The organism is Martelella sp. FOR1707 (assembly GCF_053484265.1).
In genome coordinates this window covers 241,922-283,812 of sequence record NZ_JBAKFP010000007.1, presented here as the reverse complement: position 1 = coordinate 283,812, position 41,891 = coordinate 241,922, and the positions used below count along the sequence as shown (strand labels likewise).

At 63.2% G+C, this 41,891-nt stretch carries 46 protein-coding genes and 1 other RNA gene; 28 read left to right on the top strand and 19 right to left on the bottom strand.

Going from position 1 to position 41,891, the window contains the following annotated elements:
- Positions 1–839: 839 nt before the first annotated feature.
- Positions 840–2,786 carry a M23 family metallopeptidase gene (locus V6765_RS19915; protein WP_448432006.1) on the top strand — a complete coding sequence of 649 codons (1,947 nt, stop codon included), beginning with the start codon at positions 840–842 and terminating at the stop codon, positions 2,784–2,786.
- Positions 2,787–2,853: 67 nt separating this feature from the next.
- Here V6765_RS19915 and clpB read toward each other — a convergent pair whose 3' ends face one another.
- A complete protein-coding gene (clpB, locus tag V6765_RS19910) occupies positions 2,854–5,457 on the bottom strand; it encodes an ATP-dependent chaperone ClpB (protein ID WP_448432004.1) in 2,604 nt (867 codons plus the stop codon).
- Positions 5,458–5,650: 193 nt separating this feature from the next.
- Positions 5,651–6,277, bottom strand: a complete 627-nt coding sequence (locus V6765_RS19905) for a ribonuclease D (protein WP_448432029.1) — start codon at positions 6,275–6,277, stop codon at positions 5,651–5,653.
- Between the two features lie 210 nt (positions 6,278–6,487).
- On the opposite strand from V6765_RS19905, the gene V6765_RS19900 reads away from it, so the two are divergent.
- From V6765_RS19900 to V6765_RS19870, 7 genes are all read left to right on the top strand, one after another.
- The gene (locus V6765_RS19900) at positions 6,488–6,844 is read left to right on the top strand and encodes a hypothetical protein (RefSeq protein WP_448432003.1); all 357 of its coding nucleotides are present in this window, start codon (positions 6,488–6,490) and stop codon (positions 6,842–6,844) included.
- The gene (locus V6765_RS19895) at positions 6,837–7,487 is read left to right on the top strand and encodes a DedA family protein (protein WP_448432001.1); all 651 of its coding nucleotides are present in this window, start codon (positions 6,837–6,839) and stop codon (positions 7,485–7,487) included. The genes V6765_RS19900 and V6765_RS19895 overlap by 8 nt, the downstream gene beginning before the upstream one ends.
- Before the next feature lie 100 nt (positions 7,488–7,587).
- Entirely contained in the window at positions 7,588–9,345 is a 1,758-nt protein-coding gene (locus V6765_RS19890) for an alkaline phosphatase (RefSeq protein WP_448431999.1), read from the top strand.
- Positions 9,346–9,411: 66 nt separating this feature from the next.
- Positions 9,412–9,867 carry a hypothetical protein gene (locus tag V6765_RS19885; protein WP_448431997.1) on the top strand — a complete coding sequence of 152 codons (456 nt, stop codon included), beginning with the start codon at positions 9,412–9,414 and terminating at the stop codon, positions 9,865–9,867.
- Positions 9,868–9,894: 27 nt separating this feature from the next.
- Positions 9,895–10,566 (top strand): ABC transporter ATP-binding protein, encoded by a 672-nt coding sequence (locus V6765_RS19880; protein WP_448431995.1) that lies wholly within the window; start codon positions 9,895–9,897, stop codon positions 10,564–10,566.
- A 3-nt stretch (positions 10,567–10,569) separates the two neighbouring features.
- Positions 10,570–11,901 (top strand): FtsX-like permease family protein, encoded by a 1,332-nt coding sequence (locus V6765_RS19875; protein WP_448431993.1) that lies wholly within the window; start codon positions 10,570–10,572, stop codon positions 11,899–11,901.
- A 116-nt stretch (positions 11,902–12,017) separates the two neighbouring features.
- Positions 12,018–12,962, top strand: coding sequence for an AEC family transporter (locus V6765_RS19870; RefSeq protein ID WP_448431991.1), 945 nt, complete (start codon positions 12,018–12,020; stop codon positions 12,960–12,962).
- 282 nt (positions 12,963–13,244) lie between these two features.
- On the opposite strand, the gene V6765_RS19865 is transcribed toward V6765_RS19870, so the two are convergent.
- Complete coding sequence (locus V6765_RS19865; RefSeq protein WP_448431989.1) at positions 13,245–14,048, bottom strand: c-type cytochrome; 804 nt, start codon at positions 14,046–14,048, stop codon at positions 13,245–13,247.
- Between the two features lie 150 nt (positions 14,049–14,198).
- Between V6765_RS19865 and V6765_RS19860 the strand changes: the two genes are divergently transcribed.
- Positions 14,199–14,954, top strand: a complete 756-nt coding sequence (locus tag V6765_RS19860) for a 3-deoxy-manno-octulosonate cytidylyltransferase (RefSeq protein ID WP_448431987.1) — start codon at positions 14,199–14,201, stop codon at positions 14,952–14,954.
- A complete protein-coding gene (locus tag V6765_RS19855) occupies positions 14,951–15,826 on the top strand; it encodes a prephenate dehydratase (RefSeq protein ID WP_448431985.1) in 876 nt (291 codons plus the stop codon). The genes V6765_RS19860 and V6765_RS19855 overlap by 4 nt, the downstream gene beginning before the upstream one ends.
- A 40-nt stretch (positions 15,827–15,866) precedes the next feature.
- Here the strand turns inward: V6765_RS19855 and V6765_RS19850 are convergent, their stop codons facing one another.
- The 4 genes from V6765_RS19850 to V6765_RS19835 form a co-directional block, all read right to left on the bottom strand.
- Complete coding sequence (locus V6765_RS19850; protein WP_448431983.1) at positions 15,867–16,241, bottom strand: VOC family protein; 375 nt, start codon at positions 16,239–16,241, stop codon at positions 15,867–15,869.
- Positions 16,242–16,313: 72 nt separating this feature from the next.
- Entirely contained in the window at positions 16,314–17,000 is a 687-nt protein-coding gene (locus V6765_RS19845; RefSeq protein ID WP_448431981.1) for a helix-turn-helix transcriptional regulator, read from the bottom strand.
- 2 nt (positions 17,001–17,002) lie between these two features.
- A complete protein-coding gene (gene nudC, locus V6765_RS19840) occupies positions 17,003–17,956 on the bottom strand; it encodes an NAD(+) diphosphatase (RefSeq protein ID WP_448431979.1) in 954 nt (317 codons plus the stop codon).
- Positions 17,953–18,360 (bottom strand): HIT family protein, encoded by a 408-nt coding sequence (locus tag V6765_RS19835; protein WP_448431977.1) that lies wholly within the window; start codon positions 18,358–18,360, stop codon positions 17,953–17,955. The genes nudC and V6765_RS19835 overlap by 4 nt, the downstream gene beginning before the upstream one ends.
- Positions 18,361–18,514: 154 nt before the next feature.
- Between V6765_RS19835 and ffs the strand changes: the two genes are divergently transcribed.
- The 5 genes from ffs (at position 18,515) to V6765_RS19810 (ending at position 22,081) form a co-directional block, all read left to right on the top strand.
- Positions 18,515–18,611: signal recognition particle sRNA small type (gene ffs / locus V6765_RS19830), an RNA gene on the top strand.
- 28 nt (positions 18,612–18,639) lie between these two features.
- Positions 18,640–19,110, top strand: coding sequence for a YbaK/EbsC family protein (locus V6765_RS19825; RefSeq protein ID WP_448431975.1), 471 nt, complete (start codon positions 18,640–18,642; stop codon positions 19,108–19,110).
- A gap of 127 nt (positions 19,111–19,237) precedes the next feature.
- Positions 19,238–21,112, top strand: coding sequence for a DNA polymerase III subunit gamma/tau (locus V6765_RS19820; RefSeq protein WP_448431973.1), 1,875 nt, complete (start codon positions 19,238–19,240; stop codon positions 21,110–21,112).
- Between the two features lie 23 nt (positions 21,113–21,135).
- Entirely contained in the window at positions 21,136–21,459 is a 324-nt protein-coding gene (locus V6765_RS19815) for a YbaB/EbfC family nucleoid-associated protein (protein WP_448431971.1), read from the top strand.
- A gap of 10 nt (positions 21,460–21,469) precedes the next feature.
- Positions 21,470–22,081 (top strand): LysE family translocator, encoded by a 612-nt coding sequence (locus tag V6765_RS19810; protein ID WP_448431969.1) that lies wholly within the window; start codon positions 21,470–21,472, stop codon positions 22,079–22,081.
- A 7-nt stretch (positions 22,082–22,088) separates the two neighbouring features.
- Here the strand turns inward: V6765_RS19810 and V6765_RS19805 are convergent, their stop codons facing one another.
- Positions 22,089–22,709: an MOSC domain-containing protein gene (locus tag V6765_RS19805; RefSeq protein WP_448431967.1), complete on the bottom strand. Its 621-nt coding sequence runs from the start codon at positions 22,707–22,709 to the stop codon at positions 22,089–22,091.
- Between the two features lie 104 nt (positions 22,710–22,813).
- Here V6765_RS19805 and recR point away from each other — a divergent pair, with 104 nt between their 5' ends.
- The gene (gene recR / locus V6765_RS19800; RefSeq protein WP_448431964.1) at positions 22,814–23,419 is read left to right on the top strand and encodes a recombination mediator RecR; all 606 of its coding nucleotides are present in this window, start codon (positions 22,814–22,816) and stop codon (positions 23,417–23,419) included.
- Between the two features lie 27 nt (positions 23,420–23,446).
- Here the strand turns inward: recR and V6765_RS19795 are convergent, their stop codons facing one another.
- Together V6765_RS19795 and V6765_RS19790 are read right to left on the bottom strand one after the other, a co-directional pair.
- Entirely contained in the window at positions 23,447–24,232 is a 786-nt protein-coding gene (locus V6765_RS19795; RefSeq protein ID WP_448431962.1) for an aminoglycoside adenylyltransferase family protein, read from the bottom strand.
- Positions 24,233–24,335: 103 nt separating this feature from the next.
- On the bottom strand, positions 24,336–24,947 hold the full coding sequence (locus tag V6765_RS19790; protein ID WP_448432027.1) for an HAD-IA family hydrolase: 612 nt from the start codon (positions 24,945–24,947) through the stop codon (positions 24,336–24,338).
- A 99-nt stretch (positions 24,948–25,046) separates the two neighbouring features.
- Here V6765_RS19790 and V6765_RS19785 point away from each other — a divergent pair, with 99 nt between their 5' ends.
- The 3 genes from V6765_RS19785 to arsB are packed head-to-tail and all read left to right on the top strand — an operon-like array spanning position 25,047 to position 27,028.
- Positions 25,047–25,430, top strand: coding sequence for an ArsR/SmtB family transcription factor (locus tag V6765_RS19785; RefSeq protein ID WP_448431960.1), 384 nt, complete (start codon positions 25,047–25,049; stop codon positions 25,428–25,430).
- Entirely contained in the window at positions 25,411–25,938 is a 528-nt protein-coding gene (locus V6765_RS19780; RefSeq protein ID WP_448431958.1) for an arsenate reductase ArsC, read from the top strand. The genes V6765_RS19785 and V6765_RS19780 overlap by 20 nt, the downstream gene beginning before the upstream one ends.
- Position 25,939: 1 nt before the next feature.
- On the top strand, positions 25,940–27,028 hold the full coding sequence (gene arsB / locus V6765_RS19775) for an ACR3 family arsenite efflux transporter (RefSeq protein WP_448431956.1): 1,089 nt from the start codon (positions 25,940–25,942) through the stop codon (positions 27,026–27,028).
- Here the strand turns inward: arsB and V6765_RS19770 are convergent.
- Entirely contained in the window at positions 26,995–27,546 is a 552-nt protein-coding gene (locus tag V6765_RS19770; RefSeq protein WP_448431954.1) for a disulfide bond formation protein B, read from the bottom strand. The genes arsB and V6765_RS19770 overlap by 34 nt on opposite strands.
- A gap of 7 nt (positions 27,547–27,553) precedes the next feature.
- Entirely contained in the window at positions 27,554–27,706 is a 153-nt protein-coding gene (locus V6765_RS19765; RefSeq protein ID WP_448431952.1) for a DUF5993 family protein, read from the bottom strand.
- Between the two features lie 168 nt (positions 27,707–27,874).
- Between V6765_RS19765 and V6765_RS19760 the strand changes: the two genes are divergently transcribed.
- Positions 27,875–28,426 carry an RNA pyrophosphohydrolase gene (locus tag V6765_RS19760; protein ID WP_448431950.1) on the top strand — a complete coding sequence of 184 codons (552 nt, stop codon included), beginning with the start codon at positions 27,875–27,877 and terminating at the stop codon, positions 28,424–28,426.
- Between the two features lie 64 nt (positions 28,427–28,490).
- Here the strand turns inward: V6765_RS19760 and bfr are convergent, their stop codons facing one another.
- The 6 genes from bfr to dnaN form a co-directional block, all read right to left on the bottom strand.
- Positions 28,491–28,976 (bottom strand): bacterioferritin, encoded by a 486-nt coding sequence (gene bfr / locus V6765_RS19755; protein WP_230721575.1) that lies wholly within the window; start codon positions 28,974–28,976, stop codon positions 28,491–28,493.
- Positions 28,924–29,253, bottom strand: a complete 330-nt coding sequence (locus V6765_RS19750) for a (2Fe-2S)-binding protein (protein ID WP_079920719.1) — start codon at positions 29,251–29,253, stop codon at positions 28,924–28,926. Before V6765_RS19750 ends, bfr begins: the two co-directional genes overlap by 53 nt.
- 133 nt (positions 29,254–29,386) lie before the next feature.
- On the bottom strand, positions 29,387–29,575 hold the full coding sequence (locus tag V6765_RS19745; protein WP_448431948.1) for a hypothetical protein: 189 nt from the start codon (positions 29,573–29,575) through the stop codon (positions 29,387–29,389).
- Positions 29,576–29,689: 114 nt separating this feature from the next.
- Positions 29,690–30,661: a complex I NDUFA9 subunit family protein gene (locus V6765_RS19740; RefSeq protein ID WP_448431946.1), complete on the bottom strand. Its 972-nt coding sequence runs from the start codon at positions 30,659–30,661 to the stop codon at positions 29,690–29,692.
- A 145-nt stretch (positions 30,662–30,806) separates the two neighbouring features.
- Complete coding sequence (pyrF, locus tag V6765_RS19735) at positions 30,807–31,517, bottom strand: orotidine-5'-phosphate decarboxylase (protein WP_448431944.1); 711 nt, start codon at positions 31,515–31,517, stop codon at positions 30,807–30,809.
- 113 nt (positions 31,518–31,630) lie between these two features.
- Positions 31,631–32,749, bottom strand: a complete 1,119-nt coding sequence (gene dnaN / locus V6765_RS19730; RefSeq protein WP_448431942.1) for a DNA polymerase III subunit beta — start codon at positions 32,747–32,749, stop codon at positions 31,631–31,633.
- 195 nt (positions 32,750–32,944) lie between these two features.
- On the opposite strand from dnaN, the gene rsmI reads away from it, so the two are divergent.
- The 7 genes from rsmI to gshB all read left to right on the top strand — a co-directional run bounded on the left by rsmI (position 32,945) and on the right by gshB (position 39,756).
- The gene (rsmI, locus tag V6765_RS19725) at positions 32,945–33,838 is read left to right on the top strand and encodes a 16S rRNA (cytidine(1402)-2'-O)-methyltransferase (RefSeq protein ID WP_448431940.1); all 894 of its coding nucleotides are present in this window, start codon (positions 32,945–32,947) and stop codon (positions 33,836–33,838) included.
- Positions 33,831–34,193, top strand: coding sequence for a YraN family protein (locus V6765_RS19720; RefSeq protein WP_448431938.1), 363 nt, complete (start codon positions 33,831–33,833; stop codon positions 34,191–34,193). The genes rsmI and V6765_RS19720 overlap by 8 nt, the downstream gene beginning before the upstream one ends.
- Positions 34,194–34,311: 118 nt before the next feature.
- On the top strand, positions 34,312–35,610 hold the full coding sequence (locus tag V6765_RS19715) for an extracellular solute-binding protein (RefSeq protein ID WP_448431936.1): 1,299 nt from the start codon (positions 34,312–34,314) through the stop codon (positions 35,608–35,610).
- Positions 35,611–35,933: 323 nt separating this feature from the next.
- Positions 35,934–36,815: an ABC transporter permease subunit gene (locus V6765_RS19710; RefSeq protein ID WP_448431934.1), complete on the top strand. Its 882-nt coding sequence runs from the start codon at positions 35,934–35,936 to the stop codon at positions 36,813–36,815.
- Positions 36,816–36,825: 10 nt separating this feature from the next.
- Entirely contained in the window at positions 36,826–37,668 is an 843-nt protein-coding gene (locus V6765_RS19705) for an ABC transporter permease subunit (protein WP_448431932.1), read from the top strand.
- Between the two features lie 11 nt (positions 37,669–37,679).
- Positions 37,680–38,732: a sn-glycerol-3-phosphate import ATP-binding protein UgpC gene (locus V6765_RS19700; RefSeq protein ID WP_448431930.1), complete on the top strand. Its 1,053-nt coding sequence runs from the start codon at positions 37,680–37,682 to the stop codon at positions 38,730–38,732.
- 76 nt (positions 38,733–38,808) lie between these two features.
- Complete coding sequence (gene gshB / locus V6765_RS19695; protein ID WP_448431928.1) at positions 38,809–39,756, top strand: glutathione synthase; 948 nt, start codon at positions 38,809–38,811, stop codon at positions 39,754–39,756.
- Here gshB and V6765_RS19690 read toward each other — a convergent pair.
- On the bottom strand, positions 39,751–40,083 hold the full coding sequence (locus tag V6765_RS19690; protein ID WP_448431926.1) for a TM2 domain-containing protein: 333 nt from the start codon (positions 40,081–40,083) through the stop codon (positions 39,751–39,753). The genes gshB and V6765_RS19690 overlap by 6 nt on opposite strands.
- Before the next feature lie 163 nt (positions 40,084–40,246).
- Between V6765_RS19690 and V6765_RS19685 the strand changes: the two genes are divergently transcribed.
- On the top strand, positions 40,247–41,785 hold the full coding sequence (locus V6765_RS19685) for a YifB family Mg chelatase-like AAA ATPase (RefSeq protein ID WP_448431924.1): 1,539 nt from the start codon (positions 40,247–40,249) through the stop codon (positions 41,783–41,785).
- Positions 41,786–41,891: the final 106 nt, after the last annotated feature.

Genomic DNA, 41,891 nt, shown 5'->3' with positions numbered 1-41,891 from the left:
TTCAAATTACCGAAAGACAACTTCCGTTGCCTCAGTAAGAATCGACGGAAACCTTTATGTTCAAACACCTAAGTGTCATACACACCTTAGACCGCGCATCACTGCGCCATGTCCAAGCAGTTTCCTTAAAACGTGACCGCTTCTAAGTCTCTTCTCAAGCCACCCGAAGGTGACCCGAAACAAAGCCGCTCGCCACGTTTCTCTTTCTTCACATATTCAATTGTCCAAATAACCGACGGAAATTTTCCGTCACAAATCCACTCTCGGCCAATCTGTTAAGCTCAGCCTGACGAAGCATTTAAGCCTGTCGGAAGATTTTGTTTCGAACCGTAGGCCCCGCTTCAGCGCCGCCCCGTCGTTCGGTGAGGCGGCTTATAGACCCACCTCTTCCCGATCGTCAACAACGCAATTCGAAAAAAAATGACATTTTTGTTATAGCACTGATTTATAACAATAATTTAGTTCACCTCGCGCTCTTCCCCGAAAATCGGGTGCCGTGAGGGCAAAACAACCAGGCTGTCGGCAGCCGGATATGACAGCGCCTTCAATATGCCATCTTCGGGCGAGACATTTGCGCCGCTGTACGGATCACCGACAGCGGGACGGGGTCAACCATATAGGCGCGGGTTTGCGGACGGCTCTCGAAGCGCGTCCCGTTTTTTGCCGAATGGATGCGGGCCTCGCCTCTTTGATGTGAAGCTCTTCCATATGGTGGCGCTTCTCCCCTGCGGACCTGCTCCACCCTGCCCCGGCGCGCCCGCGGCGGTTTGACTAATCGGCCGAATTTCGGCACATGGAAACGGGCGGATACGCAAATTACGATGCGAGACGACAGGCCTATGAAAGTGAAAGACAATCCGGCGCGTTCCTTCGGCCGGCGAAATCCGATCGTCGTCGACGGCCGCACGCCGCCGGCGCGACGCGACGTTTCGCTGCGCTGGCTCGCCGGCGTCTGCCTGACGGGCCTGACCAGCACCGCGCTGATGGCGGTCGCGCTTTCCGTGGCCGTTGACGGCCGCGAACGGCTTGCAATCCCCGCCTCCGCCTTTGCCAAGACCGCGTTGCCCGGTCCGGATGACAATGAAAGTGCGGCCCGCGGGGCGCGTCTGGTGCAGACCGCCGTCATCGCCAAGCCCTCCAACCGCCGCATCCTGCAGGTGCCGACCGCGGTGCGCCAGGGCGACAGCGATGTGGTGCACTACGAGCCGTTTTCCGAGGTCAAGATGGCGCTCGCCGCCAATTACGGCGAAACCCCTTCCTATCCGGCCTTCGATCCCTTCGCCGTGTTTTCCTCGAACGATACGCCGAGCGATGTTCAGCACGGCGCCGACGTGATCTATGACACGGATGTCCAGGGCGAGGTCGAGATCCGCTCGATCGCCTTCCCGATGACGCGGCCGGATGCGCCCTTCGCCGCCGACCTCAGCACCGAGGAAATCGAGGCGACCATTCTCGCCAACGAGGCATCGCTACAGGACAGCGTCAGCGAAATTTCGATGCTGAGCTATGTCGACCCCGACCGGTTCGAGCCGGAACCGAGCCTGTTACCGCTCAAGCCCGCGCTCAGCGCCCAGATTATTGACGAGAATGTTTCGGTGAGCGCGCTGCAATCCGTGTTCACCCGTGATTTCAGCGACGACATTCTGCCGGTGCGCCAGGCGGTGGAGACGTCCGCGCTTCTGACGGCGGCAGGCTATCCGCCGCCGCAGGCCAACGAACTTGGCCGGCTGATCCAGGAGGGCACGGGATCGGCCATGCTGAGGGCCGGCGACACGCTGCGCATCGGGCTTTTGCGCATGGGCCGCAACATGCGCGTCGTGCGCCTCAGCCTCTACCGCAACGGCGAGCATCGCATGACGATGGCGCTCAACGACGAGGGCCGCTTCATCAAGGGCACGCCTCCGGCCATGAGCGATGCGGTCGCCAATGCCGCCGCGGACGAGACCGACCTGCTGCTCGGCACGGCGCAGAAGCCGGTTCGCATTTATGACGGCATCTACAGGGCAATGCTGAGCTACGATCTGAACGAGCAGATGTCGGCGCAACTGATCAATCTTCTGGCGAGCAAGGTCGATCTGCAATCGCAGGCCTCGCCCGAAGACACGCTTGAGCTGTTCTTCTCGGACGCCGATCCCAAGGGCGGGGCGACGGAAGGGTCCGAATTGTTCTACATCGACGCGGAGATCGGCGGCCAAGAGATCGCGCTCTACCGTTTCCGCGATCCGGAAACCGGCGCCGTGGATTTCTACGACAAGGATGGCCGCAGCATCCGGCGCTTCCTGTTGCGTAATCCGGTGCCAAACGGTCGGTTCACGTCCGGTTACGGCATGCGCCGCCACCCGGTGCTGAAATACGCCCGCATGCATCCGGGTGTCGACTGGGCGGCGCCGACAGGCACCCCGATCATCGCCGCCGGCGACGGCATCGTGGAAAAGGCCGGCTGGGCCAGCGGATACGGCAACCAGACCATCATCCGCCACGCCAACGGCTACGAGACCTCCTACAACCACCAGAGCAAGATCGCCGGCGGCGTCAAACCCGGCGCACGCGTCAAGCAGGGCCAGATCATCGGCTATGTCGGGGCGACCGGTCTGGTGACCGGCGCGCATCTGCATTACGAGGTGATCGTCAACGGCAGCAAGGTGGACCCGATGAAGATCCGCTTCCCGAATTCCGACGCGCTGACCGGCGAAAACCTCGCCCGCTTCCAATCGGAGCGCGCCCGCATCGACGCCCTGCTCGGCAACGACAATGCCGGCGGCCAGGTCGCCTCGAACGCCAACTGATCGGCAAATATCCGCGCAACAAAAAAGGGCCCGCCGGATGGCGGGCCCTTCGTTTCACGTCGTCCAATTACGCCGCGTCTTCGAGCTTGCGGCCGGTGGTGAACACCAGCCGGTCGGAGCCGGCGTCGACGCGCACATGGGTGCCGTCAGAGAGTTCGCCGCCCAAGAGCTTCTCGGCCAGCGGGTCCTGCACCGCCGTCTGGATCACCCGCTTCAGCGGGCGGGCGCCATAGGCCGGATCGTAACCCTTGTCGGCAAGCCAGTTGCGCGCTTCCGGCGTGAGATCGAGCACGATCTTGCGGTCCGACAGCAGCTTTTCCAGACGCCCGAGCTGGATATCGACGATCTGGCCCATATCGTCACGGCGCAGCCGGTGGAACAGGATGATATCGTCGACCCGGTTCAGGAATTCCGGCCGGAACGACGCCCGGACCACCGCCATCACCTGCTCGCGCGCGGCCTCGCTGTCCTCATTGTCGCCAAGCTGCGTCAGGAACTCGGCCCCGAGGTTCGAGGTCATGATGATGATCGTGTTGCGGAAGTCGACCGTGCGGCCCTGGCCGTCGGTCAGCCGCCCGTCATCGAGCACCTGCAGCAGAACGTTGAAGACGTCCGGATGGGCCTTTTCGATCTCGTCGAACAGGACCACCTGATACGGCCGGCGCCGCACGGCTTCGGTCAGGGCACCGCCCTCATCATAGCCGACATAGCCGGGAGGCGCGCCGATCAGCCGGGCCACGGAGTGCTTCTCCATGTATTCCGACATATCCATGCGCACCATCGCCGTCTCGTCGTCGAACAGGAACCGGGCGAGCGACTTGGTCAGCTCGGTCTTGCCGACGCCGGTGGGGCCGAGGAAGATGAACGAGCCGATCGGCCGGTTCGGATCCTGCAGCCCGGCGCGGGCGCGGCGGACCGAGCGCGATACGGCCTGCACCGCCTCGCCCTGGCCAACGACCCATTTCGCCAGCTCGTCTTCCATCCTGAGCAGCTTGTCGCGTTCGCCTTCCAGCATCTTGTCAACCGGAATACCGGTCCAGCGGGAGACCACCTGGGCGATATTGTCCGGGGTCACGACCTCCTGCAGGATCGAATCCGTGACGGTATTGTCTTCCGACTCCGCCTCGGCAAGTTCCTTTTCCAGCTTCGGGATCGTGCCATAGGCAAGCTCGCCCGCCTTCTGGTACTCGCCGCCGCGCTGGGCAATCGCAAGCTCGTTGCGCGCCGTCTCGAGCTGTTTCTTGAGATCGGCGGCGCGGTTGAGCTTGTTCTTTTCCGACTGCCAGCGCGCCGTCAGCGCATCGGCTTCTTCCTCGAGCGATGCCAGTTCGGATTCAAGCCGCGCCAGCCGGTCTTTGGAGGCCGTGTCGGTTTCCTTCTTCAGCGCTTCGCGCTCGATCTTGAGCTGCATGATGCGGCGATCGAGTTCGTCGAGCTCCTCGGGCTTGGAATCCACCTGCATGCGCACGCGGCTTGCCGCCTCGTCCATCAGGTCGATCGCCTTGTCCGGCAGGAACCGGTCGGTGATGTAGCGGTTGGAGAGCGTGGCGGCGGCCACCAGCGCGCTGTCGGCGATGCGCACCTGGTGGTGCTGCTCGTATTTTTCCTTCAGCCCGCGCAGGATCGACACCGTGTCCTCGACCGTCGGCTCGGCAACCATCACCGGCTGGAACCGTCGGGCAAGCGCCGCGTCCTTTTCGACATGCTTGCGGTATTCATCAAGCGTGGTCGCGCCGACGCAGTGCAGCTCGCCGCGCGCAAGCGCCGGCTTCAGAAGGTTCGACGCATCCATCGCGCCATCGGCCTTGCCGGCACCGACCAGCGTGTGCATCTCGTCGATGAACAGGATGATCTGGCCGGCTTCCGCCTGCACCTCGTTCAGCACGGCCTTCAGCCGCTCCTCGAATTCGCCGCGATATTTGGCACCGGCAATCAGCGCGCCCATGTCGAGCGCCATCAGCTTCTTGTCCTTGAGGCTTTCCGGCACGTCGCCATTGACGATCCTCAGCGCAAGGCCCTCGGTGATCGCGGTCTTGCCAACGCCCGGCTCGCCGATCAGCACAGGATTGTTCTTGGTGCGGCGCGACAGGACCTGGATCGTGCGGCGGATTTCATCGTCGCGGCCGATCACCGGATCGAGCTTGCCGTCGCGGGCGTCCGCCGTCAGGTCGCGCGCATATTTCTTCAGCGCGTCATAGGCCTGTTCGGCGCTGGCGCTATCGGCGGTGCGGCCCTTGCGGATTTCGTTGATGGCCTCGTTAAGGCCGTTCGGCGTCACGCCGGCATCGGCCAGCGTCTTCGCCGTCGAAGCGCTCTTTTCGATCGCAAGCGCCAACAGAAGACGCTCAACGGTGACGAAACTGTCACCCGCCTTCTTGGCGGCCTCTTCGGCGGTGGTGAATACCTTGGCGAGCGGCTGGGCCAGATAAATCTGCCCGTTGCCGCCGGAAACCTTCGGGATTTTCGCAAGCGCTGCATCATTGGCAAGCCGCGCCTTGGCGGCGTCGCCGCCGGCGCGCGCAATCAATGAGGCGGCCATGCCTTCCTCATCGTCGAGCAACACCTTGAGGATGTGCGCGGCGTCGAACTGCTGATGGCCCTCGCCCAGCGCATAAGTCTGCGCGGACTGCAGAAAGCCGCGGACCCGTTCGGAATATTTTTCGAGATTCATGTTTCGTGCCTCCATTCCTCACCCTGCCCTTTGTGAAGCGACAGAGCGATGATTCAGGTCAACCCCCTCTTCTGAGGCGAGCCGATGACAGCGGCATTCGCTGCCGCCTGAGGCAGATATGGGAGCGGATTTCGGCGGTTTAAAGAGGCCGCGAAACAAATTCGTTGCAGATATGCAACAGAGCTGAAAGCGCTCAGCTATGGGCGAAAATGTCGGTTTCTTCCCAGCCCAGAAGATCAAGTTTCGCCCGTGTGGGCAAGAATTCGAAACAGGCGCTGGCAAGTTCCATGCGGCCGTCGCGGATCAGCCGTTCCATCAGCTTGTCGCGCAGGCGATGCAGGTAAAGAACGTCGGAGGCGGCGTATTGCAGTTGCGCCTCGGTCAGTTCCTCCGCCGCCCAGTCGGAGGATTGCTGCGCCTTGGAAACGTCGACGTCGAGCATTTCCTTGAGATTGTCCTTGAGCCCGTGCCGGTCGGTATAGGTCCGGGTCAGGCGCGAGGCGATCTTGGTGCAGAACACATTGGCGGTGGTCACGCCGAAGGTGTGATAGAGCACGGCGATATCGAACCGGCCGAAATGGAAGATCTTCTGGCGCTCGGGATCGGCGAGCATGGCGACAAGGTTCGGCGCCTCCGTCTGCCCCGGCGCGATCTGGATAAGGTCGGCGCTGCCGTCGCCCGGCGATATCTGCACCACGCACAGCCGGTCGCGACGCGGAATAAGCCCCAACGTCTCGCTGTCGATCGCGATTGCGCCGGTGTAACGCGCCGCCTGTTCTGCCGGAATATCCTGTTTGTGCACGCGGATCATGTCGCGCATCTCCATCGCCTGTCTTGTCGTCATGAACCGGGTTCATAGCGGATTGGTCCGCGCGACGATACCCAAAAACGCGGCGGCCGCCGAGAACCTCGCCATGCCGCTGACCATGCAGGGGTGTTGTGCAATCGCAGCCGAGGGGCTATCGCATGAGGCAAGTATGACCAAGGCGGAGACACTCCGCTTCCTTCAGCGTAACCGGAAAGGACGGCCATGAGTCTGCTAAATCCCGTCCGCGCATTGTGGCAGCGCCACCGCGCGCTTTCCATCGCCTTTATCGGGGCCCTGCTTCTGACGCTGGCCCTCGCGCTCAAGACCGTGCTGGCGGTCTATTACTGGCACAGCCCCCGCGAACTGGAGCTGAAGAGCTGGATGACGCTCGGCCATGTGGCGATGGTCAACGATATCCCCGTGCACGACCTCGCCGAGGCGCTCGGCCTCGATCCGGAACATAGCCGCCGCCTGCCGCTCTGGCGGATCACGCGGGAGCGCGGCGAGACGCTGGAGGAACTGGAAGACCAGATCGCCGAAGCGCTCGACGAGCACGAACAGGCCGGCGACGATGAATGAACAGTTTCTGGCGCTGGTTCCGGTCTACGGCATTCCGGTCATGGCGCTCATCGTGTTTCTGGCCTGTCTCGGCATACCGATGCCCGCCGCCGTGATCATGCTGTTTGGCGGATCGCTGGCCGCCTCCGGCGATCTGCCGATGCTGCCGGCGATCGCCGCCTGCCTCGCGGCCGCATCGACCTCCGACCAGATCGGCTACTGGGTCGGACGCAAGGGCGGCGCGAAATATCTGGCGCGGTTCGCCGCGCGCGGCCCCAAGCGCCAGCGTCTGGTGGACCGCGCCCAGGACTATCTTGAGCGGCGCGGCGTTTTCGCCATCTTCTTCACCCGCTGGCTGCTGGCCCAGATCAGCCCCTATATCAACCCTGTCGCAGGCGCTGCCGGCATGCGCTGGCGCGCCTTCACGGTCGCGGCCATCTGCGGTCAGACCGTCTGGGTGTCGACCTATAACATTCTCGGCTTCATATTCTCCCGCAACATCATCGCCGTCGCCCATGTCATGGGCAATGCCACCGGCTTTCTCGCAGCCGGCGTGATTTCGCTTGCGCTGTTCTGGTACATCACCCGCGTCCTGCACTTCTCGCTCAAGAAGCGCCGGCGCAAGCGCTACCTGAAGCCGCGCGGACGGCGCTACCGTTCCTGAGGTTCATCAAACCGCAGCAAAAACGTCATCGGATTGTTATCCGGCGGGACTATCGCGGAAGCGCACTAACCCTTCCCGACGCTCTTTCAAAGAGGTTCCCATGCGCGCCCGTCTCGCACTTCTCGCCGCCGCTACCTGCCTTGCAGGTGCTGCCAATGCCGCAACCATCTATCCGCTCGATCGCGCCACCGTGCTGTCGTCCTCGCCCTTCGACTTCAAGGTCGAGCTGGATGCGGTCTATGACGCCGGCGATATCGACGTCACCGTCAACGGCAAGCCCTATGCCGAGGTCTTCGGCCAGGAAGCCGAATTCGTCGCCGACGAGAAGGGCAAGGATGACGAGAGCCTCGGCTCCGCCCTGATCCTGCGCGATCTCGCCATTGCAGATGCCGGCGACTACACCGTTGCCGTCAAGGCCGGCGACGAGGAAAAGGAAGTCACCTGGACCGTCTACGCCACGCCGGAAACGCCCAAGGCCAAGAACATCATCTTCTTCGTCGCCGACGGCCTTTCCATGGGTCACCGCACGGCTGCCCGCATCATGTCCAAGGGCATGACCGAGGGCAAGGCCGACGGTCGCCTGAACATGGATGACCTCGACAACATGGCCACGATCGGCACCTCCTCGACCCATTCGATCGCGACCGATTCGGCCAACACCATGTCGGCCTACATGACCGGCCACAAGACCCGCGTGAACGCGCTCGGAGTCTATGCCGACCGCACGCCGGACAGCCTGGACGACCCCAAGGTCGAGACCATTGCCGAGGCGCTGCGCCGCCAGACCGGCAAGTCGATCGGCGTCGTTTCCACCGCCGAGATCGAGGACGCCACGCCGGCCGCCGTCGTCGCCCATACGCGCCTTCGCGGCGACAAGGCCGAGATCGTCGGCATGTTCTACGACGTCAAGCCGGAAGTCATCCTCGGCGGCGGCTCCGCCTACTTCCTGAAGTCCGATGTCGCCGGCTCCAAGCGCAAGGACGACAACGACTATATCGCCATGTTCGAAGAGGCCGGCTACACCGTCGTCACCTCCGCCGACGAACTGGCGTCTGCCGAAAAGCCGGAAGACGGCAAGCTGCTCGGCCTGTTCCACACCGGCAACATGGATTCCACGCTTGACCGCGATTCCCTGAAGAAGGGCAGCGTCGACAAGTTCCCGAACCAGCCGGGCCTCGTGGACATGACGACGGCGGCGCTCGAGCAGCTTTCGAAGAATCCTGAAGGCTTCTTCCTGACGGTCGAGGCCGCCAATGTCGACAAGATGTCGCATCCGCTCGACTGGGACCGCGCCGTCATGGACATGATCGAATTCGACCAGGCCATCGGCGCTGCCATGGAATGGATGAATTCCAACCCGGACACGCTGATCGTCGTTACCGGCGACCACACCCACGGCTTCTCGGTCATCGGCACGATCGACGACGAGATCGAAGCCGACGAGATGCGCAACAAGGTCATGACCTATGACGACGCTGGCTTCCCGAACTATACGGATGAAAACGGCGACGGCTATCCGGACCAGATCGACGTTTCGCGTCGCCTCGCCATGTTCGCCAACAACTTCCCCGACTATTACGAGACCTTCCGCCCGAAGATGGACGGTCCGTTCGAGCCGGCTGTGAAGGACGAGAACGGCCGCTACGTCGCCAACGAAGCCTACAAGGATGTTCCCGGCGCGGTTCTGCGCACCGGCAACCTGCCCTATGACGCCTCGACCGGCGTTCACGCCGTCGATGACGTTGTCCTGCAGGCCACCGGCCCCGGCGCCGACGGCTTCAAGGGCTATATGGAACAGTCCGACGTCTACGGCGTACTGGCCGACGCCTTCGCGCTCGGCACCAGCCAGAAGCAGTAAGCTTCACCTTCAAGACGGGACCGGGCGGGCGTCGCCCGGTCCTCTCCTGCCAGGAGAACTGATCTGATGACCGCGATGTCCCTTTCCCGCCGCAGCCTGCTAGCCGCCTTCGGCACGCTCAGCCTCGGCCTTGCCGTCCGCCCCGCCTTCGCTGCCGATGAACTGTCCTTTGACGAGCTCTACGGCTCCTTCAGCCCGCTCGGCCTGAAGTTTTCCGACAAGGTGAAGGCCCTGACCGGAGAGAAGGTCTCGATCCGCGGCTTCATGGCCCCGCCGCTGAAGGCGGAAGCGAAATTCTTCGTGCTCTCGGAAATCCCGATGGCGCTCTGCCCGTTCTGCTCCTCGGATGCCGATTGGCCGGACAATATCATGGTCGTCTATCTCGACCGCAAGCAGACATTCACCCAACCGAACCAGATGATCGAGGTGACAGGCACGCTCGAGACCGGCTCCTGGGTGGACCCCGAGACCGGCTTCGTCAGCCAGCTGCGCCTGCGCGGCGCGCGCTACAGCAAGGTCTGAAACGACATACCCGAAAGGTCAGTCCCGATGCTGCCTCTCTCGCTCAACGATATCGCCGTCACCTTTCCGGGCCTCGACAGTCCTGTACTGACGATACCGAAGCTTGAGATCGCGGCCGGCGAACGGGTCGCGATCACCGGCCCTTCGGGTTCCGGCAAGAGCACGCTCGTCAACATCATCACCGGCTTGGAGCGCCTCGCCCATGGCAGCGCGCGCTGGGGCGAGACCGAGCTTTCGGTGCTGTCGGAAAGCCGGCGGGACCGGTTTCGCGGCGAGAATATCGGCCTGATCATGCAGGACTTCCATTTGTTTCCAGCACTTTCCGCGCTCGACAACGTGCTGCTGCCGGCCCGGCTTGCGCGCGCTGCGGGGACGGAGCGCATCAAACGCGCGCACGACCTGCTCGAGCGCGTCGGCCTTTCCCGTCACGACCAGAAGACCGGCACGATGTCGCGCGGCGAAATGCAGCGCGTGGCCGTTGCCCGCGCGCTGTTGCGCGAGCCCGGCATCATCGTCGCCGACGAACCGACGGCAAGCCTTGACGCCGCATCGGGCGAAACCGTCGGCCGGCTGCTGCTGGAGCTTGCCGAGGGCGCCACGCTGATCGTGGTTTCTCATGACCGGCGGCTGATCGCCCCGCTGACGCGCGAAATAGCGCTTCTTGCCGGCACAATCGCCAGCGACGAGAAGAGAGGCTGACCCATGCTCCGTTTCATTCTCGCAGACCTGAAGCGCCTCTGGGCCGGCTCCATCGTCATCGTCATCCTGATCATGCTGGCAACCGCGCTCGGCGTCGCCGTCACGCTGGAGGAACGGGCGCTGAGGCTCGGCAGCGCGCGGGCTTCCGAAAAGTTCGATCTGGTGATCGGCGCACCGGGAAGCGAAACCCAGCTCGTGCTCTCCTCCGTCTTCCTGCAGGCCGCCGACCTGCCGCTGATGGATGGCGATATCCTGCCCGACCTTCAGGCGGACCCACGCGTGGCCTGGGCTGCGCCGATCGGCTTCGGCGACAGCTATGCCGGCTACCCGATCGTCGGCACCACCGCAGAGCTGATCGAAAACACAACGCCCGGCTTTTCCGAGGGCGGCAATTTCGATCATCTGGGCGAGGCGGTGATCGGTTCGGCGGTCGACCTTGCGATCGGCGACACGATCAAGCCGCTGCACGGCACGGTCGAGACCGGCGGCCATACCCATGACGAACTCGCCTATACCGTTACCGGCAGGGCGGAGCCAACCGGCACGCCCTGGGACCGCGCCATCTTCGTGCCGATCGAGGCGGTCTGGAAGATCCACGGCATGGAAGCGCATGAGGCCGAGGAACACGACCACGAGCATGAAGCGGACGATCACGAGCATGATCATGAAGCCGAACATGCGGATGCGGATCATGACGAACACGCTGCCCACGATGATCACGACGAAGCCGGGCACGACGAGGACCATCATCATATCGATCCCGCCGCACCGGTCGACGAGCACTGGCATGCAGGCGAAACGCCCGGCCTGCCGGCGATCCTGGTGAAGCCGGAATCGATCGCCGACGCCTATCGGCTGCGCCAGGATTACCGCGGCGACAACACGCTCGCCGTCTTTCCGGCCGAGGTGCTGACGAAGCTCTACGCCACGCTCGGCGACGCCAAACAGGTGCTGACCGCGATCGCCGCGGGCGCGCAGGTGCTGGTGGCCGCGGCGCTCATGCTGGTCACCGTCATCCATGTGTCCCAGCGCCGGCGCGAGATCGGGGCGCTGCGCGCTTTCGGCGCGCCGCGCGGTGCGGTGTTCACGATCGTCTGGGGCGAGTTGTTCCTGCTGGTGGCGCTCGGCATCGCGCTCGGCTATGCGGCGGGCCTTGCGGCGGCGCTTGCGATCGCGCGGTCGATCACGGCCGAGCGCGGCGTGTCGCTTCCGGTCGAATTCACGCGTGCCGATCTGGGTTCAGCCGCCGTGCTGGTGGCGGTCGCGGCCGTGCTTTCCGCCCTGCCCGCGCTGATTGCCTATCGCCAGTCGCCGGCGGCCGCCCTGAAAAGCTGAGACGGCGGGTGCGGCTGGAGACTGTCCGGCAGGCTGGCGACCTTGACAGTGGTCGCCACTGGGAACAGTTTCGGGAACACGCGGCACGAGCCGCGCCGCCCGCCTGAAAGCCCGCCATGCAAGAAATATTCAACAGCGTCATCCCGATCTTCGCCCTCATCCTGATCGGGTGGGTCGCCGTCAAGGTCCGCTACCTGCCTGCGACAAGCGCCGGCGTGCTTTCGGGCTTCGTCTATAGGATCGGCCTTCCGGTGCTGTTGATGCGCACGATTGCCAACGCCGATTTCACCGGCGCCGATCCCTTGCGCATATGGGGCGTCTATTTCGCGAGCGTGGCGATCGCCTGGATCGCGGCCGCCATGGTCTCCCGTTTCGTCTTCGACCGGGATCGCGTTTCCGCGGTGATCATCGGGCTTTCCGGCACGTTTTCCAATCTGGCGCTGCTCGGCATTCCGCTTGTCAGCCATGTGGCGGGCGAAACCGCGCTGGTGGCGCTTTCAATCGTGCTCGCGATCCACATGCCGGTGCTGATGGTGACCGCCACGGTGCTGGCCGAGCGCGCAAAGGCGCAGGAGGGCGGGGCCACCAGCGACCCGGCGCGCCTTGCCGCCACGGTCGGCTACAACCTCGCCACCAATCCCCTCGTCATCGGGCTCATCATCGGCGCGGTGATGAATCTCAGCGGTCTGCAACCGGCGGGACCGCTTGCCACCGTCATCTCGATGCTGGCGGGCATCGCTGCGCCCGTGGCCCTGGTCTCGATCGGCATGACGCTGGCGCAATACAAGGTCGCCGGCAATGCCGGGCTGTTTTCAGCGATCACCGTCATCAAGCTCGCCCTGCTTCCGGCTCTGGTCTTCGCCCTGTCGCATGCCTTCGGCCTGCCGCAGCCGATCATGGCCGGGCTGGTGCTCGGCGCATCCTGCCCGGCGGGCGTCAACGCCTTCCTGCTTGCCGACCAGTTCGGCACAGGCCGCAACATCGCAGCCTCCACGATAACGCTGACCACGCTCCTCGGCGTGGTGACCGTCAGCCTCTGGGTGCTGCTGCTGGGGTATTGATTTGCCTTGATGAAAGGCGGCGCTGAAGCCCCGACAGGCTGATGACAAAGCGCCCCACTCTCCTCCGTCATGCTCGGGCCTGTCCCGAGCATCTAAGCACGCATCAACTCGATCAGCGTATCGGGGAGAAATTCATTGAAACAAAACCCTTCGGGGAATGCCAGCTCCGCTCGTGCGGAACCGCGATTAGATCCTCGTGCCAAGCACGAGGATGACGGAGAACGTGGGAGAGGGTTGTCCCCAAACTGAAAACGGGGCCCAAGGCCCCGTTTCGTTTATTCTCTACTGAGACTGCTCGACATCGGCGGCGCCGGGCGGCGTGGCCTCGGGGGTGTCGGTCGGCTCGGCCGTCTCGGTCTGCGGATTGGCAGGGCCTGCATCGGCATCACCGGCCGCCTCGTCCGTTGCTGCCGGAGCCGGTTCGTGACCCTGTGACGGCGGCGCTTCGTTGCCTTCGGTCGCCTCGGCTGACCCGTCGCCGGTTGCGGCACCGTCATCGGTCGCAGCGCCATCTTCGGCCGCAGCGGCATCGTCTTCGGCCGGCGGCTCGGGGAACGGCACCGGATCGTTCGACATCGTGCTGAGATAGGCGATCAGGTCCGCGCGGTCCTTGTCGGAGGAAAGGCCGGCAAAGCCCATGGCCGTGCCCGGGATATCCTTCTTCGGGGCCTTGATGAATTCGTTCAGGTTCTCATAGGTCCAGAGCTTGCTGCCGCCCTCGGAAAAGTCCTGCATGGCGGCGGAATATGAAAAACCCTCATGGCTGGCGATCGGGCGATCGACGACGTCCCAAAGGTTCGGGCCAACCTTGTTGGGCCCGCCTTCGGTGTCGGTGTGACAGGCCTGACAGCGCTTGAAAACGCGCTCGCCGGCTTCGGCATTGGCATCGGCGAGCAGAACGGCGATCGGCGTTTCTTCCTCGACGGCCGGGGCGCCGCCGCCCGGGGTCTCGGCAACCTCGATGACGAAACCTTCCTTTTCGGGATGGTGCGGGTCGAAGATCGCTTCTGAGATGAAAGATACCGTCATCAGGACGAAGACCGTCCCCAACAGGGCCGCAAGGACCATATTGAGATTGAATTTCATTGCGTTGCCGCTCCCCTTCCGTCCAGCCTCTCTACCGGACACCTTGCATTCTTGCAGAACCTATGTCTTTTGATGCCGCGATGCAACGCCGCATCGGCATGCACACCGGCCCGTCAGACTGTCAGTGGCAAATTAACGGAGAGCTTGCAAGTGGCGATCGACAAATCCGATGAAACGATCATTCTTATTCCCGCCCGGATGGCCTCCACCCGCCTTCCCGGCAAGCCGCTGGCCGAGATCGCCGGCCGGCCGATGATCGTCCATGTCGCCGAACGCGCACGCGAATCAGGCATGGGCCGCGTCGTCGTGGCCGTCGATGACGAGGCCGTGTTCAAGGCGGTCGAGGCGACCGGCTTCGAGGCGGTGATGACGGGCATGGCGCACCAGTCCGGCTCCGACCGCATTCACGAGGCACTCGGCAAGGTCGATCCCGACGGCCGCGCGCAACTGGTCGTCAATGTCCAGGGCGACCTGCCGACGCTTGACCCGGCGCTGATCCAGGCTTCGCTTGCCCCGCTTTCCGACCCCGCTGTCGATATCGCGACGCTGACGGTCGAGATCACCGATGAGGCGGAAAAGACCGCATCGCAGGTGGTCAAGCTCGTCGGCTCGCCGGTCGGGCCCACGAGGCTGCGCGCGCTTTACTTTACCCGCGCGACCGCCCCCTGGGGCGAAGGACCTCTCTACCACCACATAGGACTTTATACCTATCGGCGCGCCGCTCTCGAGCGCTTCGTCTCGCTGCCCGTCTCCCCGCTGGAAGGACGCGAGAAGCTGGAGCAGTTGCGCGCGCTGGAGGCCGGCATGCGCATCGATGCCGAGATCGTCAAGACCGTGCCGCTCGGCGTCGATACCGCCGAGGACCTCGCAAAGGCGCGCCGCATACTGGAAGGTGTCACCTCATGATCATGAAAACCAACCGCATCTCGTTCCAGGGCGAATACGGCGCCAATTCCGATATGGCTTGCCGCGACATGTATCCCGACATGGAGCCCCTGCCCTGCAAGACCTTCGAGGATGCCTTCCTGGCGGTGGAAAACGGCGATGCCGATCTGGCGATGATCCCGATCGAGAACACGCTGGCTGGCCGCGTCGCCGATATCCATTACCAGCTTCCCGATTCGCACCTCTCGATCATCGGCGAATATTTCATGCCGATCCGCTTCCAGTTGATGGCGCTGCCGGGGGTGAAGCTTGACGACATCAAGACCGTGCACAGCCACATCCACGCCCTTGGCCAGTGCCGCAAGATCATCCGCCGCAACAAGTGGAACGCGGTGATCGCCGGCGATACCGCCGGCGCGGCCATGCTGGTGCAGGAAAAGGGCGACCGCACAATGGCGGCCCTCGCCCCCCGCCTCGCCGCCTCGCTCTACGGTCTCGATATCCTTGCCGAGAATGTCGAGGACAGCGAAAGCAACATCACCCGTTTCGTCATTCTGTCGGACAAGGCGAAGCGGGCGGAGCGCAATGGCGAAGACCGCACGATCGTGACCACCTTCATCTTCAATGTCCGCAATATTCCAGCCGCGCTCTACAAGGCGCTTGGCGGTTTCGCCACCAACGGCATCAACATGACCAAGCTGGAAAGCTACCAGATCGGCGGCAAGTTCATCGCCACCCAGTTCTATGCCGATATCGAGGGACATCCCGACGATCCGGCGGTGGCACGGGCGCTGGAGGAACTCGAATTCTTCACCGAGAAGGTGCGCATTCTCGGCGTCTATGAAGGCCACCCGATGCGCCGTCACCTGCAGTCGCTGGACGACATGGCGTAATTGCACAACCCCGGGCGGTTCGCCGCCCGGGGTCTCGGCCTCAATCGTCCGGCTGGCACACGCGGATGCGGTGGCCGTCTGGATCGGCGATCACGAAGGTCGGGCCGAAAGCAGCCGTTACCAACGGCTGGAGGATCGTCATGCCATCCTGCTTGACGCGGTGATAGAGTGCTTCGACGCCGCCCTCGCCGGCCGCCATGATGCCGATTTCGGCCGAGCCGGGCCCGCCTTCCGCCGGCGGATGCGCCGTCGCCTTGCGCCACAGGCCAAGCGTCAGCCCGGTATCGGTGGTCAGCGATGAAAAGCCGTCGGAAAGCGCCATCGGCGTCAATCCGAGAAAATCGGCGTAGAACTGAGCGCTCGCCTTCGGGTCTTCGACATAGAGAACGACAAGGTTGAGAGGCAGTGCGGTCATTGGGTTTCTCCTTCGTTTGCAAAACCGAGGAGAGCTTTAAGGCGTGCCGGTGACAGCTTCCGTCAGCAGTCGTCAGACATAGTTCATCTGCCGCCGCCAGTCGGCAAGCAGCACTGCGCGACGCTTCGGATAGCGTTCTCCGGTCTCCGTGAGACTGGCGATTCTGTCGGTGCGGAAATGGCGGAAATCCTGTCTCAGCTCGCACCAGCCGACGACGACGCGCACCCGCTCGAAATAGGCAAGGCCGAACGGCCAGATGATCCTGCGCGTGATCGCGCCGGCCTCATCACCATAACCGATGTCGAGCTTGCGCTCGCGGCGAATCGCGCTGCGAAGCGCTGGAATATCCGCCTTTTCCGCAGCAAGCGCGCGCGGACCGATGATCAGCGCCGTCTCGTCCACCGCATCTGAAAGCTCGGGCGGAAGCACGGCCGCGATCTTGGAAAGCGCTGCGTCGGCTGCGGCCGATAGCGCGGCATCGGTCGACTTGGCGACCCAGCGGCTGCCGAGCACCAGCGCCTCGATCTCCTCCTGCGAAAACATCATCGGCGGCAGCAGGAAACCAGGGCGCAGCACATAGCCGAGCCCCGCCTCGCCCTCGATCGCCGCGCCCTGGGCCCGAAGGCTTGCGATATCGCGATAGAGCGTTCGAAGGCTGATGCCGAGTTCATCGGCAAGATGCGCGCCCGTTACCGGATAGTGATGACCGCGCAGGACCTGCAGCAGCGCCAGCAACCGTTCCGAGCGCGAACCGGCCACCGTTATTTCCAGTCGAGGAAATCGCGCGCCAGGCGGTAGGCGATCGCGCCCTCCGGCGGGGCGTTGATGCCGCCCTGATGGCTGCCGTCGAGGATTGCGGCAAGCTCGTCGCGCGAAAACCAGCGACAGTCCTCAAGCTCGGCATCATCAGGTTTGATGTCGAAGCTCTCGGCCTTGCCATAGCAGCCGAGCATCAGCGAGTGCGGCATCGGCCAGGGCTGGGAGGCGTGGTAGCGCAGCGCGCCGACGCGGATGCCGGATTCCTCCAGCGTCTCGCGCCGCACCGCATCCTCGATGGTTTCGCCGGGCTCCAGAAAGCCGGCGAGGCAGGAATAGCGGCCGGCGGGAAAATGCGGGCTGCGGCCGAGCAGAACCCGATCGCCCGCCTCATCCACGATCAGCATGATCACCACCGGATCGGTGCGCGGGAACATCATGTTGCCGCAGGCCGTGCATTCGCGGCGGAAGCCACCGGCGGCCGATTTCGACGGCGACCCGCAGCGGCCGCAAAATGCATGATTGTCGGTCCAGGCGTTGAGGCTGACCGCCAACGCAAACGCGCCGAGCGTGGCGCGATCGAGCAGGCTTTCGCTATAGGCGGCGCGGGTGGTCAACACCTTCAGGTGCCCCGGCAGGGCTTCGGGATCGAGGCCGAGCTTGATCGAGATCAGCGGCGCGCCCGAGGGCTCGCGCCCAAGCAGGATCGCGCTTTCGGGATCAGGAGAATACTGCGCCAGTTCGTAGCGGGCGAAATAGGGATCGAGCACCTGACGCTCGTGCTTGACGATCCCCTTTCCGCCGGCAAAGCCGAGGAAGCGGGCATTGGGTTCGGCGGCGGCCTTTTCCAGCGTTTCCTCGTCGCGGTGTTCGCTGTCGCGGATGATCTTGCAGCCGGCAAAGGCGGTCAGCGCGCTCGGATCCTCATGCGGGCCGGCCTTGAAGAACAGTGATGTCATGCCATTGCCTCTGCAATCTTACGCGCCAGGTCTGCGCAGTCGTCATCGGAGCGCTGTTCCGGCGTGCCGTAGCCCCAGATCGGACCCGGCCAGTTGGCATCGCCCTCGAACCGGGCAACGACATGGACATGGAGCTGGCGCACCATGTTGCCGATTGCCGCGACATTGATCTTGGTTGCCCCGGTGACGGTTTTCAGGGCCTTCGCCGCCTCATTGACCTCGAAGGTCAGCATGGTCTGGTCGAGCGGCGCCAGATCGAACATTTCCTCGACCCCGGCGCGCTGCGGCACCGCCAGCAGCCAGGGCCAGCGCGCGTCGCGCATCAGCCGCAACTGGCAAAGCCCCAGATCGGCGATCGCCATGCTGTCGCGCTCAAGACGCGGATCGATCTGAAATTCCTGCATGTCATTCCTTCGCAATTACTCGTCTTATTTCTATCAAATGGTAAGGCGACGGCAAACGCTAATCCGCTGCGCCGTGATATCCGGCATCTGCCCGGCCAGATTTTTTCGCCGCCAAGCTTGCATTCATCGGCTGAATTGACGATATGTCCGGGCGGGAGGCTGGTGGTGGACGTGCCACTCGCCAACCGGGTCAGGTCCGGAAGGAAGCAGCCCCAACGAGTTGTGTACGGGTCATCGTGCCGGCCTCCCACCCTATCGACGGATCGTTCCGGAGACGCCATGAGCCTCGAAAGCGTGCGCGCCCATCTCGACACGGCAGCCCCCGACATCGACATCATCGAGACCAAAGCCTCAAGCGCCACGGTGGAAGAAGCCGCAAGCGCCCATAACGTCGCCCCCGCCCAGATTGCCAAGACGCTGTCCTTCAGCGTGAAGGATGACGTGTTTCTGCTGGTCGCGCGCGGCGATGCGCGGATCGACAACAAGAAGGCCAAGGCGGCCTTTGGCGGCAAGGTGAAGATGCTGCCGCTCGAAGACGTCGAGACGATCACCGGCCACCCGGTTGGCGGCGTCTGCCCCTTTGGCCTGGCAAACCCGATCAGGGTATACTGCGACGAGAGCCTGAAGGCTTTCACCGAGGTGGTGCCGGCCGCAGGCTCCCGCAACGCGGCGATCCGGATTGCGCCCGACAGGCTTGCCGAGATCACCGGCGCCGACTGGGTCGATGTCTGCGCCGAACCCGCGGCCTGAGGGCGGCTTCAGAAATTCTGTGCATTTCGCCGAAAGCTCTGCCAGACTGAGCCGCACTCTGTGACAGCGCCGCACGGCTTGGGCTATTGTTGAAAACCCGGTCGCAAACCGGACAGGAAAGGTGGCAATGGCCGAGAACGAACAGCAGCGCGAAAAAGACGCCGGATACCGCGTGCTGGCGCGCAAGTACCGTCCCAAGGACTTCTCCGACCTGATGGTCGGCCAGGAGGCGATGGTACGCACGCTGACCAACGCCTTCGAGACCGGCCGGATTGCGCAGGCCTATATGCTGACCGGGGTGCGCGGTGTGGGCAAAACCACCACCGCCCGAATTCTCGCTCGCGGCCTCAACTACAAGACCGACACCGTCGACAAGCCGACCATCGAGCTGAAGGAGATCGGCGAGCACTGCCAGGCGATCATGGAAGGCCGCCATGTCGACGTGATCGAGATGGACGCCGCCTCCCATACCGGCATCGACGATATCCGCGAGATCATCGATCAGGTGCGCTACCGGCCTTCGACCGCGCGCTACAAGGTCTATATCATCGACGAGGTGCACATGCTCTCCAACCAGGCCTTCAACGGCCTGCTGAAGACGCTGGAAGAACCGCCCGAGCATGTGAAGTTCATATTCGCCACCACCGAAATCCGCAAGGTTCCGATCACGGTGCTGTCGCGCTGCCAGCGCTTCGACCTGCGCCGGATTCCGGCCGCCGATCTGGTGCGGCTGTTTTCCACCATCGCCGCCAAGGAAGAAGTCGAGATCGAGGACGAGGCGGTGCAGATGATCGCCCGCGCCGCCGAGGGTTCTGCCCGCGACGGCCTGTCGCTGCTCGATCAGGCGATTTCGCATGGCAGCGGCCATGTGGAAGCGTCCGCCGTGCGCGCCATGCTGGGCCTTGCCGACCGCGCCCGGATCGTCGATCTGTTCGGCCATATCGTGACCGGCGATGTCGCCGCAGCCCTGGCCGAATTCCAATCGCAGTATGAGGCCGGGGCCAATCCCGTGGTCGTGCTCAATGATCTTGCCGATTTCACCCACCTGGTGACGCGGTTGAAATATGTGCCGGAGGGCGCGGAAGACGTTTCGCTGAGCGAGATCGAACGCACCGCGGGCACCGGCTTTGCCGAAAAGGTAGCGGTTTCCGCGCTGTCGCGCATCTGGCAGATGCTCTTGAAGGGCATCCCGGAAACCGAAAACGCCGCCCGCCCGCTGGGCGCTGCCGAAATGGTGCTGATCCGGCTTGCCCACGCCGCAAGCCTGCCCTCGCCGGAAGATGCCGCGCGCAGGCTGCTGGCGCTGGAGGAAGGCGGCGCTGCCGCAGGCCCTACCCCCTCCGCACCGCCGGCCGGTCGCCCGCAGGCCGGCGGCTCCGGCGGCACGAACGCTGTTTCGGCCCGCCAGACCGGCGAAGCGCCCCGGCAATCCGCCACCGTCACCATGCTGCACCCGCAAAGCGCGGAAGCGCGCCAACCGGAGATCGCGCCGCAGCCGGAAACCGTGGAGCCCGAACCGGAGCCAGCGCCGGAACCTCAGAAGACCTCGGCGATCAAATCGCTGCAGGACATTACCGACCTCTGCTCGAAGAACCGCGCGATCAAGATGCGCTCGGAAATCCGCAATTTCGTGCGGCTGGTGCGGCTTGAGCCCGGCCGGTTGGAGGTGAACCTCCTGCCCGGCACATCCGCGACCTTTCTCAACGATCTCGGCGCGAAGCTTCGCGAATGGACCGGCGAGAGCTGGTTCGTCAGTCTCAGCAAGGAAAACGGCGCGCCGACGCTTCTCGAAGCCGAGGAGGCCGAGCGCGAGCAGCGCTTCCGCGATGCCCGCGAGGATCCGGATATTGCTGCCATCCTGAAATTCTTCCCCGGCGCGGAAATCCGCGATGTGCGGGTGCGCGCTGAGAGCGAAACGGCGGACACCGCCGATGGCGATGCGCCGGACGCCGCCATGAACGAAGACGGCGACGTGCTGCCGGAAGACGATATCGACGAATAGAAACAACACTCTAAGGAGACGACATGCGCGATCTGATGGGCATGATGGGCAAGGTCAAGGAAATGCAGGCCAAGATGGAGCAGCTGCAGGAAGAGATTGCGGCCGCCCGCGTGGAAGGCGTGTCCGGCGGCGGCATGGTGACAATCGAGATGACCGGCAAGGGCGACATGCTATCGATCAAGATCGATCCGAGCCTGCTTGCCGGCGACGAGGCCGAGATGCTGGAAGACCTGATCGTCGCCGCCCACCGCGACGCCAAGGACCGCGCCAGCGAAAAGGCGGAGGAAATGACCAAGGAACTGACCGCCGGCCTGCCGATCCCGCCCGGCATGAAGCTGCCGTTCTGAGGACCGGCCTATGACGCTCGGCGCGCTCGCCCTGTTCGCCATCACGCTGTTCGTCGCCGCCGGCTCTCCGGGGCCGAGCGTGGCAGCGCTCGTCGCCCGCGTCTTGTCGCGCGGGCATCGCGATGTGCTGCCGTTTCTGGCGGCGATGTGGTTGGGCGAGGCGCTGTGGCTGACGCTAGCGGTGTTCGGTCTGACGGCCGTCGCCACCAGCTTTCACGACGTGTTCGTGGCGATCAAATGGGCGGGCGTGGCCTATCTTCTCTGGCTCGCCTGGAAGATGTGGTTCGCAAGGACGGAAACCGCCGGCGCGGAACTGCCGCAGGCAAGCTCCGGCTGGAAGATGTTCCTCACCGGGTTGAGCGTCACCATCGGCAATCCGAAGATCATGATGTTCTATGTGGCGCTGCTGCCGACGATCCTCGATCTTGCAAGCGTCACCCTCGTCGGCTGGCTGGAACTCACCGTCACCCTGCTGATGGTGCTCGCCGTCGTCGATCTCTCGTGGGTATTCCTGGCCGCCAGAGCCCGCCGGCTTCTGAAAAGCCCCCGCGCCATGAAGATCGCCAACCGCCTCAGCGCCGGCATGATCGGCGGCGCGGCCGTGGCGATCGTGACGCGGTGACGGAGTATCAATCGGCCTGCTCCTCCAGCGCCCTGCGCAGCTTCCAGTGAACCGGCGCGGCAAGATAGCGCGTCCTGTCCTCTGGTGAGAGCTTCCGACCGTACTTCTCCATCATTTCCGGAAGCGGAACACGCGCTCCTTCAAATCTGCGATAGTCCACCGTCTCCCCGGCGGCGATTGTGCCCGGCGCGATCACCCGGCAATAGACGCCCGGACGCGCGGCCTTCCGGTAGCGTCTGACGAATTTCGGGTCCTGCATGCGACGCGCGAATGTGTTGCAGGGAATGCGGCATGAGGTCGCCTCCAGCACCACATCACCGATGACAAAACGATCGCCCGCCAGAACCAGGCGATTATCAAGTCCCTCGATCACGAGGTTTTCCCCGAGCATTCCCGCACGGTAAGGGACGCCCAGTTCCGCCTCCCACCAATCGAGCGAGATCGAGCCTTCGAGATAGACCGCCTGATCGACCCCACCGTGATTGGCGTGGTCGCCGATATGATCGCCTTCAAACCCCTCGGGTCCGACCGGCACCGGCCCGGCAACCGGGCGCTTGAAAATGCCGGTGCGATGCCGCACGCCGTCAAGAGCTTCCGGTTCACCGATGCAAACGGCTTTTATTTTCATCACATCTCACCTCTCATATCGTTCTCGCTTCGAAAGTCTTCGCTGTCAAAGCCGGCAACCGCAAAAACGATTCCGTTTTCCCTGCCGATGCGTTAGGGAGAGCCATGGCAAAACGAGTCACCGGTCCCGAAATCGAAAAACTGATCCAGCTTCTGGCGAAGGTGCCGGGGCTGGGGCCGCGTTCGGCGCGGCGGGCGGCGCTGCATCTAATCAAGAAGCGCGACCAATTGATGGGCCCGCTTTCCGGCGCGATGCAGGATGCCTATGACAAGGTGAAGATCTGCTCCACCTGCGGCAATGTCGACACCGCCGATCCCTGCACGATCTGCACCGATCCGACCCGCGATCAGGGCCTCGTCATCGTCGTGGAGGATGTCGGCGATCTGTGGGCGCTGGAGCGGGCGGCGGCACTGAATGCCGCCTATCACGTGCTCGGCGGCACGCTGTCGCCGCTCGATGGCATCGGGCCGGACGATCTCACCATCGCCGCCCTCATCGACCGGGTGAAGGCCGGCGAGGTGCGCGAACTGATCATCGCCGTCAACGCCACCGTCGAAGGTCAGGCGACCGCCCACTACATCACCGATCAGCTTGACGGTCTCGACATCAAAGTGACCCGGCTTGCCCACGGCGTGCCGGTCGGCGGCGAACTCGACTATCTCGACGAGGGCACGCTGGTGGCGGCGCTCCGGGCCCGCACGAGCCTGTAGCTTACGCGGCTCCGTCCAGCCGGAAGCCTATCCCGGCTTTAACGCATCGCTGACGAATTCGCCAAGTTGCTCCGCCAACTGCCGGGCCACATTGCCCTGATCCGTCCAGTCGTCGGCGACCTCGCCGAGATAGGCCCGGCGCGCATGGTCCAGCATCATGGCATCGGGGTCCGGGATGCGCGGGATCGCCCAACTGGCGGCGGCGTCCTTCGTGACGAATTTCCCGGTGCTGGCCGTGTGCCACATCCGCGCCAGCGTCAGCAGGACATTCCGCTCGTCCCCGCGCAACCCATCCAGCAGGCCGGGCAGGACATCGCGCATCGCCTGCCGAACATGCTCCGCCGGGACATCCGGCAGCAGTTCCTCGACAGGTGGCCCGAGCAGGGGAATGGCCTCCTGGCGGGCCTGCGCGAGAATCAGCGAATATTCGGGATAACGTTCGGGTATCGGCTGTTCACCGGCCTCGAAGGCGCCCCGCAACCATTCTCCATAGACGAACTCAGCCCGCGCCGGGTAGGCACCGCGCGCAAGGTCAGCCCGGCAAAATACCATGACCTCAAGGCAACGGGGCGCGCCGGCTGCGGCAGGGTGGCGACCGGAGAGGCGCAGCAGGTCCATCAGCAGAGCTTTGCGTTGGCTCGCGGTCAGCGCGGCGTCGACAACCGCCAGCAGATCGATATCGCTCTGCGGCCGGAGCCCGCCCGTCACCGCAGACCCATGCAGATACGCACCGAGCAGCCCATCGCCCAGAATGCGCTGCAGGAGCGCCAAGGTCGACCGTATCTGCTCATCTTGATGAGGCGCCGTCTGCATGCCGTAGTTCTAGCCAACATTGCGCATCGTCGGAAGTGACATCAGCGATCACGCGCAACGTCTTGTCCTTGGCGTCTATTCCTCGCGTGGCGGCCGCGTCTCCTTACCCGCCGTGCTGGCCGACAGCGTCCAGCAGCGCCTCAAGGTCTTCGCCGCCGGTCCAGTGCACCGCGCGCCAGCCGAAGGCCCGGGCTGCCTCGATATTCTTGCGCTGATCATCCACCAGAACATGGTCCGCCCCGGCAAAGCCGCTCTTTGCCTCGGCCGCCTCGAAGAAGGCCGGGTCCGGCTTCTTCGCCCCAATCGCCGCCGAATAGACGATCCCGTCGACGCGATCGGAAAGCTTGAGCTGTGCCATCAGATATTCAGCACGCAGGTGTTCCTGGTTGGTGGCGAGAAAGATGCGCGTTCCCCGTGCGCGCAGCCGGTCGCAGGCCGCAAGCACATCATGGTCGATCGCCGAATCGCGCTCGAACCAGTAGGCCATGAAATCATCCGGCGAGACCGGCGATGCCAGCACCGGCAGGCATCCCTCCAGCACATCCCGCAGCGCCTTCCTGCCGGCAACGATTTCCGGCCAGTGCGGAATGAAGAAATGCTCTTCAAGCATGTCCGGGTCGATGCCCAGATCGCGCTTGATATCGCGGGCCCAGGACTGGCCGTCCGGACCGCTGATGACGACGCCGTCGACATCCAGCATCAGGCATTTGGTCATGTCGCTCACTCCGCAATTTTCCGCCCCGTCTTACCCTGCCTGGCCATGCGGGCCAAGGCTGACGCTTGACAAAGATAATATATCCATTATTCTGGATATATGGATGAGAATCAGACAATCGCGGCGCTGGCCGCACTGGCGCAGCCGACACGGCTTCAGACCTTTCGGCTGCTTGTGGAAAGCGAGCCGGAGGGCATTGCCGCGGGCGAACTCGCCCGCAGGCTCGACGTTCCGCAGAATACCATGTCGGCGCATCTTTCGACGCTTGTCCGCGCGGGCATCGTCGTCAACGAGCGGCAGGGGCGCTCGATCATCTACCGGGCCGATCTGGAAGGCTTCCGCGCCGTCATGCTCTATCTCCTGCAGGATTGCTGCGGCGGCAATGCGGATCTCTGCGCGCCGCTGATCGAAGGGCTCCAGCCATGTTGCGCCGCTGCCGGAAACACCCACGAGGACACCCGCAATGACCGACCGAACCATTAATATTCTGTTTCTCTGCACCGGAAATTCTGCCCGTTCCATCATGGCGGAGGCGATCCTGAACAAGGAAGGCAAAGGTCGCTTCCATGCCTTTTCCGCCGGCAGCAGGCCAAAGGGCGAGGTTCACCCGCTCGCCCTGAAGACGCTTGAGACCATGGGTTACCCAACGGAAGGCTTCCGCTCCAAAAGCTGGGACGAATTCTCCGGCCCCGATGCCCCCGAGATCGACTTCATCATCACCGTCTGCGACAACGCCGCCGGCGAGAGCTGCCCGATCATGCGTGGCAGCGGCAGGCGCGCCCACTGGGGCGTCGAAGACCCGGCTGGCGTTTCCGGCACGGAAGAACAGAAGCTGCGCGCCTTCGCCCAGACCGCGACATTCCTGAAAAGCCGGATCATGGCCTTCCTCGACCTCGCCCGGGAAACCATCGATTCCCCCGGGATCGACACGCATATGAAGCAGATCGGCGCCATGGACGGCGCAACCGAGAAAAGCACGAAAGCCATCTGACATGTCCACCTTTGAACGCTACCTGACCGTCTGGGTGGCTCTGTGCATCGTCGCGGGCGTTGCGCTTGGCCATTTCTTCCCCGCGGCCTTCCACGCGGTTGCCGCCATCGAGATCGCGCGGGTCAACCTTCCGGTCGCCGTGCTGATCTGGCTGATGATCATACCGATGCTGCTGCGCATCGACTTCGCCGCGCTGGCGCAAGTCGGACGCCACTGGCGCGGCATCTCCGTCACGCTGTTCGTCAACTGGGCGGTGAAGCCTTTCTCCATGGCACTGCTCGGCTGGCTGTTCATCGGCTGGCTGTTCCGGCCCTATCTGCCCGCCGACCAGATCGATTCCTATATTGCCGGGCTGATCATTCTCGCGGCCGCGCCCTGCACCGCCATGGTGTTCGTCTGGTCGAACCTGACGAAGGGCGAGCCGCATTTCACGCTTTCGCAGGTCGCCCTCAACGACGCGATCATGATCGTTGCCTTCGCGCCGATCGTGGCGCTGCTTCTCGGCCTCTCCGCCATTACCGTGCCGTGGGACACGCTGGTGCTGTCGGTCGCGCTCTACATCGTGATACCGGTGATCATTTCCCAGCTAATCCGCCGCTCGCTATTGGCGGGCGGTTCAACGGCGCGGCTGGATTCTCTTCTTGCGCGCCTGCAGCCGGCCTCGCTGGTCGCGCTGCTGGCCACGCTGGTGCTGCTGTTCGGCTTTCAGGGCGAACAGATTATTGCACAGCCGATGATCATCGCGCTACTGGCCGTGCCGATCCTGATCCAGGTCTATTTCAACTCCGGCCTTGCCTATCTGCTCAACCGGGCGGCGGGCGAGCAGCATTGCGTTGCCGGCCCCTCGGCCCTGATCGGCGCGTCGAACTTCTTCGAGCTGGCCGTCGCCGCCGCCATCAGCCTGTTCGGGTTTCAGTCCGGGGCGGCGCTCGCCACCGTTGTCGGCGTGCTGATTGAGGTGCCGGTGATGCTGTCGGTGGTCTACATCGTCAACCGCAGCAAGGGCTGGTACGAAAGCGGCGCCGCGGTTGCCCGCAACGCCGTACACGACCAGTCTCACCGCCCAAGCAGCGAATCCAGCGCCTCGTAGCTTACCGGATTGTCCGGGCAGAGCCCGAGCCCGCATTCGGCGAGCGTGGAAACGCCGTTGCCAAGCGTCATCGCGGCGAAGAACACCACTGCCGCGAGGCCAAGCCCGGAAAGCTTGCGCCGCGGCTCAGTCGCGAACCCGCCGAGAAGCAGCATCACGCCCGAGCCGAGCACGACCACAGAAAACAGCACGAACGCCCAGGTGTAGAAATGCATGCCGAGGAAGGGATCGCCGTAAGCGCCGGTGCCCGGCACCACATGCAGCGCCACCTGCCTGAGCGCCGCCACAGCGCCCGCGACTGCGCCGAGGATCATCAGCCCGTAGTGGCGCGGCTTGACGCCGAGGATCACGTTCAGCGCCAGGCCGACACCGACCAGCACGAAGCCGGCCCGCTGCAGCAGGCATAGCGGGCAGGGAAGCTCCCCTTCAGCGAACTGGGCGTAGAAGGCAAACAGTAACACGACCGAGATCGCAAAAAGCGCGAGCGTATTCAGAAAATGGACAAATCGTTCGCTCATGTCGCCCTCACAGTTGGATATCGAGGATATCGGTGGCATGGAACCGGTACAGCACGAGCACCGCGACCACGCCCAAAATGGTCACGGCGATGGCCGCGCCCTGCCTGTCGCGGGCCGCGAGGTAAAGCGCCGCAGCGCCGATGAAAAACGGTAAAGCCATCATCCTGATTATCCCCCTGTTGGATGCTCAAGCCACCCATGGCAGGCTTTGGCGCTTCGGGCAAGCAACCGATGGGACCAATTCCGGTATCAAACGACAGCAAGGGTTTCACCTTTGCCGCCAATTGCTTTACCCATACGCCAGCGAAAACTGCATTAAGAGCTCACCATGCGCAAAGCCCATGAACTGCCCTACCGGCCGAATGTCGGCGTGATGATCCTGAACCCTGAAGGCAAGATCTGGCTGGGGCGCCGACTTTCTGAAAACAATTCGGAATCCGACGGCACGCCGCAGCTCTGGCAGATGCCGCAGGGCGGCATCGATCCGGGCGAGACGCCGCTTGAGGCCGCAACCCGCGAGCTTTACGAGGAAACCGGGATAAGATCGGTGGAGCTTATCGGCGAATCGGCAGGGTGGATCAATTACGACCTGCCCGATCACCTGATCGGCATCGGCCTGCGCGGCAAGTTTCGCGGCCAGACGCAGAAATGGTTCGCCTTCCGCTTTCTCGGCGACGACAGCGAAATCGCGATCGATCCGCCGCCGGACGGCCACGAGCGCGAATTCGACGCCTGGCAATGGGCCGATATCGAAACCCTTCCCGGGCTGATCGTCACCTTCAAGCGCGCGGTGTATGAAAGGGTCGTGGACGAGTTCGGGCATCTGACCCGACAGGCACACGACGCTCCGTCCGGCAGAGGCGCGCTCTGGAGCGTCTGAACAATCAAAAAAAGGCCCGGAAAAATCCGGGCCTTCGAAAACCAACGAAAATGCCAGGGAGCGGTTATTCGGCACTCTCGCTCGATGCGGCGTTGAGCTGGGCATATTTCTGCTCGCCGATCGAATCCAGCAGTTCGAGCTGGGTTTCGAGAAAGTCGATATGGCCTTCCTCGTCGATCATCAGCTCTTCGAAGAGCTTCATGCTGACGTAATCGCCAGCCTCGTGACAGATGTCACGGGATTCCTTATAGGAATTGCGCGCTTCGTATTCGCCGGCCAGATCGGATTCAAGCACTTCTTTGACGGTCTGGCCGATGCGCAGCGGAGCCACGGTCTGAAGGTTGGGATGGCCTTCGAGGAAAATGATGCGGTCGATCAGCTTGTCGGCGTGGTGCATTTCCTCGATCGATTCGGCCCGCTCTTTCTCGGCGAGCTTCGTCAGACCCCAGTCTTTCGTGAGACGGTAATGCAGCCAGTACTGATTGACGGCGCCGAGCTCAAGAAACAGAGCTTCGTTCAGCCGTTCGATAACTTTTTTGTCGCCTTTCAATGTCCGCTCTCCTGTTCTTTTGGTGGAACTCTTTGAGGCGGCTCAAAAAATCACATATCTCAGCTTCGGTCGAGTCACTATTTTTATGATAGGCCTCGGTCGTGCGGACAATGATATCGGCGACATTCGGGAAGCAACCACAGCAGCGGCCGCGCTTGGCCATGCGGTGATAAACCTTGGCGGGAACAATAAGCTGCCAACAGTCCTCGTCGAGCAGCTCGACGATGGTCTGTTCAATTTCCTTTTCGGTAATGAAATTGCAACTGCAAACCAGCATGCTTCCACCATTGACATAAGTCTCTGATGAGAGCTGTTTTGCAAAAGGCGAGGCTGATTGTCAAGATTAAATTAGCGTCAGCCCGTCACGAAGGTTTGAGCGGGCTCACACCAAAATTGCTCAACGAATGGAATCAGTTGACGGCGGCGAGCGCGCAGGGGTCGACCCCATAAGCGGGCGCGCAGCCGGGCTTGCCCGCGGCAATGCTGCCGGGAGCGGCGAGAGAAGCCGCCATGATCATCAATGCTGCGCCTGCGAACAAAACAGCGATAGACTTACCCATCGTTCCAGAAACCTTTTTGATACGAACCCGCTTGATCATCTTAGCGATGACTTTCCAATAAACAGTAAAGGCGCAACTACTGTGACAGGTTCCAGAATGTGGCAAAATTTTTGCGAAATTGTGGGCAGGATATGCACCCGCCCCCTTATTCCGTCAAGCGGTTTTTCCGAACTGGCCGTGCTGACGGTACTGAACGAGGTAAGTGCGCAACACTACCTCAAGCTGTGCCGGGCGGATGCCGAGGCCGTCGAGGGTGCGCCCCTCTGCCTGCGCTTCTTCGGAAACGATATTGTCCGCTTTCAGAAGCTTGACCTGGTCGGACGTCAACGGCGGCGCGATGAACGGTATCAGGCTGGCAATGCTGCCGAACAGTGACGCGAGGCCGAACGGCATGGAGACGAGCGCGCGCTTGCGTCCGGTCACCGAGAGCAGCAATTCCAGGCACTCGCGGAAGGTCAGCACGTCGCGCCCGCCGAGTTCGTAGACCGTTCCGGTCTGAAGCTTGCCTTCGACGGAACGCGCGATCACCTCGGCGACATCGCCGACATAGACCGGCTGGAACTTCGTCTCTCCGCCGCCGATCAGCGGCAGGAACGGTGAGATCAGCGACATCTTGCCGAACTTGTTGAAGAAATCGTCTTCCGGTCCGAAGATGATCGAGGGCCGCACGACCACCGCGTCGGGACAGATTTCGCGGATCGAGGCTTCGGCCACGCCCTTGGAGCGGGCGTAGTGCGACGGGCTGTCGGCATCGGCGCCAATCGCGGAGACATGCGTAAGCTTGGCACCTTCGGACCGGGCAACTTCGGCCACCAGCCGCGCGCCTTCGGTCTGCACCGCATCGAAGCCGTTCTTGCCGCTCTCGAACAGGATGCCGACGCAATTGACGACATGGTCCGCGCCGTGGATGGCGCGACGCACCGAATCTTCGTAGCGCAGGTTGGCCTGCATGAAGGTGATCTGGCCGACATTGCCGAGCGGCTGCAGGAACAGGGCGAGATCCGGACGGCGAACGGCAACGCGGATGCGATATCCCCGTTTGGCCAGCGCCCGGACGACATAGCGACCGACAAAACCGGAACCGCCGAAGACCGTAACCAGCGGGGGAATGTTCGATAGCGTCATGACAAGCCTCTCGTTTGGATGATAGCTCCCCCTTAGCCCAATCCATCGCGAAGGTGAAGGGACAAGAGGTCGCGGCGGTTAATATCGCACAGCCTCGGCGGACCGGCGTGGCACCTGCGACACAGGCCGGAGCGCGCGGGGCGACTCAGCCGTTCACGGCCCCAAGCATCTCCGCCTCGATGTCATCGACAATCCGCCGGGCAGCGGCTTTCGGGTCGTCGGCCTTGACGATCGGACGACCGACCACGAGGTGGCTGGCGCCGGCGGCAATGGCGTCGCGCGGGGTCATCACCCGCTTCTGGTCGTCGGCAACGGAGCCCGCCGGCCGGATGCCCGGCGTCACCACCGCCATGTCAGCGCCAATCAAGCCGCGCACCGTTCGAGCCTCGGCCGCCGAACAGACAACCCCGCCCATGCCGGCCTCGGCCGCCTGGCTGGCGCGCTTCTTAACGAGTTCAGCGGCGGTTGCGTCGTAGCCGGCTTCGATCAGGTCGGCATCATCCATCGAGGTCAGCACGCTGACGCCGAGCAGGCAGAGCGGCGACCCGGCCGCCGCCGCGACCGCCGCGCGCATCGCCTTCGGATAGGCATGCAGCGTCAGCATTGTCACGCCCATCTTCGCGATGTTCTCGACGCCCTTGGCGACCGTGTTGTCGATATCGAGCAGCTTCATGTCGAGGAAGACCTGCTTGCCGTCTTCCGCCAGTTCGCGGGCAAGGGAAAGCCCGCCGGCGAAGACGAGCTGATAGCCAATCTTGTAGAAGGAAACCGTATCGCCGAGGGTCTCGACCATCGCCTCCGCTTCGGCCACGGTCGGAACGTCCAGACCCACAATCAGGCGGTCGCGTGCAGACATGTCATCGGCTCCTTCATCTCTTTTCACCGCGATGCAGTTCGCATAAAAACGCCCGCGCGGAAAGCGAAAAGGGCCAGAGCTCAACTCGGTACGAAATACGCTGGCGCTGCCTTCTAGACGCGCATCGGCATCAGCACGTATAGCGCGTTTTCGCTGTCGGTGTCACGCACCAGCGTCGGCGAGCCGGCATCGGCGAACAGGAAGATCGCCTCGTCACCGGTCAACTGGCCGGTGATGTCGAGCAGGTACTTGGCGTTGAAGCCGATATCCATCGGCTCGCTGTCATAGCCGACGGCCAGTTCATCCGTGGCGCTGCCCGAATCGGGATTGTTGACGGTGAGCGTGAGCTGGCCCTCTGCCAGCGACAGCTTTACCGCGCGCCCGCGTTCCGACGAGACGGTGGAGACGCGATCGACGGCCTTGGTGAAATCGGCGCAGTCGATCCGCATCTCGCGGTCGTTATTGGCTGGGATCACACGCTGGTAATCCGGGAAGGTGCCGTCGATAAGCTTGGAGGTGATCACCACCGAACCGATGGTGAAGCGGATCTTGGCATCCGAGACCTCGACGGCGACAACGATCTCCGGATCATCGAGCAGCTTCTGCAGCTCGCCGACCGTCTTGCGCGGTATGATGACGCCGGGCATGTTCTCGCAGCCGGCCGGCGCGTCGATTTCGGCACGCGCCAGACGGTGGCCGTCGGTGGCAACCGCCCGCAGCTTCAGCGCCTTGCCCTCGGCCATGGCGTGGAAATAGATGCCGTTCAGGTAATAACGGGTTTCCTCGGTGGAAATCGCGAACTGGGTGCGGTCGATCAGCATCTTCAGATCGCTCGCCTTCAGCTTGAAGGCGTGGCTGAACGAGCCGGCCGTCAGATCGGGAAAATCTTCCTGCGGCAGGCATTGCAGCGAGAATTTCGACTTGCCGGAAGCGACCGAGATGGTCTGGCCGTCAGTCGCTGTCGCAAGCGACACTTCCGCGCCATCGGCGAGCTTGCGCACGATTTCGTAAAGCAGATGCGCCGGCACGGTGGTCGCGCCCGCTTGTTCGACCATCGATGCCGTCTTTTCGGTGATTTCGAGATCGAGGTCGGTCGCCTTCATCTCGAGATCGTTCCCTTCGGCCTTCAACAGCACATTGGAGAGAATCGGAATGGTGTTGCGCCGCTCGACCACGCGATGGACGTGGTTCAGGGACTTCAGCAGGTTTGATCTCTCAAGCGTGATACGCATGACTTTCGCTTTCACTCTTACATTGCGCGGACGGCGACGGCATGCGCCGCAGGCGGGGTGACAAAATGACAGCAAATCCGGCCCGATTGCAAGGGCCCTCACTCCTTCCTTCCCCAATGATCACAGGCTGAGGTCCGGCGCCCCTTGCGAGCGCTCCCACGCCGTGGTCAAACGGACAATGAAAATGCCGGGACAATGGTGATGGAAGACAACAGCAATCGGTTCGAAATCGTAGGCCATCCGATCGAGGCGCGGCCGCTTTCGCCGGGCCTTTATCTGGTGGCGACGCCGATTGGCAATCTCGGCGACATCACCATCCGCGCGCTCGAAACGATTGCCGGAGCCGATATTCTCGCCTGCGAGGATACCCGCGTCACCCGCAAATTGCTCGACCGCTTCGCGATCCGCAAACGCCCCTATGCCTATCACGAGCACAATGCCGAAAAGGCGGGTGAGAAGCTCATGGAGGCGCTCGGCGCGGGCAAGACGGTGGCGCTGGTTTCCGACGCCGGCACGCCTTTGGTCTCCGATCCCGGTTACCGGCTGGCGCAGCAGGCGATTGCAGCCGACATCAAGGTGGTGCCGATCCCCGGCGCGTCCGCGCCGCTTGCAGCGCTTGTGGGCGCGGGCCTGCCGAGCGATGCCTTTCTGTTCGCGGGTTTCCTGCCGGCCAAGGACAAGGCGCGGCGCGACCGGCTGGCGGAGCTTGCCGACGTGCCGGCAACGCTCGCCTTCTTCGAATCCCCGCACCGCATCGCCGCCACGCTGGAAGCTGCCGCCGACGTGCTGGGCGGCGAGCGGCCGGCCGCCGTCTGCCGCGAACTGACCAAGACCCACGAGACCTTCCGCCGCGGCACGCTTTCCGAACTGGCGGCGCTCTATCGCGACGAAACAGTGAAGGGCGAGATCGTGCTGCTGATCGGCCCGCCGGCCGAGGACCCGGCGCCCGAACCCGCCGATGTGACCGCGCTTCTGAAGCGGCTCGCGAGCGAAATGCCGGCGGCGAAGGCTGCGGCCCAGGCGGCGAAGGAGACCGGCCTGCCCCGCAAGGAGCTCTACCAGCAGCTTCTGGCGCTAAAGGATGGCTGACGCGCCGAAGGCCCGCCGAAAGGCCGAGCGGCGCGGGCATCGCGCCGAGTGGCTGGCCGTGCTCTTTCTGCGTCTCAAGGGCTATCGCGTCGTCGCCACCCGCTACAAGACCCATGCCGGCGAAATCGATATCATCGCCCGCAAGGGCGATCTTGCCGTGTTCGTCGAGGTCAAGGCGCGCCGGGAAACGCAGGTGGCGATCGATGCCGTGACGCCGTCGGCCATGCGCCGCATCCGCGCGGCCTCCGATATATGGCTGGCGCGCCAGCCCGATTTTCACCGCCTCTCCCAGCGCTACGACATCGTCGCCTGCCTGCCGGGCCGCCTCCCGCGCCATTTTCCCGACGCGTTCTGACGTCCGGGCCTGCGCTTTTACAATTCTGCAACAAAACCGTCGTCTGCCCGTCATGCAGCAAGGCTACCTCCCCGGTAATCATCGCAGTCGATGATTTTCAGAACCGGGGACTTTGACCATGAAGAAATTCGTTCTGGCCGCGCTCGCCGCCGGCCTTTCTACGTCGACCGCTTTCGCCGCCACCGACATCACCTGGTGGCACGGCATGGGCGGCAAGAACCAGGAAGTCATCAACCAGATCGCCGAAAAGTTCAACGCCTCGCAGGATGCCTGCACGCTGACGCCGGTTTCCAAGGGCACTTATGAAGAAGCGCTCGCCGCCGGCATCGCCGCCTTCCGTTCGGGCGAGCAGCCGAACATTCTCCAGGTGTTCGATGCGGGTGCCGCCACCATCATCAACGCCGAGGGCGCTGCCGTTCCGGCCGAAGACCTGATCAACGACGCCGGCTACGAATTCAACCGCGAAGACTTCATCGAAGGCGTGCGCTACTTCTACGCCGACAGCGAAGGCAAGTTCGTCGGCATGCCGTTCAACTCGTCGGCGCCGATCATGTACATCAACACCGAAGCCTTCGAAAAGGCCGGCGTCGAGCCGCCGAAGACCTGGGAAGAGTTCGAGGAAATCGCGCCTGCCCTGAAGGACGCCGGTTACGTTCCGCTCGTCCAGTCGCAGCTGACCTGGGAAATGACCGAGAACTTCTTTTCGCGCAACAATCTGCAGTTCGCGACCAACAACAACGGCTATGACAGCGTCGAGGGCACCGAGATTCTCGTCAACACGCCCGAGCACATCATGATGTATGAGAAGCTCAAGGATTGGTACGACAACGGCTACTTCGGCTATTACGGCGCCGGCTGGTCCGATAACCAGAAGCCGTTCGAGGAAAACAAGGTCGCACTGTGGATCGGTTCGTCCGGTTCGTTCGGTGGCCTGCAGAGCACGGCCCAGATGCCTTTCTCGGCGACCTTCCTGCCCTATTGGGGCTCGATCGACGGCGCCGGCACCAACTCCTTCATCGGCGGCGCGGCGCTCTTTGCGCTTTCCGGCAAATCCGACGACGAGAACAAGTGCACGGCCGACTTCTTCCAGTTCCTGACCTCGCCGGAAATCCAGTACTTCTATCACAAGTCCACCGGGTACGTGCCGGTCACCACCGCGGCCTATGAACTGGCCAAGGAAGACGGCTGGTATGAAGAGCAGCCGGTTGCCGAAGTCGGCATCCAGCAGCTTTCGCTGCCGGGCGGCGAATGGTCCAAGGGCTACCGCATGGGCTTCTACCCGCAGATCCGCGAAGTGATGGAACGCGAATACAACAAGATCTTCGCGGGCGAGACCTCGGTTCAGGACGCGATGGCCACGATCGAGCAGGAAGGCAACGCCCTCCTCGCCCGCTTCGCCAAGACCGCCGGCAACTAAGGCATCGCACACGAAAGTTGCCGATCCGGGGGCCAACGCCCCCGGATTTTGGCGTGTTTGCCAAATGCAATCCCCGTCGCAAACGACGGTCGCGTTTTACCCGAGTGATGGAACTTGCTTCCGATACTCTCTCCCGCTTGCGGGAGAGATGCCCCGAAAGGGGCAGTGAGGGTGATGCAGCCTTTCCAGTCATGAGGGCGTTCGCGGGGTGGGTCTCCCCCTCACTGTCGCTGTCGCGACATCTTTCCCCTCCGGGGCGAGAAGACTTGGGGTCTATGTGGCATGGGCGGGTTGGTCGCCCCGACCGCAACAGGAAACAGAAAATGAAGCGCGTCCAGTTCAATTCGGCCCTGCTGCCCTATCTTTTCGTGCTGCCGCAGATGGCGATCATCGTGATCTTCTTCTACTGGCCGTCAGCACAGGCGATCCGCTCGTCCTTCTTTCTGGAGGACCCGTTCGGGTTCGGCGAGACCTTCGTCGGCTTCGACAATTACGCCGATGCGCTGACCTCCTCCTACTATCTTCAGGTCGCGCGGTTCACGGTGATCTTCACCATCATCGTCACCTTCCTGTCGCTCACCCTCGGACTGCTGCTCGCCTCCAAGGCCGATGACGTGATCCGCGGGTCGAGCAGCTACAAGACGCTGCTGATCTCCGTCTATGCGATCGCACCGCCGGTCGCGGGCCTGCTCGGCATGATGTTCTTCGACCAGCATATCGGCCCGTTCGTCAAAATGGCGTCCTGGCTTGGCTGGGACATGAAGGTCGGGATCAATTATTTCGACACCGCCTTTGCGATGATCACCGTCGCGGTGTGGAAGCAGATCCCCTACAATTTCATCTTCTTCCTGTCCGGGCTGCAATCGATCCCGGTCTCCGTGCGCGAGGCAGCCGCCATCGACAATCGCTCGCGCATCGGCCGGTTCTGGACCGTGACGCTGCCGCTTCTGGCGCCGACGGCCTTCTTCCTGCTGATCATCAACATGACCTATTCGCTGTTCGACACGTTCGGCATCATCGACGTGATCGTGAAGGACAAGGCCGCCAACAACCCGATCACGCTGGTCTACAAGGTCTATATGGACGGCTTCCGCGGCAATGACATCGGCGGCTCGGCGGCGCAATCGGTGATCCTGATGATCATCGTGCTCGCGCTCACCTTCTTCCAGTTCCGCTTCATCGAGCGGCGCGTCCACTACAATTGAGGCCGGCGCCATGCACAGAACAAAACTGATCGATCACATCATCCTGCTGTTCGGCGTATTCTTCATGATCGGCCCGGTGTTCGTGGCCTTCATGACTTCCACCCACACGGCGGTCGATGTCCATATCAACGGCCTGCAGGTGAGCTGGGGCGGCGATTTCGTCGAGACCTACAAGGAGTTGCTGACCCGCAAGGGCGGCTTCACCGGCGAGGTGACCGGGGCGCGCATGGTGATGAATTCCTTCATTCTCGGCGTCGGCTTCGCGGTCGGCAAGATCGTGCTGTCGATGCTGGCCGCCTATGGACTGGTCTATTTCCGCTCGCGGTTTTCGACACTGTTTTTCTGGATGATCTTCACCACGCTGCTTCTGCCGCTGGAAGTGCGCATCCTGCCCTCCTACGACGTGATGACCAAGCTCGGGCTGATCAACACCTATACCGGGCTGATCGTGCCGCTTCTGGCATCGGCCACCGGCACCTTCTTCTTCCGCCAGTTTTTCAAGTCGGTGCCCGACGAGCTTCTGGAGGCCGCCCGCATCGACGGCGCAGGCCCTTTCAAGTTCTTCATCGATATTCTGGTGCCGCTGTCGAAGACGATGATCGCCGCGATCTTCATCATCATGTTCGTCTATGGCTGGAACCAGTATCTGTGGCCGATGATCATGACCAATGACGAGAGCTTCTACACGCTGGTGCGCGGCATCAAGCAGATCCTGCTCGTCTGGGTCGGCTCCCAGATCCCCGAATACAATCAGGCCTTCGCCCTTGCCGTGCTCGCCATGCTGCCGCCAGTCCTGATGGTGGTGATCTTCCAGAGCTGGTTCATCAAGGGCCTGACCGAAAGCGACAAATAGGAACAGCAATAATGTCCGCAATCGAAATCTCGAAGGTTTCCAAGATCTATTCCGGCGATCAGCGCGCGGTCGACAGCGTCGACATCGCGATCGCCGATGGCGAGTTCATCGTGCTGGTCGGCCCGTCGGGCTGCGGCAAGTCCACGCTTTTGCGCATGGTGGCGGGTCTCGAGACCATTACCGATGGCGAGGTGAAGATCGCCGGCAAGGTGGTCAACAAGATGGACCCGGCCGAGCGCGATATTGCCATGGTGTTCCAGAACTACGCGCTCTACCCGCATATGACGGTCTACAACAACCTCGCCTATGGCCTGAAGAACCGCGGCACGCCTAAGGCCGAGATCGCCGAACGGGTTGCCGAGGCCGCCCGCATGCTGGAGCTCGAGCCTTATCTGGAGCGCAAGCCGCGCGCGCTTTCCGGCGGCCAGCGCCAGCGCGTGGCGATGGGCCGGGCGATCGTGCGCAAGCCCGCTGCCTTCCTGTTCGACGAGCCGCTCTCCAACCTCGACGCCAAGCTGCGCGTCTCGATGCGCGGCGAAATCAAGCATCTGCAGAAGCGGCTCGGCACCACTTCGATCTACGTGACCCACGACCAGCTTGAGGCGATGACGCTAGCCGACCGGCTGGTGGTGCTGAACGGCGGCAGGATCGAGCAGATCGGCACGCCGCTCGACGTCTACCACAAGCCGGCCTCCACCTTCGTCGCCAATTTCATCGGCTCGCCGGCGATGAACCTAGTCGAGGGCAAGCTGACCGGCGGAAAGCTCACGATCGGCGACAACAGCATGCAATTTGCAAGCGCGCCGCCCAAAGACGGTCCGGTTACCGTCGGCATCCGCCCGGAGGACCTGCAGCCGACGACCGGCGAAGGGCTGAAGGCGCGGCTTGACTATGTCGAGGAACTCGGCGCCACGCGGCTTGCCCATTGCCTGACCGGCGGCGAGCGGCTGACGGCGGCGCTCTCCCCCGAGATACCGCTTGCCGACGAACTCACCTTCGCGGTGCTGCCGGAAAAGCTGCATTTCTACGACCACGCCACCGGGAAGCGGCTTTCGAACGCCTGAGAAAAGCCCGCGATTGCCAAGGGGCGGCGCGATGACTAAATATCGTGTCGCCTCAAACCAACCGGGATCCGCTTTCATGGCCGCAATCAAGAACGTCGCCGTCCAGATGGACCATATCTCCACCGTCAAGATCGGCGGCGATTCGACCTTTGCCATGAGTCTCGAGGCTCAGAACCGGGGCTATAATCTGTTTCACTACACACCCGATCGCCTTAGCCTGCGTGACGGCAAGGTGTTTGCCGCCGTCGAGCCGATGACGCTGCGCGACAAGGAAGGCGACCACTACACGCTGGGTGAAACGGAGCGGGTCGACCTTTCGACCATGGATGTGGTGCTGCTCAGGCAGGACCCGCCCTTCGACATGGCCTATATCACCTCCACCCATCTGCTGGAGCGCATTCATCCGAAGACGCTGGTGGTCAATGATCCGGCCTGGGTGCGCAATTCGCCGGAGAAAATCTTCGTCACCGAATTCGCCGACCTGATGCCGCCGACGCTGATCACCAAGGACGAAAACGAAATCAAGCGCTTCCGCGAGGAAATGGGCGATATCATCCTGAAGCCGCTTTACGGCAATGGCGGCGCGGGCGTGTTCCATTCCACCCGCGACGATCGCAATTTCACCTCGCTGCTGGAAATGTTCGCGCAGATGTTCCGCGAACCCTATATCGCCCAGGCCTATCTGCCCGCCGTGCGCAAGGGCGACAAGCGCATCATTCTCGTCGATGGCGAATTCGCCGGGGCGATCAACCGCGTGCCGGCCGAGACCGACAGCCGCTCCAACATGCATGTCGGCGGCCGCGCGGAAGCCGCCGGCCTGACCGAGCGCGAGAAGGAAATCTGCGCCCGCATCGGCCCCGCGCTGAAAGAGCGCGGCTTCATCCTCGTCGGTATCGACGTGATCGGCGACTACATGACGGAAATCAACGTCACCTCGCCCACCGGCATCCGCGAGGTCAAGAAATTCGGCGGCGCGGATATCGCCAGCCTGATGTGGGATGCGATCGAGAAAAAGCGCCTATGAGCGCTGCGCGACCAGCGCTTCCTGCGTGAGGCGGGCGCGGATCTCGTTCTTCTGGGCGTCAATCATGCCCGAGATCAGGAACAGATCGACGATCCACCATAGCGCCCAGATGCCAAGCAGGAAAAAGCCGACGATGAAGACGACGGTCAGACCGCCGATGACGTTGAGCAGAAGCATGGCAAGGCCCGACCCCATGCGGCCGAGATAAAACCGGTGAATGCCGGCCCAGCCCAGGAAAAACCAGAGCAGATAGGCAGCCGCCGGCGATTTGGCGCTGTTGGTCACGTGCTGCTCGATCAGTATCCGCTCTTCGGTCGTCAGTCCCATGGCACCCTCTTTGCTTTCGACCCGAGGTTTACTGCGGTGCTGGCGATCTGTCTATCCCGTTGAACACGAGGGAGAAATAAAAGTTCTCTTTTTGTTCTTGCATGTAAGGGCGAGTTATGGAATCCTTACAACCTGAAGACACAGGCAAGCGGGCGGGATGGTCATGGTTTCACGCGTTCATACGGTTGCATTTCAGGGGATCGAAGGCGTTCCGGTCGACGTGCAGGTCATGGTCGCGCCCGGCAAGATCGGCATGCAGATCGTTGGCCTGCCGGACAAGGCGGTGGCCGAAAGCCGGGAACGGGTGCAGGCCGCGCTGCATGCCACGGGCTTGGCACTTCCGCCAAAGCGGGTCACCGTGAATCTCGCGCCGGCCGACCTGCCAAAAGAGGGCTCGCATTTCGACCTTGCGATCGCGCTCGGGCTGATGGCCGCGCTTGGCGCCGTGCCAGCCGATGCGCTCTCCGGCTACATGGTGATCGGCGAACTGAACCTCGACGGCACGATCGCCTCCGTGGCCGGTGCGCTGCCGGCGGCAATCGCCGCCAACGCGCTGGACAAGGGCCTGATCTGCCCGGCAGATTGCGGGCCGGAGGCGGCCTGGGCAAGCGCGGACATCGATATTCTCGCCCCCAAGAGCCTGATCGGCATCGCCAATCACTTCAAGGGCACGCAGGTGCTCTCCCGCCCGCATCCGGCGGTGCGCGCGGCACCGCACGACCTTCCGGACCTTGCCGATATCAAGGGACAGGAAAGCGCCAAGCGCGCGCTCGAAGTGGCGGCCGCCGGCGGCCACAACCTGCTGATGGTCGGCCCTCCGGGGGCGGGGAAATCCATGCTCGCCGCGCTCCTGCCCTCCATCCTGCCGCCGCTTCTGCCGCAGGAACTGCTCGACATGTCGATGGTGCACTCGATCGCGGGCAAGCTTGCCGGCGGCCGATTGTCGGACCGCCGCCCCTTCCGCGCGCCGCATCACTCGGCCAGCATGGCCTCGCTGGTGGGCGGCGGCATCAAGGCGCGGCCGGGCGAAGCCTCGCTTGCCCATCACGGCGTGCTGTTTCTCGACGAATTTCCGGAATTCTCGCCGCAGGTGCTCGATGCCTTACGCCAGCCGCTCGAGACCGGCGAATGCGTGATCGCCCGCGCCAACCACCGCGTCTCCTATCCCGCCGCTTTCCAGCTTGTCGCGGCGATGAACCCGTGCCGCTGTGGCATGGCGGGCGAGCCCGGCCACTCCTGCGCGCGCGGCCCGCGCTGCGCCGCCGATTACCAGGCCCGCATTTCCGGCCCGCTGATGGACCGGATCGATATCCGCATCGATGTACCCGCCGTCAGCGCCATCGACCTGATCGGCGCGAAATCGACGGGCGAAGCGAGCAGCGCGGTGGCGCGAAGGGTGGAACGCGCCCGCAACGCCCAGCGCGAACGCTTTGCCGGGCTCGATGAGAAGGCGGTCACGGTCAACGCCCGCTGTGCGGCAAACCTGATCGAGAAACTCGCGGAACCCGATGCCGCGGGGCTTGCGCTGCTGCGCGAGGCGGCGGAGAAGATGCGGTTTTCCGCCCGCGGCTATCATCGCGTCCTCAAGGTCGCCCGCACCATCGCTGATCTCGACGGCAAGGCCCAGGTTGGGCGCATGCATATCGGCGAGGCCATCGCCTATCGCGTCGCAACGCCCGAGCGCACCGGCGCCATCGCCTGATGCGTCCCCGCCTGGTTGCGGCCGTGCCAGCATCGCATGCTGCTTAATAGCGAAATACCGTCTTTCCGGTTCGGGGTGCTCAGGGCTCAGGGCTCAGGGCTCAGGG

Excerpts from the sequence above, each read along its gene's own strand:
- V6765_RS19915 (WP_448432006.1), top strand. The coding sequence starts at position 840 with ATGAAAGTGAAAGACAATCCGGCGCGTTCCTTCGGCCGGCGAAATCCG.
- clpB (WP_448432004.1), bottom strand. The coding sequence starts at position 5,457 with ATGAATCTCGAAAAATATTCCGAACGGGTCCGCGGCTTTCTGCAGTCC.
- V6765_RS19905 (WP_448432029.1), bottom strand. The coding sequence starts at position 6,277 with ATGCGCGACATGATCCGCGTGCACAAACAGGATATTCCGGCAGAACAG.
- V6765_RS19900 (WP_448432003.1), top strand. The coding sequence starts at position 6,488 with ATGAGTCTGCTAAATCCCGTCCGCGCATTGTGGCAGCGCCACCGCGCG.
- V6765_RS19895 (WP_448432001.1), top strand. The coding sequence starts at position 6,837 with ATGAATGAACAGTTTCTGGCGCTGGTTCCGGTCTACGGCATTCCGGTC.
- V6765_RS19890 (WP_448431999.1), top strand. The coding sequence starts at position 7,588 with ATGCGCGCCCGTCTCGCACTTCTCGCCGCCGCTACCTGCCTTGCAGGT.
- V6765_RS19885 (WP_448431997.1), top strand. The coding sequence starts at position 9,412 with ATGACCGCGATGTCCCTTTCCCGCCGCAGCCTGCTAGCCGCCTTCGGC.
- V6765_RS19880 (WP_448431995.1), top strand. The coding sequence starts at position 9,895 with ATGCTGCCTCTCTCGCTCAACGATATCGCCGTCACCTTTCCGGGCCTC.
- V6765_RS19875 (WP_448431993.1), top strand. The coding sequence starts at position 10,570 with ATGCTCCGTTTCATTCTCGCAGACCTGAAGCGCCTCTGGGCCGGCTCC.
- V6765_RS19870 (WP_448431991.1), top strand. The coding sequence starts at position 12,018 with ATGCAAGAAATATTCAACAGCGTCATCCCGATCTTCGCCCTCATCCTG.
- V6765_RS19865 (WP_448431989.1), bottom strand. The coding sequence starts at position 14,048 with ATGAAATTCAATCTCAATATGGTCCTTGCGGCCCTGTTGGGGACGGTC.
- V6765_RS19855 (WP_448431985.1), top strand. The coding sequence starts at position 14,951 with ATGATCATGAAAACCAACCGCATCTCGTTCCAGGGCGAATACGGCGCC.
- V6765_RS19850 (WP_448431983.1), bottom strand. The coding sequence starts at position 16,241 with ATGACCGCACTGCCTCTCAACCTTGTCGTTCTCTATGTCGAAGACCCG.
- nudC (WP_448431979.1), bottom strand. The coding sequence starts at position 17,956 with ATGACATCACTGTTCTTCAAGGCCGGCCCGCATGAGGATCCGAGCGCG.
- V6765_RS19835 (WP_448431977.1), bottom strand. The coding sequence starts at position 18,360 with ATGCAGGAATTTCAGATCGATCCGCGTCTTGAGCGCGACAGCATGGCG.
- V6765_RS19825 (WP_448431975.1), top strand. The coding sequence starts at position 18,640 with ATGAGCCTCGAAAGCGTGCGCGCCCATCTCGACACGGCAGCCCCCGAC.
- V6765_RS19820 (WP_448431973.1), top strand. The coding sequence starts at position 19,238 with ATGGCCGAGAACGAACAGCAGCGCGAAAAAGACGCCGGATACCGCGTG.
- V6765_RS19815 (WP_448431971.1), top strand. The coding sequence starts at position 21,136 with ATGCGCGATCTGATGGGCATGATGGGCAAGGTCAAGGAAATGCAGGCC.
- V6765_RS19810 (WP_448431969.1), top strand. The coding sequence starts at position 21,470 with ATGACGCTCGGCGCGCTCGCCCTGTTCGCCATCACGCTGTTCGTCGCC.
- V6765_RS19805 (WP_448431967.1), bottom strand. The coding sequence starts at position 22,709 with ATGAAAATAAAAGCCGTTTGCATCGGTGAACCGGAAGCTCTTGACGGC.
- recR (WP_448431964.1), top strand. The coding sequence starts at position 22,814 with ATGGCAAAACGAGTCACCGGTCCCGAAATCGAAAAACTGATCCAGCTT.
- V6765_RS19795 (WP_448431962.1), bottom strand. The coding sequence starts at position 24,232 with ATGCAGACGGCGCCTCATCAAGATGAGCAGATACGGTCGACCTTGGCG.
- V6765_RS19790 (WP_448432027.1), bottom strand. The coding sequence starts at position 24,947 with ATGACCAAATGCCTGATGCTGGATGTCGACGGCGTCGTCATCAGCGGT.
- V6765_RS19785 (WP_448431960.1), top strand. The coding sequence starts at position 25,047 with ATGGATGAGAATCAGACAATCGCGGCGCTGGCCGCACTGGCGCAGCCG.
- V6765_RS19780 (WP_448431958.1), top strand. The coding sequence starts at position 25,411 with ATGACCGACCGAACCATTAATATTCTGTTTCTCTGCACCGGAAATTCT.
- arsB (WP_448431956.1), top strand. The coding sequence starts at position 25,940 with ATGTCCACCTTTGAACGCTACCTGACCGTCTGGGTGGCTCTGTGCATC.
- V6765_RS19770 (WP_448431954.1), bottom strand. The coding sequence starts at position 27,546 with ATGAGCGAACGATTTGTCCATTTTCTGAATACGCTCGCGCTTTTTGCG.
- V6765_RS19765 (WP_448431952.1), bottom strand. The coding sequence starts at position 27,706 with ATGGCTTTACCGTTTTTCATCGGCGCTGCGGCGCTTTACCTCGCGGCC.
- V6765_RS19760 (WP_448431950.1), top strand. The coding sequence starts at position 27,875 with ATGCGCAAAGCCCATGAACTGCCCTACCGGCCGAATGTCGGCGTGATG.
- V6765_RS19750 (WP_079920719.1), bottom strand. The coding sequence starts at position 29,253 with ATGCTGGTTTGCAGTTGCAATTTCATTACCGAAAAGGAAATTGAACAG.
- V6765_RS19745 (WP_448431948.1), bottom strand. The coding sequence starts at position 29,575 with ATGATCAAGCGGGTTCGTATCAAAAAGGTTTCTGGAACGATGGGTAAG.
- V6765_RS19740 (WP_448431946.1), bottom strand. The coding sequence starts at position 30,661 with ATGACGCTATCGAACATTCCCCCGCTGGTTACGGTCTTCGGCGGTTCC.
- pyrF (WP_448431944.1), bottom strand. The coding sequence starts at position 31,517 with ATGTCTGCACGCGACCGCCTGATTGTGGGTCTGGACGTTCCGACCGTG.
- dnaN (WP_448431942.1), bottom strand. The coding sequence starts at position 32,749 with ATGCGTATCACGCTTGAGAGATCAAACCTGCTGAAGTCCCTGAACCAC.
- rsmI (WP_448431940.1), top strand. The coding sequence starts at position 32,945 with ATGGTGATGGAAGACAACAGCAATCGGTTCGAAATCGTAGGCCATCCG.
- V6765_RS19720 (WP_448431938.1), top strand. The coding sequence starts at position 33,831 with ATGGCTGACGCGCCGAAGGCCCGCCGAAAGGCCGAGCGGCGCGGGCAT.
- V6765_RS19715 (WP_448431936.1), top strand. The coding sequence starts at position 34,312 with ATGAAGAAATTCGTTCTGGCCGCGCTCGCCGCCGGCCTTTCTACGTCG.
- V6765_RS19710 (WP_448431934.1), top strand. The coding sequence starts at position 35,934 with ATGAAGCGCGTCCAGTTCAATTCGGCCCTGCTGCCCTATCTTTTCGTG.
- V6765_RS19705 (WP_448431932.1), top strand. The coding sequence starts at position 36,826 with ATGCACAGAACAAAACTGATCGATCACATCATCCTGCTGTTCGGCGTA.
- V6765_RS19700 (WP_448431930.1), top strand. The coding sequence starts at position 37,680 with ATGTCCGCAATCGAAATCTCGAAGGTTTCCAAGATCTATTCCGGCGAT.
- gshB (WP_448431928.1), top strand. The coding sequence starts at position 38,809 with ATGGCCGCAATCAAGAACGTCGCCGTCCAGATGGACCATATCTCCACC.
- V6765_RS19690 (WP_448431926.1), bottom strand. The coding sequence starts at position 40,083 with ATGGGACTGACGACCGAAGAGCGGATACTGATCGAGCAGCACGTGACC.
- V6765_RS19685 (WP_448431924.1), top strand. The coding sequence starts at position 40,247 with ATGGTTTCACGCGTTCATACGGTTGCATTTCAGGGGATCGAAGGCGTT.